The 57,671-nt window shown below is 32.7% G+C and carries 53 protein-coding genes and 1 tRNA gene (2 of these 54 cut by a window edge); 14 read left to right on the top strand and 40 right to left on the bottom strand.

Annotated elements, in window-relative coordinates; genetic code table 11:
• The 13 genes from BUC29_RS03765 to BUC29_RS03825 all read right to left on the bottom strand — a co-directional run.
• On the bottom strand, window positions 1-616 hold the 5' portion of the coding sequence (locus BUC29_RS03765) for a SphA family protein (RefSeq protein WP_073413443.1). Its footprint begins 359 nt before the window's first position; 616 of the gene's 975 nt are visible here — the first part of the coding sequence; its start codon is at window positions 614-616; the stop codon falls past the left edge of the window.
• 53 nt (window positions 617-669) lie between these two features.
• Window positions 670-1,314, bottom strand: a complete 645-nt coding sequence (locus tag BUC29_RS21675) for a helix-turn-helix domain-containing protein (RefSeq protein ID WP_244160759.1) — start codon at window positions 1,312-1,314, stop codon at window positions 670-672.
• Window positions 1,315-1,995: 681 nt separating this feature from the next.
• On the bottom strand, window positions 1,996-2,574 hold the full coding sequence (locus tag BUC29_RS03775) for a DUF4136 domain-containing protein (RefSeq protein ID WP_073413445.1): 579 nt from the start codon (window positions 2,572-2,574) through the stop codon (window positions 1,996-1,998).
• Between the two features lie 247 nt (window positions 2,575-2,821).
• Window positions 2,822-4,366 carry an arylsulfatase gene (locus tag BUC29_RS03780; protein WP_084538577.1) on the bottom strand — a complete coding sequence of 515 codons (1,545 nt, stop codon included), beginning with the start codon at window positions 4,364-4,366 and terminating at the stop codon, window positions 2,822-2,824.
• 95 nt (window positions 4,367-4,461) lie between these two features.
• A complete protein-coding gene (locus tag BUC29_RS03785; RefSeq protein ID WP_073413448.1) occupies window positions 4,462-5,862 on the bottom strand; it encodes a DUF2252 domain-containing protein in 1,401 nt (466 codons plus the stop codon).
• A gap of 14 nt (window positions 5,863-5,876) precedes the next feature.
• Window positions 5,877-6,701 carry a hypothetical protein gene (locus BUC29_RS03790; protein WP_073413449.1) on the bottom strand — a complete coding sequence of 275 codons (825 nt, stop codon included), beginning with the start codon at window positions 6,699-6,701 and terminating at the stop codon, window positions 5,877-5,879.
• Window positions 6,702-6,794: 93 nt separating this feature from the next.
• Window positions 6,795-7,811, bottom strand: coding sequence for an HAD family hydrolase (locus BUC29_RS03795; RefSeq protein WP_084538578.1), 1,017 nt, complete (start codon window positions 7,809-7,811; stop codon window positions 6,795-6,797).
• Window positions 7,812-7,869: 58 nt separating this feature from the next.
• Window positions 7,870-9,531 carry an arylsulfatase gene (locus BUC29_RS03800; protein WP_073413450.1) on the bottom strand — a complete coding sequence of 554 codons (1,662 nt, stop codon included), beginning with the start codon at window positions 9,529-9,531 and terminating at the stop codon, window positions 7,870-7,872.
• 450 nt (window positions 9,532-9,981) lie between these two features.
• On the bottom strand, window positions 9,982-11,415 hold the full coding sequence (pyk, locus tag BUC29_RS03805) for a pyruvate kinase (protein WP_073413451.1): 1,434 nt from the start codon (window positions 11,413-11,415) through the stop codon (window positions 9,982-9,984).
• A 5-nt stretch (window positions 11,416-11,420) separates the two neighbouring features.
• Window positions 11,421-11,909, bottom strand: coding sequence for an IPExxxVDY family protein (locus BUC29_RS03810; protein ID WP_053472898.1), 489 nt, complete (start codon window positions 11,907-11,909; stop codon window positions 11,421-11,423).
• Window positions 11,910-12,034: 125 nt separating this feature from the next.
• Window positions 12,035-12,775, bottom strand: coding sequence for a ribonuclease III (rnc, locus tag BUC29_RS03815; protein ID WP_073413452.1), 741 nt, complete (start codon window positions 12,773-12,775; stop codon window positions 12,035-12,037).
• A 9-nt stretch (window positions 12,776-12,784) separates the two neighbouring features.
• Complete coding sequence (gene fabF / locus BUC29_RS03820; RefSeq protein WP_073413453.1) at window positions 12,785-14,038, bottom strand: beta-ketoacyl-ACP synthase II; 1,254 nt, start codon at window positions 14,036-14,038, stop codon at window positions 12,785-12,787.
• Window positions 14,039-14,276: 238 nt separating this feature from the next.
• Window positions 14,277-14,513: an acyl carrier protein gene (locus BUC29_RS03825; RefSeq protein ID WP_007137004.1), complete on the bottom strand. Its 237-nt coding sequence runs from the start codon at window positions 14,511-14,513 to the stop codon at window positions 14,277-14,279.
• 175 nt (window positions 14,514-14,688) lie between these two features.
• On the opposite strand from BUC29_RS03825, the gene purN reads away from it, so the two are divergent.
• Together purN and rnhA are read left to right on the top strand one after the other, a co-directional pair.
• Window positions 14,689-15,252, top strand: a complete 564-nt coding sequence (gene purN, locus BUC29_RS03830; RefSeq protein ID WP_073413454.1) for a phosphoribosylglycinamide formyltransferase — start codon at window positions 14,689-14,691, stop codon at window positions 15,250-15,252.
• Between the two features lie 120 nt (window positions 15,253-15,372).
• Window positions 15,373-15,852, top strand: coding sequence for a ribonuclease HI (gene rnhA / locus BUC29_RS03835; protein ID WP_073413455.1), 480 nt, complete (start codon window positions 15,373-15,375; stop codon window positions 15,850-15,852).
• Between the two features lie 62 nt (window positions 15,853-15,914).
• Here rnhA and BUC29_RS03840 read toward each other — a convergent pair whose 3' ends face one another.
• Complete coding sequence (locus BUC29_RS03840) at window positions 15,915-16,262, bottom strand: DUF6249 domain-containing protein (RefSeq protein WP_073413456.1); 348 nt, start codon at window positions 16,260-16,262, stop codon at window positions 15,915-15,917.
• Window positions 16,263-16,558: 296 nt separating this feature from the next.
• On the opposite strand from BUC29_RS03840, the gene BUC29_RS03845 reads away from it, so the two are divergent.
• The 5 genes from BUC29_RS03845 (at window position 16,559) to BUC29_RS03865 (ending at window position 21,587) form a co-directional block, all read left to right on the top strand.
• Window positions 16,559-17,146, top strand: coding sequence for an RNA polymerase sigma factor (locus tag BUC29_RS03845; protein ID WP_073413458.1), 588 nt, complete (start codon window positions 16,559-16,561; stop codon window positions 17,144-17,146).
• A complete protein-coding gene (locus BUC29_RS03850) occupies window positions 17,130-17,534 on the top strand; it encodes a hypothetical protein (RefSeq protein ID WP_073413460.1) in 405 nt (134 codons plus the stop codon). The genes BUC29_RS03845 and BUC29_RS03850 overlap by 17 nt, the downstream gene beginning before the upstream one ends.
• Window positions 17,535-17,762: 228 nt before the next feature.
• The gene (locus BUC29_RS03855; protein ID WP_073413462.1) at window positions 17,763-18,686 is read left to right on the top strand and encodes a PfkB family carbohydrate kinase; all 924 of its coding nucleotides are present in this window, start codon (window positions 17,763-17,765) and stop codon (window positions 18,684-18,686) included.
• Window positions 18,687-18,768: 82 nt separating this feature from the next.
• Window positions 18,769-20,667: an amidophosphoribosyltransferase gene (locus BUC29_RS03860; protein WP_073413464.1), complete on the top strand. Its 1,899-nt coding sequence runs from the start codon at window positions 18,769-18,771 to the stop codon at window positions 20,665-20,667.
• A 614-nt stretch (window positions 20,668-21,281) separates the two neighbouring features.
• The gene (locus BUC29_RS03865; RefSeq protein WP_073413466.1) at window positions 21,282-21,587 is read left to right on the top strand and encodes a hypothetical protein; all 306 of its coding nucleotides are present in this window, start codon (window positions 21,282-21,284) and stop codon (window positions 21,585-21,587) included.
• Between the two features lie 62 nt (window positions 21,588-21,649).
• Here the strand turns inward: BUC29_RS03865 and BUC29_RS03870 are convergent, their stop codons facing one another.
• The 4 genes from BUC29_RS03870 to BUC29_RS03885 form a co-directional block, all read right to left on the bottom strand.
• Window positions 21,650-22,261 (bottom strand): superoxide dismutase, encoded by a 612-nt coding sequence (locus tag BUC29_RS03870; RefSeq protein ID WP_073413468.1) that lies wholly within the window; start codon window positions 22,259-22,261, stop codon window positions 21,650-21,652.
• A gap of 139 nt (window positions 22,262-22,400) precedes the next feature.
• Window positions 22,401-23,078: an aminoacyl-tRNA hydrolase gene (gene pth / locus BUC29_RS03875; RefSeq protein ID WP_073413470.1), complete on the bottom strand. Its 678-nt coding sequence runs from the start codon at window positions 23,076-23,078 to the stop codon at window positions 22,401-22,403.
• Between the two features lie 375 nt (window positions 23,079-23,453).
• The gene (locus BUC29_RS03880) at window positions 23,454-24,065 is read right to left on the bottom strand and encodes a 50S ribosomal protein L25/general stress protein Ctc (protein WP_073413472.1); all 612 of its coding nucleotides are present in this window, start codon (window positions 24,063-24,065) and stop codon (window positions 23,454-23,456) included.
• A gap of 124 nt (window positions 24,066-24,189) precedes the next feature.
• Window positions 24,190-25,131, bottom strand: a complete 942-nt coding sequence (locus BUC29_RS03885) for a ribose-phosphate pyrophosphokinase (protein ID WP_012023211.1) — start codon at window positions 25,129-25,131, stop codon at window positions 24,190-24,192.
• Between the two features lie 290 nt (window positions 25,132-25,421).
• Here BUC29_RS03885 and BUC29_RS03890 point away from each other — a divergent pair.
• Window positions 25,422-25,501 (top strand) — tRNA-Leu (locus tag BUC29_RS03890).
• On the opposite strand, the gene BUC29_RS21810 is transcribed toward BUC29_RS03890, so the two are convergent.
• The 7 genes from BUC29_RS21810 to BUC29_RS03925 form a co-directional block, all read right to left on the bottom strand.
• A complete protein-coding gene (locus tag BUC29_RS21810; RefSeq protein ID WP_394332987.1) occupies window positions 25,455-27,008 on the bottom strand; it encodes a recombinase family protein in 1,554 nt (517 codons plus the stop codon). The genes BUC29_RS03890 and BUC29_RS21810 overlap by 47 nt on opposite strands.
• A 28-nt stretch (window positions 27,009-27,036) precedes the next feature.
• Window positions 27,037-27,348 (bottom strand): hypothetical protein, encoded by a 312-nt coding sequence (locus BUC29_RS03905; RefSeq protein ID WP_073413474.1) that lies wholly within the window; start codon window positions 27,346-27,348, stop codon window positions 27,037-27,039.
• A gap of 570 nt (window positions 27,349-27,918) precedes the next feature.
• Entirely contained in the window at window positions 27,919-28,596 is a 678-nt protein-coding gene (locus BUC29_RS03910) for a recombinase family protein (protein ID WP_073413476.1), read from the bottom strand.
• A gap of 149 nt (window positions 28,597-28,745) precedes the next feature.
• A complete protein-coding gene (locus BUC29_RS21455; protein ID WP_167369517.1) occupies window positions 28,746-28,892 on the bottom strand; it encodes a hypothetical protein in 147 nt (48 codons plus the stop codon).
• A gap of 5 nt (window positions 28,893-28,897) precedes the next feature.
• Complete coding sequence (locus BUC29_RS03915) at window positions 28,898-29,524, bottom strand: hypothetical protein (RefSeq protein WP_073413490.1); 627 nt, start codon at window positions 29,522-29,524, stop codon at window positions 28,898-28,900.
• A 398-nt stretch (window positions 29,525-29,922) separates the two neighbouring features.
• Entirely contained in the window at window positions 29,923-30,489 is a 567-nt protein-coding gene (locus BUC29_RS03920) for an outer membrane protein assembly factor BamD (RefSeq protein WP_139260389.1), read from the bottom strand.
• A gap of 42 nt (window positions 30,490-30,531) precedes the next feature.
• Window positions 30,532-31,227: a hypothetical protein gene (locus BUC29_RS03925; RefSeq protein ID WP_073413495.1), complete on the bottom strand. Its 696-nt coding sequence runs from the start codon at window positions 31,225-31,227 to the stop codon at window positions 30,532-30,534.
• A gap of 111 nt (window positions 31,228-31,338) precedes the next feature.
• On the opposite strand from BUC29_RS03925, the gene BUC29_RS03930 reads away from it, so the two are divergent.
• A complete protein-coding gene (locus tag BUC29_RS03930) occupies window positions 31,339-31,611 on the top strand; it encodes a helix-turn-helix transcriptional regulator (protein WP_073413497.1) in 273 nt (90 codons plus the stop codon).
• A gap of 64 nt (window positions 31,612-31,675) precedes the next feature.
• Here the strand turns inward: BUC29_RS03930 and BUC29_RS03935 are convergent, their stop codons facing one another.
• From BUC29_RS03935 to BUC29_RS03945, 3 genes are read right to left on the bottom strand one after another with little or no spacing between them, the layout of a single operon-like run.
• Complete coding sequence (locus tag BUC29_RS03935; RefSeq protein WP_073413499.1) at window positions 31,676-32,299, bottom strand: hypothetical protein; 624 nt, start codon at window positions 32,297-32,299, stop codon at window positions 31,676-31,678.
• Between the two features lie 16 nt (window positions 32,300-32,315).
• Window positions 32,316-33,047: an HNH endonuclease gene (locus BUC29_RS03940; protein WP_073413501.1), complete on the bottom strand. Its 732-nt coding sequence runs from the start codon at window positions 33,045-33,047 to the stop codon at window positions 32,316-32,318.
• Window positions 33,048-34,520, bottom strand: a complete 1,473-nt coding sequence (locus BUC29_RS03945) for a hypothetical protein (RefSeq protein ID WP_073413503.1) — start codon at window positions 34,518-34,520, stop codon at window positions 33,048-33,050.
• 202 nt (window positions 34,521-34,722) lie between these two features.
• Between BUC29_RS03945 and BUC29_RS03950 the strand changes: the two genes are divergently transcribed.
• From BUC29_RS03950 to BUC29_RS03960, 3 genes are all read left to right on the top strand, one after another.
• Window positions 34,723-36,669, top strand: a complete 1,947-nt coding sequence (locus BUC29_RS03950; protein ID WP_084538579.1) for an AbiJ-related protein — start codon at window positions 34,723-34,725, stop codon at window positions 36,667-36,669.
• Window positions 36,666-37,517 carry a hypothetical protein gene (locus BUC29_RS03955; RefSeq protein ID WP_073413507.1) on the top strand — a complete coding sequence of 284 codons (852 nt, stop codon included), beginning with the start codon at window positions 36,666-36,668 and terminating at the stop codon, window positions 37,515-37,517. The genes BUC29_RS03950 and BUC29_RS03955 overlap by 4 nt, the downstream gene beginning before the upstream one ends.
• A gap of 209 nt (window positions 37,518-37,726) precedes the next feature.
• Window positions 37,727-39,640: an ATP-binding protein gene (locus tag BUC29_RS03960; protein WP_073413509.1), complete on the top strand. Its 1,914-nt coding sequence runs from the start codon at window positions 37,727-37,729 to the stop codon at window positions 39,638-39,640.
• Between the two features lie 43 nt (window positions 39,641-39,683).
• On the opposite strand, the gene BUC29_RS03965 is transcribed toward BUC29_RS03960, so the two are convergent.
• Window positions 39,684-39,872: a hypothetical protein gene (locus tag BUC29_RS03965; protein ID WP_073413511.1), complete on the bottom strand. Its 189-nt coding sequence runs from the start codon at window positions 39,870-39,872 to the stop codon at window positions 39,684-39,686.
• A 13-nt stretch (window positions 39,873-39,885) separates the two neighbouring features.
• Window positions 39,886-41,475 (bottom strand): anti-phage dCTP deaminase, encoded by a 1,590-nt coding sequence (locus BUC29_RS03970; protein WP_084538580.1) that lies wholly within the window; start codon window positions 41,473-41,475, stop codon window positions 39,886-39,888.
• Between the two features lie 338 nt (window positions 41,476-41,813).
• On the opposite strand from BUC29_RS03970, the gene BUC29_RS03975 reads away from it, so the two are divergent.
• Complete coding sequence (locus tag BUC29_RS03975; protein ID WP_073413513.1) at window positions 41,814-42,902, top strand: PIN domain-containing protein; 1,089 nt, start codon at window positions 41,814-41,816, stop codon at window positions 42,900-42,902.
• Window positions 42,903-43,274: 372 nt separating this feature from the next.
• Complete coding sequence (locus BUC29_RS03980; protein ID WP_139260393.1) at window positions 43,275-43,808, top strand: hypothetical protein; 534 nt, start codon at window positions 43,275-43,277, stop codon at window positions 43,806-43,808.
• A 20-nt stretch (window positions 43,809-43,828) separates the two neighbouring features.
• Here the strand turns inward: BUC29_RS03980 and BUC29_RS03985 are convergent, their stop codons facing one another.
• From BUC29_RS03985 to BUC29_RS04030, 10 genes are all read right to left on the bottom strand, one after another.
• On the bottom strand, window positions 43,829-44,290 hold the full coding sequence (locus tag BUC29_RS03985; protein WP_073413517.1) for an OsmC family protein: 462 nt from the start codon (window positions 44,288-44,290) through the stop codon (window positions 43,829-43,831).
• 200 nt (window positions 44,291-44,490) lie between these two features.
• On the bottom strand, window positions 44,491-45,675 hold the full coding sequence (locus BUC29_RS03990; protein ID WP_073413519.1) for an aldose epimerase family protein: 1,185 nt from the start codon (window positions 45,673-45,675) through the stop codon (window positions 44,491-44,493).
• Between the two features lie 92 nt (window positions 45,676-45,767).
• Entirely contained in the window at window positions 45,768-47,276 is a 1,509-nt protein-coding gene (araA, locus tag BUC29_RS03995) for an L-arabinose isomerase (protein WP_073413521.1), read from the bottom strand.
• 146 nt (window positions 47,277-47,422) lie between these two features.
• A complete protein-coding gene (locus tag BUC29_RS04000) occupies window positions 47,423-48,124 on the bottom strand; it encodes an L-ribulose-5-phosphate 4-epimerase (RefSeq protein WP_073413523.1) in 702 nt (233 codons plus the stop codon).
• Window positions 48,108-49,799 carry a ribulokinase gene (locus tag BUC29_RS04005; RefSeq protein ID WP_073413525.1) on the bottom strand — a complete coding sequence of 564 codons (1,692 nt, stop codon included), beginning with the start codon at window positions 49,797-49,799 and terminating at the stop codon, window positions 48,108-48,110. The genes BUC29_RS04000 and BUC29_RS04005 overlap by 17 nt, the downstream gene beginning before the upstream one ends.
• 167 nt (window positions 49,800-49,966) lie before the next feature.
• Complete coding sequence (locus BUC29_RS04010; RefSeq protein WP_073413527.1) at window positions 49,967-51,952, bottom strand: alpha-L-arabinofuranosidase C-terminal domain-containing protein; 1,986 nt, start codon at window positions 51,950-51,952, stop codon at window positions 49,967-49,969.
• A gap of 204 nt (window positions 51,953-52,156) precedes the next feature.
• Window positions 52,157-54,139: a glycoside hydrolase family 127 protein gene (locus BUC29_RS04015; protein ID WP_073413529.1), complete on the bottom strand. Its 1,983-nt coding sequence runs from the start codon at window positions 54,137-54,139 to the stop codon at window positions 52,157-52,159.
• A gap of 13 nt (window positions 54,140-54,152) precedes the next feature.
• On the bottom strand, window positions 54,153-55,142 hold the full coding sequence (locus BUC29_RS04020; protein ID WP_244160761.1) for a family 43 glycosylhydrolase: 990 nt from the start codon (window positions 55,140-55,142) through the stop codon (window positions 54,153-54,155).
• A gap of 114 nt (window positions 55,143-55,256) precedes the next feature.
• A complete protein-coding gene (locus BUC29_RS04025) occupies window positions 55,257-56,204 on the bottom strand; it encodes a glycoside hydrolase family 43 protein (protein WP_073413622.1) in 948 nt (315 codons plus the stop codon).
• Window positions 56,205-56,394: 190 nt separating this feature from the next.
• Window positions 56,395-57,671, bottom strand: the 3' portion of a protein-coding gene (locus tag BUC29_RS04030; protein ID WP_073413531.1) for an arabinan endo-1,5-alpha-L-arabinosidase. The gene runs 343 nt beyond the window's last position; 1,277 of the gene's 1,620 nt are visible here — the last part of the coding sequence; the start codon falls outside the window, past its right edge; its stop codon occupies window positions 56,395-56,397.

The raw sequence follows: 57,671 nt of genomic DNA on the forward strand, positions 1-57,671 counted from the left end.
TCTTTTTTCCGTTTATTTCATAGGATGCTAAGACTGAAAAGTGAAGTGTTTTTTTATCGTTAAAAAACAGTGTTGTTCCGGCTGAAAATTCATTCATAAACATTCCTAAACCTGCATTGTCTGAAGCGCCTGCAGTGAATTTTCCGGTGGGAAGGTAAAGCTGATAACTAAAAACAAAATCTGCTCTTTTGTTATGCCAGCCCAATTGAAGCGGCTGCACATACATATCTGTAAAAGCGAGTGAATTTGTTGCGTCGAGTGAATTTCCCTGAATAGTATTTGATGCAAAAGCCAGTAAAATAGTAGCCCCATAATTGGCTCCTAAAATTTTGAAATCGCTTACATAATTGGCTCCTGCTCCGGTTATAAACATGGTAATATCAGGATTAGCAACAGATTTATCTCCGTTGGCATCTCTCAATGAGTTTGCGTCATACAAATAACCTGGTACATATACACTTAAAGTATTTGCCGGTGCCTGTGTTCCTGACTGCAGTCCCATTGCTCCAAGAATATGACCTCCTTTTAATTGTGCACTGCCTAAAAAATAAGTAAACAGAAATACTATTGTCAATAATGATTTTATTGTTTGTCTTTGTTTTAATTTCGTTTTCATGGTTACTTCTTTAAATTAATTAGACTTCACAATCAATCTTTGCAAACTATTTTTTAGTTTGTAGATTGTTTTAAAAAAAAGGTATTGGTTTTTTCAGGGCTTATTCGAATTATCCTGAAGTATTCTGAAGGAGATTTTCCGGTATGTTTTATAAAAGCTCTAAAACAAGTTGTTCTGGATTTAAAACCTGACGCCCAGGCCATTCCTTCTAACGAAAGATCTTTCCAGTCTGAATCGTTTATTTTTTCTTTAAAATATTCGATTCTTTTTAAATTTATATAATCCTGAAAATGTAGATTAAACTCTGAATTAATGAGATTTGAAAGGTTATTTACGGTAATTCCTGTTTCTTCTGAGATATCGCGAATGACAAGATCTTTCTTTAAAAAGAGTTTTTTTGCAGAAAAAATGTTATCTAATTTGGCCAGATATAATTTTCTTTTTTCGGGAGTTAATTCCTTTACTATAGGCATTGAATTTTTAATTTCCTGCGTCGTAAAAGATATTACATCATCTGCAGCAAAATCATAAGTCTCAATTTCATTGGTATCATAAAAAATATGTGGTTTAAAATAAAGCCAGCCTACTGTAAAAACCAATACCGAAGAAATTAAAATATAACAGGAGTAATCTATATTATCAACTTTGTTCATCAAAAAGAAATGCACAAAAAGCGTCGAAAATAAGAATAGTATCATGAGATTATAAACCCTTATCCAGCTTAAAATTTTTACTCTGCTTAAATGGTTGTTTTCCCTAAATTTTTTTATATCATAATTTAAGATCATCATAGTCTGGCAAAAAGCATAAAGGAGCCAAACACTAAGACTTAACATAGAGAAAGGGCTTTTTATTTTTTGTGAAAGGTAATCTATAAAATAAAAATCGGTATAGTTTCCAATTCAAACTACAATTGTCAATGAAAAATAGATCAGAAATGGGAGAAAATGAAACCAGTCATGTTTTTTAAATACCGAGTTAGGAAATAAAACACTTCTAACATATAAAAATGCGCAGGGAGCTGATAAGAAAATAAAAGATTTTGTAATCATAAACAGATCCGGAAAATCTTTAAAAACATTTGCCGAAAGGTAAAAATTGTAAATACTAACTACGGCCAGACTAAACAAAAATAGTCCTAAGAAAAAGCTTTTTGAATAGTTTTTTCTGGAAAAAAGAACCATAAATGAAGTGGCAAAACCTACAATTGTTGCTATAAAAAAGAAAAGCGAAAGCAATATATCGATCATACGTTTTAAGCTTTAGTTAGTTTATTCCTTTTTCTTTGAGAAGTGGTATCAAAGAAAATAAGGTATACATTTTTATAAGCTGTACTTGTTTAAAAAGAAAGTACAGCTTATAAAGAATATGTTTTTAAGTTATTTTTTTACTGCTCCGGGAGGAAATCCTTCTAAGATTTTTTTGATAGAACTATTTATAAATTCTTCAGGATTGTCGGGTTTGCTGTCAATTTGTGCATTTCCTATTCCCTGCCAGACTAATTTTTGCGTTTTTGTAGAAACTATATCAATAACTAACGAACCGTCGACATAGTCGTAAGTATTAAATGTAGTATTAGCACCACCCATCATGGCGCCGCCTCCCCAGTATCCGTAAGGTCTGTACATCCCGCCATAACCATAAAAATCTGTATTGGCAGATACTGATGTTTTATTTTTTAAGATTGAAACTGCATTTACTTTTAAATCAGGATTGGCTCTTTCTGTAAATCCTTTTGCAATCATTTCAGCACGAATTGCATTTGTTACACGATCTGCATTTAATTGATTTACCTGACCTTCTTGTGCTTTTAGATCATAAACGGCAAAAGTTTTATATTCGTTAAAATTGGCTGCGTGATCGTAATCTGTTGTAACTTTTACAGTTGGAGAACAGCTGTATAGTAAGCCCAAAATTAAAATTGGGATTATGCGAAGATTTGTTCTTTTAATATTCATCTTGTAGAATTTAAATTAATGATTAATTACTTAACTCGAAATTTATTAATTCTGAAAAATCCTGAATGAAAGAAATTGAGGCTTCGATTGGGCATTAACAAACCATAAACATCTATAATACAAGTCTTTACCCACATTCAAAGATAAATCATTTTATTTAATCTGCAATGCAGAATTCAAAAAATTCTTACTTATATGTTTTTATACGTTTTTTCTTTCTTTTGTGTTTTATCTGATTTAAAAATGATTATTTATAATCTTCCGGAATAAGTTTAGGTAATCCCTCTCCAAAAGGAATATATTTTTTGTTTGGTACCCTTTTCATTTCTTCAAATAATTTCATCACTCGTGGCGCCATATACATTCCAGCCCATCCATTGTCAGATCCGCTAAAGTGTCCCGGTGAATTTCCATTATCCGGAGCAGCACCATTAAAAGTCATATCATAATGTTCTGCCGGATCCCATAATAAGTCATAAGTAGCTACTACTTTTAATGGCTTATCTGATCCAAGCCAGGAATCTTTTGCAGTAAACAGAAATTTAAAGTTTTTAACACGAACCGCCCCAAAAGCCTGTCCGGCAAAAAAGTAGAAATCCTGACGTATTCCCGGTCCTGTACCTAATAAGGAAGCACTAAGATCCAATCCGTCAAAAATTATTGGAGCGCCATTATTGTCTTTAGATTCATGAGCCGGAACCGGCTGCCCTATTATTGAGGCAATTGTAGGCCACCAATCCATGTGCGAAAACATATCTGTATTTACTGAGCCTGCTTTTATATGTCCTGGCCACCATGCCAGAGCCGGACAGCGAAAACCTCCTTCATAAACCGAACCTTTCATTCCTCTAAAAGGTGTATAACCTGCATCTGGCCAGGCATCGACCCAGGCACCATTATCTGTTGTCCAGACTATTAGTGTATTTTTTTCAATTCCTGCGTCTCGAACAGCCTGAATAATTTGTCCTGAATTGTCATCCATTTCCATTAAAGCATCAAGATAATTTCCTCCTCCTGGTGATTTTCCTTTCCAGCGTGGTGAAGGATTATTAGGATTATGTACTTTTTCAAAACAAATGGTTGCAAAAAATGGCTTACTGTCTTTTGCGTGTTCTTTAATATATTTTACTGCTGATTCGCGCATTTCATCATCTACAGTTGCTAAATCTGCATATCCTACTTTTTGTTTGACAACTTTAGCTTTTTGACCAGCTTTACCCTCAAATTCTCCAAGGTTTATCGAATTCCATACTTTTAAAAATTCGGCATCATCAGACGGAAAATTTGGGTGAAGTGTTTTGTCATCATAAGCATACACACCTGCGTAATATGGCAGCATATGATACATTTCATCGTATCCGTGTGCAATAGGATAATTTTCTTCTTTATCACCCAAGTGCCATTTTCCAATAAACAGAGTTGAATAACCTGCTTTTTTCATTGCTTCAGCAATTGTAGGCGTTTCTTTTGAAAGTCCGTTTGGATCTCCGGGTACTAATACTGCCGATAATGCTGATCGAACCGGTATTCTTCCTGTAATAAATGATGCTCTTCCGGCAGTACAGCTTGACTGCCCATAATAATTAACAAATCGTGTACCTTCTGCGGCCATACGATCGAGATTTGGTGTTGGTGCACCTCTCATTACACCTCCTCCATAACAACCTAAGTCTCCCCAGCCTACGTCATCTGTCATTATAACTATTACATTTGGTTTTGTTTGTGCTTGAATGTCTGGCGCGTAAATTGCGAACAACCCTAGAAACAAGAGTGTAAATTTGAACTTTTTCATGATACTTCTTTTTAAATAATAAACTAACAATTTGATAATTAAAATCTTATATAATATTTCCTGAATATTTGCCTGTTTATAAATGTTGAAATCAATTATATTTCTGCTGAAATGGGAAGTCTTCCTTCTTTAACTGCTTTTACCATTTTATTATAATCTGAGTCATTTTGATCTGCATATAAGATTGAAAATTTCGAAACCGCATTTGCAAATTCATCGCTGTCTCCTATATATCCGGATACTACCGAAGGATCTCCGGAACGTGCATGAGCTCTGGCAAGAGCCCATCCGCAGGCTTTGGCATAATCTATCATATTTTCTTCTTTCATTATTTCCAGAACGGGTTTAACCTTTGCATCCCGAAGCTGTCGTATATAAAAAAATCTTCCTTTATCATCTTTTGTCCATCCTAAAAACATATCCGATGCTGACTGCATAAGCTTTTGTCCCATTACAATCCTTTCGCCTTCATGATCGTATTTTTTCGTGTTTTTTACATTTGGCTCTAACACACTTTGTCTTGCTTCCTTAAATTGCAAAAAAATGGGTTCGCCGGTGGCCGACATCAATAAACTGATTCCGCAGAGTGTTCCAACACTTCCTACTCCTACCACTTTCATTGCAAAATCATGCATGGAATATCGGCTTAACAAAATTTGTTTTTCTTCTGAAAGAGATTCCAAATAGCGTTTATGAACTAGTTCCGCTTCTTTCATTGTATAATTTTCTTCCTGCCCTGATAAATGATATATTAATGGAGGCTCATCTTTTATTCTTGCCCGAATTCCATCGTGATAGGTCATTTTTGCAAATTCCTTTTCATGTGCAGTATATTCTGCCGCTTTTTTTATTCTCTTTTGATGAAATTCTTTTAATTCTTCGTCTTTTCCGAGTTCTATAAGTTCTGCCAGATCAATATGGGCATACCAAATTTGAAGCGCCGATAATTTACTGTAATCGAGCATATGTCTTTTATAACTATCTGCCACATGCCAGGCAAATTCCTTACAGGTTTTGTTAGAAAATTTTTTCCATCTCCCTGCTATTGCAAAACTTGCGGCAAGCCTTTTCAAATCCCATTCCCACGGTCCCTGAAAAGTTTCATCAAAATCATTAATATCAAAAACCAGCTTGCGTTCTGGAGTTGCAAATCCTCCAAAATTCATTAAATGACAATCGCCGCACAGCTGTAAATCGATTCCGGTATTGGGTGTTTTTACTAAATCTGCTGCCATAATTGCGGCCGCTCCGCGAAAGAATGCAAATGGAGATTCCATCATTCTTCGATATCTAATAGGTAATAAGCTTTCAATTCTGCCAATACTTGTTTTTATCAAAATATCTATTGGATCTTCTCGATCTTGAGCAATAATAAACTCCTGATGAGAAGATCTTGGAACAACTTTTCTAATAGCTGCACCTTTCTCATAGCGTTCTGCTTTTGATGCCAGGGGATCAAACGAAATCTCTGTTTTATCTATTAATTTTTCGATCATAAAATGATTTTAAATTATGAACCCGGAAACACAAAAGCTACAACTGCCCTTAAACCCCAGTCTGGTTTTATTGCCTGATGACCAACTATGGGGATTAAAGGCTGTACAGAAAATTGAACGACCTGAGTACCAAATTTTGTAATACCGCCAATGGACGGATTTAAGGAAATTAAGGTTGTATTGCCTTCCCAGTTTTGTGTTATCTCTGAATTGATACCTAAACTGGCGCCGCTTTTATAACTGTACGAAAGAAATACCTGAGTGTAAAACTGATTAAAATCGGCACGATCTTCATTGCCTGCAACCGAACAAATTTGATTGGCTATAAAACCTATCGAAAGTCCATTTGCCTGATGCATAATTAATGCACTTGGTCCAACTCCAAATTTTTCTGTTCCCAAAACCTTTTCTGTAGCAGTTGGAACTAAAAATGCCGGACCAAAACCACAGATTATTTTTTTACTTTTCGGAGCAAAAAAAGCCGTTACCGTTGCATCGCTTAAACCAAACTCGTGGGTATTGAGCCCCGTTATGTTTCTCTGATCTACAACGGGTAATATATAACGGGTAATTAAATTTAAGTTCTCTGTTAATTTAAATGGAATGACCGGCTGAATATTTACTGTATATTTTGTTCCGTTAAATGGTCCTATACCATAATTTAAATTATTCTGCAAAGGCACACTTATTAAGCTTGCTACGGGATTTGCCAATTTATCTGCCAGTTCCTGTGCACTTGCACCTGCTTTTTCGGTTTCCTGCGCAAAAGCAAAAGTGGAGAGAATAAAAAATGAGATACTAAAAAATAATTTACAATTGTATTGTTTAATTGGTCTCATAGATAGTATTTTAGAAATTCTCAATCTAAAAATCCAAATGAAACAACCTTTTAAAGCAAAAGCTGCTTCATTTGAGATTTAACTAATTCAAAATTATTTATCTGCAAAAACTTTTTTCCAGTCGTCTTTAATGCTTACCACATGCCACTTATTTTTTGCGGCTGTACTTAAGGACAAATTATCTTTTTCCTGATAACTGTATTCTCTAATCGAATCGTTATGATTTACCAGTAATTGAAATGATGGATATTTATTTCCCTGCGAATATTTAAGCATGGCAATATCGCCTGCTCCGCCTTCATTTCCGCAGACAAAAACTGGTCGTTCTCCTATGTGCAATTGTATGCCTACAGGCTTTCCTTCCTTGTCATTAAAATGATCTAAAACAGATTCTCTTTGTATCGTATTTTTAGCGTTATCATATTTATATTTAAAAGAAGTACCTACTACCTGATCTTTTGGAATTCCGTAAAAATCCTGAGAAATTGCCCTAACAACTTCTATTGTCCCGCCGGTTACGATATAAGTTTTAAATCCATTTGCCCGTAAATAATTCAATAATTCCAGTTGCGGCTGATATCGTATTTGCTTTACCGGAACATTTTTGCCGGGATATTTTGCATCCTTAAAAAATGTATTCACTGATGTTTCAAATTCATCTTCGGTCATACCTGTATGGGTTGCACCTACCAGCTGTATAAGTGCTTTGTCGCCGCCTTTTTCAAAATAGCTTTTGTCTTTTTCAATTACAGCTTTAAATGGCTGTTTTTGTGCCAGAGACGGATTTGCCCCGACCATTTTTTTAACCTGATAAAAAGCAAATAATTCCTGAACGTATGGTCTTTCTGCCCAAAGCGTTCCATCATTATCAAAAGTGGCTATTCTGTCTTCTATTGGAATAAAATCCGTACCGCCTTTTTTGGTTACTTTTTCAACATAAGCAATTATATCTTCTTTTAGAGGTCCATTATTCCAGCTTGGCAAAGGATCACCGGATATACTATTTTCAGTTTGTTTATTTTCTGTCGTTGGTACGGTTAAAGTATCGGACTTTTTACAGGAAAAGAAAAACAAAACCAATAACAGTAAAAAAATTACTCTTTTGTGCATACTATTTTTTTTATTAAAGAGATTCAGAATAGAGAAATCTGAATCTCTTTATGATTATTTATTTTTTCTTTTTAGAATCGGCTTCTTCTTCTTTTAATTTTGGTAAAATATTTTTCTCTACATATTGTTGTGTTTTAATGCTTTGTAATGTTTGTTTAAGAATAGTAGTAGGGTTAAAACTTGGTGGGAATGAGCGTGGTGGATATTCTTTGAAGGTTTCGGCAAAAACAAATACATCGTTCATAGCTCCATAAACAGATCCTACATGATTCATTAGCCAGTCCCAATACGTATTAGAAGTAAAATCGGCTCTTTCATAAGGGTCTTGATACAAATTGAATATTTTTTGCAAACGGAGTTCTGTAAATGGTTCTGCCCAAACTCCCATAGTTCCTGCCAAACGCTGTTCTGCGAAAACATATTTATAATCTCCTACACGCATTCCAACAAGCAGACCATCATCATCGGAATAGAAAAACTTATCACGTACGCTTTTTCCTCCTTCAAGTAATTTGGTCTGATCAAAACCATCTAGATGGACTTTATAATTTTTACCATTTGCATTGTAGCCTTTTAAAAGTTTGTTTACAATATCTGGCTCACCAGCAATAGAAGCAAAAGTTGGAATCCAATCGTTATGACTCATTAATTCGGTAGTTACTGTTCCTGGTTTAATATGCCCTGGCCATCTAACAATGCATGGTACACGGAATGCTCCTTCCCAGTTTGTATTTTTTTCTGAACGAAAAGACGTCATTGCACCATCTGGCCATGTATTCATATGAGGACCATTATCTGTAGAATAAACTACGATTGTATTATCAGCAATTCCTAATTCATCCAGTACTTTTAAAATACTTCCAATAGTTTCATCGTGTTCAATCATACCATCAATGTATTCACTGTCACCATGTGTATATCTCCCTCTATGTTCTGCTCTAACATGAGTACGAAGGTGCATGCGTGTAGCATTGAACCAGCAGAAAAATGGTTTTCCTGCTGCATTTTGTCTTTTAATAAAATCAATAGCGGCTGCAGAAGTTTCATCATCAACAGTTTCCATTCTTTTTTTTGTTAATGCACCTGTATCTTCAATTTTTTGTTTTCCAACTCTTCCAAAACGAGGATCTGTAGTAGGATCATCAACATTTGTTGCAGTACATTTTAAAACACCCCTTGGTCCAAATTTTTTCAAATATTCAGGATCTTTAGGATAATCCGGTAATTCTGGTTCTTCTTCAGCATTTAGGTGATAAAGATTCCCAAAGAACTCATCAAATCCATTAACTGTTGGAAGGGTTTCATTTCTATCACCTACGTGATTTTTTCCAAACTGACCGGTTGCATATCCTAAATTTTTTAAAATTCCACCAATAGAAGGATCTAGTTGGCTCATTCCCATTGGTGCGCCTGGAAAACCTACTTTTGTAAGACCGGTACGTATTCCATGCTGCCCCGTTAAAAATGCTGCACGACCTGCTGTACAGCTTTGTTCTCCATAATAATGAAGAAAACGCACTCCTTCACTTGCCAGTTTATCAATATTAGGAGTCGTATATCCCATAAGTCCATCACTATAAGCACTTATGTTTGTAATTCCGATATCGTCTCCCCACAACACTAAAATGTTGACTTTTTTATTTTGAGCTTTCACATGAACAATTGTGAAGCATACTAATGCAAAGAGCATTACGACATTTTTAATTCTAATTTGTTTCATGGTAATAAGATTTGTTAATAATTCGTTTGTATATGGGTTTGTTAAAATCGAACTATATTTTTCCTACTAAAATGAAGCAGAAAAATAACCTGTATTAAAAGCAATTCTTAGAACTTTTTTTGCCGTTACGAGTGAGGTAATTTGCAACAGCAATTTTTTAACGTTTTGTTAAGTCTCTCAAAATTAAACAATAAAAAAGCGAATTATCCCATTTTTAAGGCTTTACGTTGTTGCAAATTATAACTTGCAACATAAAAATGATTTTATTTTGCTCCACAGGTTGCAAATTATAATTTGCAACATCAAAAATTTAGCATTAAGAATCGTGTAGGAATTTTTTATACTATTTAAGAAAATAAATATTTGAGGAAGTATTTTTTTCAATAAAGTTCAAAACGAAAAAAGCCATTCTTAATGAATGGCTTTTTAATTATGTAAAATCTTTAAGAATTATTCTATTTCAGAAACTCTCATGGTATTTACCATTCCTTTTTCTTTAATTGGCATTGCAGCAAGGTTAATTAAATAATCTCCTTTTGAAGCATACCCTTTTTCAACTGCAATTTTATTTACATCTGTTACAGTGTCATCTGTACTTTCTTCATTATCATAATAGAAAGATTTAACTCCCCATAATAAATTCAATTGTGTTAAGATTCTTCTGTTTGAAGTAAATACTAAAATATGAGCCGAAGACGGTCTCCAAGCCGAGATTTGGAAAGCTGTATAACCGCTGTTTGTTAATGTACAAATTGCTTTTGCTTCGATTTCGTTAGCCAATAAAGCTGCCTGGTGGCAAACTGTTTTAGTAACAAAACGTTTTGTTTTAATTTGCGGCGTATTTTGCGGAATCTGAATTAATGGTGAATTCTCAACAGCTTCACAAATTTGTGCCATTTTTTGAATTACTTGTACTGGATAATTTCCAGTAGCAGTTTCTCCAGAAAGCATTACAGCATCTGCACCATCCATTACAGAGTTAGCAACGTCGTTTACCTCTGCTCTTGTTGGAGTTAAACTTGTAATCATTGTTTCCATCATTTGTGTAGCAACGATAACCGGAATTCGGGCGGTTTTTGCTCTGCGAATTAAATCTTTTTGTACCAATGGAACTTCGTGAGCAGGAAGTTCAACTCCAAGGTCTCCACGAGCCACCATTAAACCATCGCAATACGCTACAATTTTGTCCATATTCTCAAGAGCTTCCGGCATTTCAATTTTAGCAACGATTGGAATTTTATATTCTGAATGCTTAGCGATTAATTCTTGTAAATCCTGTAAATCGCGTGGTGTTTTCACAAATGAAAGTGCGATCCAGTCTACTTTTTGCTCAATTGCGAAAATCGCATCAGCAATATCTTTTTCAGTTAAAGCCGGTAAAGAAATTTTTGTATTTGGAAGGTTAACTCCTTTTTTAGATTTTAATTCTCCACCCTGAATTACTTTAGCAACAACTTCTGTCTTTTTATCTGTCGAAACAATTTCGAAAATAAGTTTACCGTCATCAAGCAAAATACGCTCTCCCGGATTAACATCATTTGGAAAGTTTTGGTATTTCATGAACACTCTTTTTGATGTTCCGATAATATCCTCGGCAGTTGTAAAAGTGATTTCATCACCATCTTGTACAACTGTACCTTCTTCCATTACACCTACTCTAAGTTTTGGTCCCTGCAAATCTCCAAGAATTGCTGTTGTATAACCAAACTCTTCGTTTAATCCTCTAATGATGTTAATTTTTTCTTTTACTCCTTCGTAATCTGCATGCGAAAAATTGATTCTAAACACATTCACCCCTGCATCGATCATATCTTTAATGATCTCTCTTGTACTACAGGCAGGCCCCAGTGTAGCAACAATTTTGGTTTTCTTACTTGTCAACATTTTTTTTAAAAAATTAGATTGTTTTTTGATTTTATTTTATTGGTATCCACAGCATAAATTGCTGCAATACTTTCTATTGAATTTAGTTGTTGCTGAATTTCTGAAAAATCGACAGCCTCCTCACTGTTATCAATTTTCAGGAAAAAATCTACTTTTTTGAATTCAGGAAGTAAATGAATTGTTGTAGAAACCTCACTTGTTTCATTAGAAAACAAATTCTGGAAATCATTTGTACTCACAGAAATGATCTCATTTTTATTCTGAATCAGATTCCACGATACAGCTTTCTCAGAATCATAATAATAAAATCTCGAAAAATTTGCTTCACCTTCTTTAGTCTGAGCATGGATCTCGTTTTTGCTCTTACTTAAGTTAATCGGAAGGTTCTTATTGATAAAATAGGCCAGTCTATAATCTTCTAATGAAGTATGAATTGCCATTAAATAATAATCAATTTCGTCAAATTCGTCTAAATCCAATCTATGAATAGCCATGTCATGAAAAATCAAGTTGTAAATATACTATTTCTAACGGAGCATCAATAGTTATGAGCAGCTTGTTTTTGTTAATTTATAAACGAAAACGATTTAGCATTAAGAAAATTACATCAATTTTGTAATTATTTCTTGTCAATTTTTTCCTGAAATGCAAAATAAGCTCTTTGCGACGCTTTCTCTTCTGCTTTCTTTTTTGAAGTTGCCCGCGCTCGTGCGACCACTTTATCGTCTATACTTAATTTGACACCAAACAAACGCTGTCCATCAATACCGTTATCTTCAAAAATGTCATAATGAAAGATTCTCTTTTCTTTCTGACACCATTCGATAACTAAACTTTTATAACTAATTACTTTTCCTTCTAGTCTAGCAATATCGACATAAGGTGTAATTACTCTTTTTTGAATGAATCTTTCGCAATAGGAATAACCTTTATCCAGATAAATGGCTCCAATAAGCGATTCGAAAATGTTACCATGAATATTTTCTCCAAAATGCTGAACCGGCACTTTGCTCTCTACAAAACGCACCAAATTTAAATCTTTACCAAGCTCATTTAAATGTTCCCGGCTTACAATTTTTGAACGCATTTTTGTTAAATATCCTTCATCTCCGTTTGGCGCTTTATTAAACAAATGTGCAGCTATAACGGCACTTAGCATCGCATCTCCTAAAAATTCAAGACGTTCATAATTTATAGGATGTCCTGCTTCATCTAATTTATTTGACGATCTATGTGTAAAAGCTTTTCTATAAAATTCAATATTTATAGGCTGAAAACCAAGAATTTTCTGAATAGTGTCAAAAAAAATCCCGTCTTCTAGAGAACGGGATTTAGAAAATATTTTTTTGATAATATTCATAAGCGAAAATTAGTCAGCAATTTTTTTAAACAATACACAAGCATTGTGTCCGCCAAAACCAAATGTATTACTCATAGCAACATTTACCTCTCTTTTTTGAGGCTTGTTTAAAGTAAGATTTAATGACGGATCGATATTTTCATCAACAACTGTATGGTTAATCGTTGGAGGAACAATACCGTGTTTCATCGCTAAGATTGAAGCAATTGCTTCGATAGCTCCGGCAGCACCAAGTAAGTGTCCTGTCATTGATTTTGTAGAGTTGATGTTGATGTTCTTAGCATGCTCGCCAAAAACATTACTAATTGCTTTTAATTCGGCAACGTCTCCAAGCGGCGTAGAAGTTCCGTGAGTATTGATGTGATCAACATCTTCAGGGTTCATTCCGGCATCTTTTAATGTGTTTTTCATTACTGCGATAACTCCAATTCCTTCCGGATGTGGTGCCGTTAAGTGGTAAGCATCAGATGACATTCCGCCTCCGCCAATTTCACAGTAAATTTTTGCACCTCTTGCTTTTGCATGCTCATAATCTTCAAGAACTAAAGCTCCTGCTCCTTCTCCTAAAACAAAACCATCTCTGGTTGCATCAAAAGGTCTTGAAGCTGTTTCAGGACTTTCATTTCTTGTAGATAAGGCGTGCATTGAACTAAAACCTCCCATACCTGCAATCGTAACAGCGGCTTCAGAACCACCAGAAACAATAACATCACACATTCCTAAACGAATGTAGTTGAAAGCGTCAATTAATGCATTTGCAGAAGATGCACATGCAGAAACTGTAGTATAATTTGGTCCCATATAACCGTTACGCATAGAAATATGCGCTGGGGCAATATCGGCAATCATTTTTGGAATAAAAAATGGATTGAACTTTGGAGTTCCATCACCTTTAGCGTAATAAATTACTTCTTCCTGGAAAGTTTCTAAACCTCCAATTCCAGCTCCCCAGATAACACCAACTCTTGTTTTATCGACATTATCATTTGTAATTCCTGCATCTTTAATAGCTTCATCACTGGCAGCAATTGCATATTGAGCAAATTTATCCAGTCTGCGAGACTCCTTACGATCCATGTAATCTTCAATATTGAAGTTTTTTACTTCGCAGGCAAATTTCGTTTTATGCTTCTCTGTATCATAGTATGTGATAGGAGCGGCTCCGCTTACCCCATTCACAAGTGCATCCCAGTACTCCTGGATATTATTCCCTATAGGAGTAAGTGCACCTAATCCTGTTACAACAACTCGCCTTAATGCCATAAATATTTTTTTTGTGTCTTTAAACAAATAAAACCCATGCTTTCTTAACTGTATTGCTACTTAAGAGCCATGGGTATTACAATATAAATATATCTTTTTGATTGAAAATCAATCGAAATTTAAATTTTAAAAAAATAATAACACCCGAATCTTAAAAATTTCAAAAATCAAAAATCAAATTCCAACTGGAATTTGGAATTTCAAAAATTGGGATTTTTAGAAATCGGGTGCGGTATTATTATTTTTTAGCTTCCTCGATATAAGAAATAGCTTGACCTACAGTAGCAATGTTTTCTGCTTGATCGTCTGGAATTTGAATATCAAATTCTTTTTCGAATTCCATAATAAGCTCAACAGTGTCTAATGAGTCAGCTCCTAAATCATTAGTGAAGCTTGCTTCTGTTACAACTTCGTTTTCGTCAACACCTAATTTGTCTACGATAATCGCTTTTACTCTTGATGCAATGTCTGACATAATCTTTAATTTTAGAATTTAATTTGTTGGCAAAAATAAAAAACTTTATTTTAAAACAACTATTTAGTTTATAAATGTGACACTAATTTATAAAATTAATTTCAAGAAAGGTCTTTTAAAGCTATTTATTTTCGATTTTTATTCCGTTTTTTGCAGTCTTAAAATAAATTCTATCATGAAAAAAATTATCGTTTTTGCCTCAGGATCAGGAACTAACGCAGAAAACATTATAAAATATTTTTCAAGCATTGAAATTGCAAAGGTCGTTTCGGTTTTTACAAATAATGCCTCAGCAAAAGTTATTGAAAGAGCAAAAAATCATCAAATTCCGGTTGAAATTTTCGAAAAAAACGAACTTTTAGAAAGAAACGTATTACAAAAAATACAAAAAATCGACCCGGATTTGATAGTTCTTGCAGGTTTTTTATTGAAATTTCCTGAAAACATAATCGAACAATATCCAAATAAAATAATCAATATCCATCCTGCACTTTTACCTAAATATGGAGGTAAAGGAATGTATGGAATGCACATACACAGAGCTATAGTTAATAATAAGGAAAAAGAAACAGGAATCTCTATTCATTATGTAAATGAAAACTATGATGAAGGCGGAATCATATTTCAGCAAAACGTTCTTTTGACAGACGAAGATACTCCTGAAACTGTTGCAGAAAAGATTCATGAATTAGAACAAAAACATTTCCCTGAAATTATTCATAGATTACTGGAAGAGTAGATTTTTTAGACTTCTTAGATTTTTATTTGAAATAAGTAACGTTTAAAAAGTCAAGAATCTAAGAAATCCAAAAACAAAATCTACAAAGTCTAAAAATCTAATATCTAAGAAGTCTAAAAAATGAATCACGAAGTACATATATATACAGATGGCGCGGCAAAAGGAAATCCCGGAAATGGTGGATACGGCGTGGTAATGGAATTGGTTGGAACTCCTCATAAAAAGGAATTTTATGAAGGTTTTCGGCTGACAACTAATAACAGAATGGAACTTTTGGCTGTAATTGTGGGTTTAGAAAAATTAAAAAAACCAAATATGAAAGTTCTAGTAATATCCGATTCTAAATATGTTGTAGATTCTGTAGAAAAAAAATGGGTTCTTGGCTGGGAGAAAAAAGGTTTTGCAGGAAGAAAAAATGCTGATTTATGGAAACGTTTTTTGGCTGTATACCGAAAACATCAGGTTGATTTTAAATGGATAAAAGGCCACAATAATCATCCGCAAAACGAGCGCTGCGATCAACTGGCCGTTATGGCATCAATGCAGCCCAAGCTTTCTATAGATTCTTATTATGAAACAACTGATTCTAAATTATTATAAAAACAAATAACGTATCAAAAATAAATTTTTGATACGTTATTAAATCCTAACTTAAATCTTTCTTATTCTTTATCCAGATCTTTTGCTGTTTTAAACCCTACAAGTAAACCTACTCCAGACATTGTAATAATTGTTGCCGGATAAATTACATCAGAATTCATCTGCGTATAGGTTGAAATAAATAACGCAATGAAAAGCCCCGCCCCTATACCTATTAAAAGAAAAGCAAAATTGATTACAAATATTTTCCATGCCGCAATTCCGTTTGTTTTTCCTTGTAGAAAAATACTGGCGTCAACCCCTTTTTCTATAAGAGCTAAACGCTCTCTGTTTCTTGTTGAGTAAATAAGATAGACAATCCCAAAGATCATCGCAAAAAAGCTAAGTGGTACTAAAATTTCTGGTCCCATAATTTTATATTTTTTTAATTGATTGATACTCCATATGACGAGGGTTTTTAAAATGAGGTTACAACATTTTGAATAAATTTTCAATATTTAAACTCCAAACCCTAAAACTAATTGATAATCAGCTAATTTTGAATTAATATTTCTTTTTAATAATATCAAGCTTTGACAAAGTTTTAAACTTTGACAAAGTTCTATACTATATATATGTATAATTCAAATTTGGAATTTTTAAAAATTTTAAAATTTATTTTTAAAATCCTTGTAACCTAAAATGAAACTCTGTCGTCCTATATAATATGAGTACAATAAATGATCAACATTATATCGATAAAATTCTGCAGGGCGAGACAAATGCGTTTGCCGTTCTTGTTGATCGTTATAAAAATATGATCTTTACATTGGCTCTCAAAATGGTAAAAAACCGGGAAGAAGCCGAAGAAGTTTCGCAAGATACTTTTATTAAGATTTACAGCTCATTAAATAAATTTAAAGGTGAATCTAAATTTTCGACCTGGATTTATAAAATTGCTTATAATACATGTCTGGACAGATTAAAGAAAAGCAAAAAAGAAGACTTAAATATTTCAATCGATGATTTTTCTTCGCATTTAATCAAAACGATGGACAATGCTTTGAGCGCTTTGGAAGAAAAAGAAAGAAAAAACACAATCCAGAAATGTTTAAATTTATTACCAAGTGACGAAAACTTCCTTTTGACTCTGTTTTATTTTGATGATCAAAATTTAGAAGAAATTGGAAAAATTATGAATATATCCGCAAACAATGCGAAAGTAAAATTATTTAGAAGCCGACAAAAATTAGCAGTAATTTTGAGACAGCAGTTAGAACCTGAAATAATAGAATGTTATGAAAGAGAGCGATAAAAACATAGAACAACTTATTGATAAAATGATGGCTGAAGAAAAACTTCAGTCACCATCAATAGATTTTACTTCTAAAATAATGGCAAAAGTCGAATTATTAGAAGAGAAAAAAGTCAAAATATACAAACCTTTAATTTCTAAATCGGTTTGGGTTCTTTTGGGAGCTGCTGTAATTGGTTTATTTATTTATATCTCTCTTTTTTCAGAAACAGGAAACAATCTGAAAATAGACAAAATTGGAGAATTGTATTCTAATAAAGTTGCTTCCGTTTTTTCTGGAATTCAGTTTTCAAAAACACTCTTGTATACTATTTTAGTTGTACCGTTTATGGTTCTGGTTCAGATTGGGGTTTTGAAAAATTATTTTGATAAGAAGTATGAGTTGTAGATTAAAAAAAATTAAATGAAAATTCCTTGCTTTTTTTCAAAATAAACATTGCATTTTAAATCTGGAAAACCTATTTTGAGCTTTCTAAAAAACACATTTTAACCAATTCATTTACAATAGTTTTACTTCGAAATCGTTGTCATTTTTTTAAGAAAATTTTGAGAACACAAACCGTTGCAAGATTGTAACTTATAGAGTATCTTTGCACCCTAATTCGAAATTCATAAAATGAATAAATTATTGATTGTTGGAACGGTTGCTTTCGACGCGATTGAAACTCCTTTCGGAAAAACAGATAAAATATTAGGTGGTGCTGCAACCTACATCGGATTATCAGCGTCATTTTTTAACTTGCAATCAGCCATAGTTTCTGTAGTTGGCGACGATTTCCCTCAAGAACATTTAGATCTTTTAACTTCAAAAAATATTGATATCTCTGGTATCGAAATTGTAAAAGGCGGTAAAACGTTTTTTTGGAGCGGTTTATACCACAACGATTTAAATTCGAGAGATACTCTTGTAACTGAGTTGAACGTTTTAGCTGATTTTCAGCCAAAAGTTCCTCAAAATTACAAAGATGCTGATGTTGTAATGTTAGGAAACTTACATCCATTAGTACAAAGCAGTGTTTTAGACCAAATGGAGAAAAAACCAAAATTAGTAGTTTTAGATACTATGAACTTTTGGATGGACTGTGCTCTTCCGGAATTACTAGACGTTATTAAACGTGCAGATGTTATCACAATCAATGACGAAGAAGCAAGACAGCTTTCTGGTGAATATTCATTAGTAAAAGCCGCTGCAAAAATTCAGGATATGGGACCAAAATATGTGGTGATCAAAAAAGGAGAACATGGTGCCCTTTTATTCCACAACAGGGAAGTATTCTTTGCGCCAGCTTTACCATTAGAAGAAGTTTTCGACCCAACAGGAGCCGGAGACACTTTTGCAGGAGGTTTTTCTGGATTTATTGCACAAAGCGAAAACATTTCGTTTGGCAATTTAAAAAATGCAATTATTTATGGTTCAAATTTAGCCTCGTTCTGCGTAGAAAAATTTGGAACTGAAAGGATGGAAACATTAACAAAAGCTGAAGTAGCGATTCGATTACAGCAATTTAAATCGTTAACTCAGTTTGATATAGAAATATAATGCCTAAGAGCCTCGATAAAACGGGGCTTTTTTTTATTACGTTAATACACACAACTTACAACAACACACAAAATAAAAAACAATGAGCGACGCTTTAAAACACGAATGTGGTATAGCCTTAGTAAGACTTCTTAAACCGCTTGAATATTATAAAGAAAAATACGGGACTGCATTTTACGGAATTCAGAAAATGTATTTAATGATGGAAAAACAGCATAACCGCGGACAAGACGGTGCTGGTTTTGCAAGTATCAAACTTGATGTTGATCCGGGACAACGTTACATCAGCCGAGTTCGTTCGAATCACGCACAGCCCATACAGGACGTTTTTAAACAAATCAATGAGCGAATCAGCGAGGAGTTAAAAGCTCAGCCGGAATTAAGCGACAACATGAAAGAACTAAAAGCAAATATTCCTTATGTAGGAGAATTGTTTTTGGGTCACGTTCGTTACGGAACCTTTGGAAAAAACAGCATCGAAAGCGTTCACCCATTTTTACGTCAAAGTAACTGGATGCACCGTAACCTGATTTTGGCAGGCAACTTTAACATGACAAATGTTAAAGAACTTTTTGAAAACTTAGTCGAACTTGGACAGCACCCAAAAGAAATGGCGGATACTGTTACCGTAATGGAAAAAATTGGTCACTTTCTTGATAAAGAAGTAATGCAATTGTACCAGGACTGTAAAGCCGAAGGCTATTCAAAAAGAGATGCTTCTCCTGTAATTGCAGAACGGTTGGATATTGCTAAAATTTTAGCCCGTTCAGCTAAAAACCTAGATGGAGGTTATGCAATGGCAGGTTTATTGGGCCATGGCGATGCTTTTGTATTTAGAGATCCTGCAGGAATTCGTCCTGCCTACTTTTATCAGGATGATGAAGTGGTAGTTGTTGCTTCAGAAAGACCGGTTATCCAAACTGTATTTAATGTTCCTTTTGAAAGTGTTCAGGAAATTGAACCGGGAAATGCTTTGATTATCAAGAAAAACGGAAAAGTTTCCATGAATCAAATTTTGGAACCAACTGTTAAAAAAGCATGTTCGTTTGAAAGAATTTATTTCTCAAGAGGAAGTGATGCCGAAATTTATCAGGAACGTAAAGATTTAGGAAAACTAATTTTACCAGCTGTTCTTAAAGCGATTGACAGCGATACAGACAATACCGTTTTCTCATATATTCCAAATACAGCCGAAACTTCATTTTATGGTTTAGTCGAAGCTGCTCAGGATTTCTTAAATCAGAGAAAAAATAATTATATTTTAGAAAACAGAAATACACTTACGGCAGAAACACTTCAGGAACTTTTGGCTGTAAAAATACGTACTGAGAAAGTTGCCATTAAAGATGCTAAACTAAGAACATTTATTACAGAAGACAGCAGCCGTGACGATTTAGTAGCCCACGTTTACGACGTTACATATGGTGTAATTAAACCAGAAGATAACTTAGTTATTATCGACGATAGTATTGTTCGTGGTACTACACTTAAAATGAGCATCATTAAAATGATGGATCGTTTAAAACCAAAACGCATCGTAATCGTTTCATCGGCGCCGCAAATTCGTTATCCGGATTGTTACGGAATCGATATGGCAAAACTTGAAGGACTTGTTGCTTTTAGAGCTGCCTTGACTTTATTGAAAGAAAGAAATCTATATCATATTGTTGACGAAGTTTATGCAAAATGTAAAGCACAGGAAAACTTTGCAGATAAAGATGTTGTAAATTATGTTACAGCAATCTACGATCAATTTACAGATGAAGAAATTTCAGATAAAATTGCTGAAATGCTAAGCTCTCCTGAAATCAACGCTGAAGTAAAAATCATTTTCCAAAAAGTGGAAGATTTGCACACAGCCTGCCCTAAAAATTTAGGTGATTGGTACTTTACAGGCGATTATCCTACCCCTGGCGGTAACCGTGTTGTGAATCGTGCTTTTATGAATTTCTACGAAGGAAAAGATGCCAGAGCGTATTAAAAAAGTATTAATAAAAGGTTAATTTGTGCATTTCATCGGTTTTTTTTGCCGTTCATCCTGTTTGTTTGGTAAAAATGAAAAGCTACAATACTTTTGAGATACCATAACATTAGTAGGTTAAGTTTATGGTAGATTTGGGGCAAAAAGGGTGGAAGAGATTCCACCTTTTTTATTTGGTATAAACTCAAGTATTTCGGTTTTAAGATATTAGACTTTCATTTCATCGGATATTTTTACCTTTCATCCGAAAAATTTTCTTAATAAAAATACCTTCCATACATTTATAAAACCATAACATTAGTAGGTTAAGTTTATGGTAGATTTGGGGCAAAAAAGGTGGAAGAGATTCCGCCTTTTTTATTTAAATTAAATGAATATATTATTTTAAACTTCTATAACTTACTTTATCGGATATATTTACCTTTCATCTAGAAAATTTTATACATTAAATCTGCTGGCATATATTTACAGAACCATAACATTAGTAGGTTAAGCTATGGTAGATTTGGGGCAAAAAAGGTGGAAGAGATTCCACCTTTTTTATTACAATAAAATCAAAGTTTGTCTGTTTATAAAATTATTAATATTGCACTTCAATTATTTAAACCAATTATATGCAATTCTTCAAAAAGTTTTTTATCCTTACTATTCTAAGTCTTTCTTTTATAAGTTGTTCCGGAACAAAATCTACTACTGCAAATACAACTAAAGATGGCAGCTCTATTAAAAATGCTATCAAAGTAAAAAGTGTTGCAGAAGAATATCAAATTGTGAGACAACTTTGTCCTAATTGCAAAATGAACGGACAGGCTCTACTGAGTGAAGGAAATAAACATTACGATTTATTAAATTTAACTAACGAAAAAGGAGAAGAAGTTAAATATTATTTTGACATCAACAGTTTCTTTGGGAAATGGTAAAATAAAAAAAGACGAGTACCTTTTGGCACTCGTCTTTTCTCTTTATTCTTTACTTTTTTTGACTATTTTTCTAAAGCAAATCTTCTTGCCACTTCTGTCCAGTTGATTACATTAAAGAAAGCTTCGATATAATCTGGTCTTCTGTTTTGGTAATTTAAGTAGTAAGCGTGCTCCCAAACGTCCATTCCTAAAATTGGAGTTCCACCGTGACCAGCAACTTCCGGCATTAATGGATTATCTTGATTTGGAGTACCTACAACTTCTAATTTTCCTCCTTTTTGAACTGTTAACCAAGCCCATCCTGAACCGAATTGAGTTGCTCCGGCTTTAGCAAATTTTGCTTTAAACTCTTCGAAAGTTCCAAAAGAAGATTCAATTGCAGCTAATAAATCTCCTGTTGGCAATCCTCCTCCATTTGGAGACATTACAGTCCAGAATAAATTGTGGTTGTAGAAACCTCCACCATTGTTACGAACTGCTGCGTTAGATTTATCTAAGTTGATTAAAATATTTTCGATTGTTTTTCCTTCTAAATCTGTTCCTGCAATTGCAGCATTAAGATTTGTAGTATAGGCATTGTGGTGCTTTGTATGATGGATTTCCATAGTACGTGCATCAATATGTGGTTCTAATGCATCGTATGCATAAGGTAATTGAGGTAATTCAAAAGCCATGATATTAGGATTTTTGTGGTTTATAATAATTTATTCCAAATTTAGACATTTAACTTTGGAATTGAAAATACTATTTCGTTATAATTGGATTAAATTAACTTATAATTTGCATTTTTACTATATAAACACCTGTAAATCTTTATTTTCCGTTAAAAGTGGTCATTGTATTTTCTAAACCTGCAGTTCCAAAAGATTTTATTATTTCTGCCGAAATTTCTAACCTTTCAGGTAATTTAGAATTCTCTTCATCGTTCCATTCACCTAAAACATAATCGACCTGCTGACCTTTTTTAAACTGATCACTAATACCAAATCTATAACGGGTATAGTTTTGTGTATTCAAAACCAAATTGATGTTTTTAAGCCCGTTGTGGCCGCCGTCGCTTCCTTTTGGCTTGATTCTGATTGTTCCAAATGAAAGGTTCAGATCATCTGTGATAACTAAAATATTCTCTAAAGGAATATTTTCTTTATCCATCCAGTATTTTACTGCTTTTCCGCTAAGATTCATGTAAGTGTTTGGTTTCAGCAAAAGAAAAGTTCTTCCTTTAAACTTATATTCTGCCAATGACCCCAGTTTTACGATTTCGAATGAAAGGCTTTCTTTTTTAGCTAAAAAATCAAGTACTTTAAATCCGATGTTATGTCTCGTATTTACATATTCAGCACCAATATTTCCTAATCCTACGATTAAATATTTTTTACTCACGCTTTCTATATTGTTTTTTTGGTGTTCGTGAACCTCCGGTTTCACATTATCTTCTTTGTTCTCTTCTTTTTGTGTTGATGAAAACAGTTTTGTTATCCATTTTATCATGTTTGCAAAAGTAAGATTAATTAGAGAATGTGGCAATTGGATAATTAGATAATTACTTAATGGTCGAGATTTAACCGCAAAGTTCGCAAGGAGTTTGCGCAAGGAATGCTAAGGAATAGTTTCTCGCAGATGATGCAGATTAAACGGATTCGCACTGGTTGTTACTCTCCTTTTGTCACGCTGAGCGAAGTCGAAGTCCCGCAAGTAGCTCGACAATCTAAAGTTAGCACTTCGTGTAGGCTTCGACTACGCTCAGCCTGACAGAATAAAAGCTTAGCATCTCAGCACCTTAGTCCCGATATCTATCGGGATAGAAGTCTTTAAAAAAAAAGCCCCAATCGAAAGATTGAGGCTTTTGTATAGAGGTAAAAAAAATTATTTTTTCTTTCCTTTTGCAGGAGCTTTTGCAGCTTTTGCAGCTTCTTGAGCAGCTTTCATAGCAGCACGAGAAATTCTTACCTGAGCAACAACAGTGTTGTCTGGGTGCATAATTTTGTACTCTGGTTTTCCAACTTTAGTAACATATAATTTGTTACCCATTTCAAGTGGAGTAATGTCAGCTTCAACAAAATCAGGAAGATTTGCTGGTAAAGCTTTAACTTTTAATTTACGTTGGTTTAAACGTAAAACACCTCCCGCAAGAACACCTTTAGATGTACCAACGATTTTCACAGGAACTTCCATTGTGATTTCTTTATCATCAAATAATTGGAAGAAGTCAATGTGTAAAATTTTGTCAGTTACCGGGTGAACCTGGATATCTTGCAAAATTGCATTGAATGATTTTCCTTTTCCAAGTTCGATCACAACTGTGTGAGCGTTTGGAGTGTAAACCAAGTTTTTGAATGCAGTAACGTCTGCAGAGAAGTGTACTGCCTGGTTTCCTCCGTATAAAACGCAAGGTACCTGTCCAGCATTACGTAAGGCTTTAGTTGACACTTTGCCCACGCTTTCTCTTTCTGATCCTTTAATTGTAATCGATTTCATTGTAAAAAAATATAGTTATTAATAAATATTTTCATTTGCTGCAAGCTTTAGACCATAGGCTTTAAGCTTTTTTATGCTCTTGGAAAATGCTTATAGCTTACTGCTTAAAGCCTATTGCCAAAAATTACATAATAAATTTTCCACTAATGGAATTGTTGTGGTGCACCATGTGCATAACTTCTGCAAAAAGAGGCGCACAACTCACTACTCTAATTTTGTCTGAATGTTTCTTTAACGGAATAGAATCTGTTACGATTAACTCAGTTAATTTTGAATTTTCAATTTTTTCATATGCACCGCCAGATAAAATAGCGTGTGTACAAATTGCTCTTACACTTAGTGCTCCTTTTTCGATCATTAGGTCTGCAGCTTTTGCTAAAGTTCCTCCTGTATCGATCATATCGTCTACTAAGATTACGTTACGACCTTTTACTTCACCAATCAATTCCATAGTGTCGATAACGTTGGCTGCTTTTCTTTGTTTGTAACAGATTACTACATCTGATTCTAAAAACTTAGAGTAAGCATATGCTCTTTTTGATCCTCCCATGTCTGGAGATGCAATGGTTAAATTTTCTAAATTCAAACTCTGCACATAAGGCAAAAAGATTGTAGATGCAAATAAATGATCTACTGGTTTTTCAAAGAATCCCTGAATTTGGTCTGCATGCAGATCCATTGTCATGATTCTTGTTGCTCCGGCTGCAGTTAATAAGTTAGCTACTAACTTAGCTCCAATCGGAACCCTTGGCTTGTCTTTTCTATCCTGTCTTGCCCAGCCAAAATAAGGCATAACAGCTGTAATATGTCTTGCTGATGCACGTTTTGCAGCATCAATCATTAATAACAATTCCATCAAATTATCTGCCGATGGGAAAGTAGAACACACGATAAAAACACGTAATCCTCTTATTGACTCTTCGTAAGACGGCTGAAATTCTCCATCACTATACGTTGACATCGTTACTTTTCCTAACGGAATTCCGTACTGTTCTGCAATTTTTTCTGCAAGATAAACACTTTGTGAACAAGCAAAAATTTTAGCTTCTGGTTCTAGGTGCGACATTATAATTTGTTGTTTTTACTCGCTGCGCTTTGTTACAATTTCGTTTCATCTTTGCAGATAAAGCAAAATATATATAAATGCCTCGGGTGTAGTTAGTTGTGTGTGCTTCGTTTTAACGAGGTGCAAATTTATAAAATTTATTGGACACTGAAAGGAAATATTTAAGTATTTTTAGTAGTTGGTTTAATTTTATTTTTTACATTTGCACCGTGTTAAAGGGATGGTCACGTTTTTGTTCTCATTCTATTGCGTTAAAATGATCAATTTATGATTGTTTTTTCGTCTGCTACGCCCGGATGGCGGAATTGGTAGACGCGCTGGTCTCAAACACCTGTGGGAAACCGTGCCGGTTCGACTCCGGCTCCGGGTACATTAACGGAAAAGCTGTCATTTTTGACGGCTTTTCGTTTTTTAATACCTTCTGAAGCCTTGATATTCCTAGTAAGAACCTCAATTACCTCATTCACTTGAGTGGTTCGACAATTTTCATTTCCGAAGATTAGTTTTTGAGTAAAAATTGAACCTGCCAAAATTCTTTTTCCATTATAATCCTCATTAAGAAAGAATTCATCCAAGTTACCTAGTAATTCTAAACCCGAATCAACATAAGCTCTTATAGAATCTGTTTTAGTCCTTAAAATCTCTATATCATCTTCAACAACGCTAAGATTTCCATTAATACGCTCAATGATTTTATCAAATCTTTCCTTATCAATATCTTTTCTCAATAGCAAATCTTCAGCATCTTCAATTTGAGAATTAAGTTGTTTTTGAAGCTCTATTTTAATCTTAAGTTGATTATCTCTATCTCCACTAATTTGAGATTCAGATTTTTTTAAAACTTCTGCAAATAGCTCTTTTATGTTCTGATTAATTTGTAGACCACATAAAATACTTGAAATTTTGATATGCGCTTCCTCAACACGAACTCTTGTCTGACATTTATTTCTACAGTGATAGTAAGCATATTTCTTAGTTCTCCCTGTAGATTTGCTTCCCGTTATTTGTCCCCCACAAATTTCACAAGTCAAAAAATCACGCATCGGAAAATCAAAATTTTTATGATTTGGCTTTGTGTTATGCCATCTTTTCCCTTTAAAAACATTCTGTACTTTATTAAAAGTATCCAAATCGACTAAAGGTTCATGTTTACCATCGACTACTGTAGCTGATTCTTTTTTAAATTCAGGAACATTTATTTTTCCAATGTATACATTATTTTTTAGCATCTGACTAAATGCACTTTTTTTCAACATTAATCCATGTTGCCTCAGTTTTTTCCTTACAGATTCAACAGACTCAATATTCAATGCTACTTCATTAAATGCTCTTTTAACTAAATCTGCTTGTTGATTTGGCTTTAAAGTAGACCTTTTGGATTCATCTCTGTAATTGTCATACCCATAAGGAGCTTTGCCTGGAAAATAACCATCTTTCTTCGCTTGATAAGTACCCGTAATCGTTCTACTTGATATTTTATCTCTTTCCACTTCACCCGCCGTTAAATAAATAGACAAAACCATCTTATTATCTGGATTAGCAATATCTAAATATTGTTCTGATGCATTCACTTCAATTCCCATAGAATCAAATTCTCTTATAACTTTAAGTGCCTGCTCAATATTTCTTGAGAACCTATCCCACTTAGCAAACAGAACTTTATCAACAATCTTTTTATTATTCTTACAGTAGGTCTTTAATTTTGTCCATTCTGGTCTATTAAAGTTTTTAGCCGAATGGTCTTCTCGATATATTTTAACAACATTATATCCCATTCTTTCAGAAAATGATTTTAATGAGTCTTCTTGATAGTCAAGACTAAATCCTTTTTGTGCTTGTTCATCTGTACTTACACGACAATATATTATAACATTCATATTATTTATTTTTTTATTGTTTAGTTAATTATTGTTTATTCAATTTGATTATTAATCTATTATAAAAGCCCTGAGCTTTTTTGTGCGTATCAAAAACATATAGTTCCGTATATAGAAGTAATCCGAAAATTTTATCGAAAACCCTTACTATCAGAAAGAACTTATCATCGAATAAAACAATCTCTCGTTCCACATACTTGTCTAAAATAATTTCTGTTGGAATTAGTAGTCCTTTCGATTGTATCATACTAATAAGCTCAATGACAGTCATTCGATAATCCTTTTTCATCTGTTTTATTTCTGAATCACTATTTTTCACAATTACACTTTTTTTAATCATCTGTTTATTTTTTAGTTTGATTTAAATGATACACCTCAGCGAGTTTATAAAGCACCTTTCTGATTAATTCTATTTCTTCATCTGTGTATTTCATACCATTTCTATTTAATTTCTTTTTGCATTCAGTAATACTTATCACTTTTTCACTCTGACACCCATCTCATTTTTTTATTTGGGCGGAAGATAATTTTTTGACATAGATATCCCCTTTCGGGTTTTAAACCGAATAAAGAACTTTGAGATATTTTATGTGATTTTGGCTTAGTTGTTAGCTTTACAACATTGCCTTTTTTTGTAGATTCATCCCTTTATTGTGAACAGGGTGCCTTTTGTCTTGCAAGTAGATTTCTATCGATAAATTTCTACTACAAAGATACTCCTGAAATAAAGTTTTTCCAAGCCTTTACGATTACTAAAACACTGATTTTCAACAAAATGAAAGTTTTTTCTTGTTTAAACTAAATCTTATCTAAGATAAAGACTTAAGATATTGAAAATCAAAACTATAAAAATTAAAATCTAAGAAAATTTCAATTGTTAATATTCTGTTAATATTTTAAAATCGCTCTTTTAAGCAACTAAACTCAACGCTCTTTTATACAATTGAAGTACTGTTGCTCCATAAAATTGATTTCCGTTTCTCGTTTTGAAATTTAGTTTGTTAAGATAGTCTGCGATTTCTCTGTAACTCATTTCTTTTTCTTTACAATTCAATATTATTGATTGAGCTTGACGATTTCTATCATTGTTGATTGCGTTACTCTTTATACGCTCGATTCCTTTTGCTCTAGCATCATTGGTCAAATTTTTAGGACTTCCTAGTTTAACTCCTTTCTTTTTTAACTCAGCAAGTGCAAGTTTGGTTCTAGAGCTAATTAATTTAGCTTCTTGTTCAGCAAGTGCTGAAAATATATGGATTGTAAAATTATTAGCTGAAGGCATATCCACAGCTACAAACTCAACTCCTGCATCCATGAGTGAGCTTACAAAGTTTACGTTTCTAGCTAATCTATCTAATTTGGCAATTACAAGAATTGCACGTTCATTTTTAGCTAATTCGATTGCATTATGAATTTCAATACGTTCACGTTTATTCGTACCAGTTTCTATCTCCGTATAATCCTTTAAGATAATTCCATCTTGTGAAGCCACATATTTTTCAACTGAACTTTTTTGAGCCGAAAGCCCTAATCCAGAAATACCTTGTTCTTTTCTGCTGACTCTATAATATGCTACAAATTTTTTCATAATGTTTGACTGATTTAAATCTTAAACGTCCGTTTGTGATTTATTACACTCCAAAAGTCCAGGTCTATTTTGAATTAAACAAGAAAAATCCTGATTTTCCTGGACATACATGTTTTTTTGAATATAACATGATCAAAAAAACGAGGTTGCTAACCTCGTTCTTTTGATAGTAATAATTGGGAAAGTTCTTCCAGTTCATTGCTTTTAAAGTTTCTTCCTTTGTAACTTATCGGAAATTTTAATTTTTCTGTTTTAAGAATCATTTTCAATTGAGATAAGGTCACTATTATTTTCATCGTTACTATTTGTTTGAATCAATTAAAATATCCCAATCCTCTCCAGAAAGACCTTCTTTTGTCATATAAAAAAGCCCTGCTTTATATCGGTCATATACTGAAAAGTCAATTCTGTCATAGTGGAAATAATCTCTAATATCATCAGTAATCTGTTCGTATAATCTTTTATTCTCAATATGGATTACAAAATGATTATGATATCCAGTTCTATTGGTAAATGGTTCCGTTGTAAAAAACAATCTCAATTCCGTAGAATTGCCATGTTTCTCAAGCAAGAAATCATAAAGACCATGCATCTGCTTAAAACAGCTTGCTTTCTTGCGTTCCAGTTTGTAAGCCACTGTAAAGAAAAAACTCCATTCCTTTTCCCAGAGCGAATGTGCCAAACTTTTTTTGTCGGACAAACAATCAATAAGATTCCTCATAGAGTGATTTTCTTGTCTCAGGATTTTATTTTCATCAAACATTACTTCACTGTCAAAGTATCTTATGTGACCAATTGGAAATAATCTTTTCCCATTTTTCAATTTAGTTTCTGCAAACAGTTCTTCATTCTTTTTGTAGAATCTGTATATCTTACTTTTGCTTACTTTAGTGCTTCTTTTAAATTCTGTTATATTCTCATATACCATCTTAATATATCTGTTAATATTTTGTTATTGATTAGATACAAGAACTCCTTACAAGGTATTAAATCAAGCATCTTCAATAATAAATACTACAGATAGTCTAAAAGTGTAGCTTTTTAGGACTTTTTTTTCAAAAAATATTTTTTTAACTGATAAATTATTGTATCAAAATGACACAGCTATACATCGCTTTGCAAAATATACTATAACAAATTTACACTATCGAATGAAGGTCTGTAATGGCGTTTTCTTTGCATTAGTAAGAGAGGTAACTGGAAGAAAAAATGTCGATATTGATAATAAAAAGGCGAAACTACGGGAGGAGGAGGGCTCGAAAAATTTATTATCTTAAATTTGGGTTCATCAGTGTACACGTGCTACTCTGGGTTCATTAGGAACAATTAATATGTAGCGGCTGGCGATTCTTTCGGGTCATATTTCTTAGCCATCTTTTTTGTTGTATTATTGTAGTAATATCTGCTTTCTGGAAATAATTTTCTAAAATCTTTGTATTCCTCAATATTGAATTTATAACTCAATGAACGTGCGTAGTAAAGCTCTAAATCTTTTTTTACTTTTTTTATATCTGGCGCAGTAGGATATAAAGTAACAAAATGCTTTAATAGTTCGATTGTCGAATGAAATGAATCTTGAAAATGCAAATCTCTATCGACCATGTCTGGAAGTTTTTCAATTATTGAAGCCGAAAATCTTGAATTAGGATATCTTTCCACATACTCTGAAAATCGGTAATAGCTTGCTCCTTCTTGAGGGAGTGCCAATGAATCCCTATACTGAACAGCTTTATCTTTCAACTCACTTTCAGGATGCAATAATATAAAAGTATCCATTGCTGATACCGTCATTTGGCTCATAGCACTTTCAAATTCTTTTGCTTCTGAATCTTTGCTCTGGGAATGTAAAATTGCAGAGCCCATTACCAGTAAGCTTAAAATAATTTTTCTCATTTTGGTTAAATTTATAGCAGATAATATTTTGGTAATAATCATTTAGTGAATACAGATATCTTCAAACGATTTTACATCCGATGTATACAAAATCTCAGTTACTTGGCTTTTCTCAAAATTATAAATGACCAAAATTTGGCGGTCTGTATTGTCAATTCCATTGTAAACGAAAACATTGATTCCGATGGGTCTTTGAGAAGTGTAAACACTTACTGGTTTCCAATTATAATATTTCTTAAGAAAATCATGAGCAGAATACTCTTCATTTGGTTCCCCAATTTGACGAATCATATTTTTTTTATTTCCAGATATTATTAAACTTCTAATTTCTGCGAACGTTTTCTTAGAGAGGGAAGAATTTACTTGAACTTCATTTGTTTTTAATAATTCTATTGATTTCGCTAAGACATTATCATCTGTAACTTTTGGCAAATCATACGTTATTTTGAATTTTCTACCAATATAATTTCCGTCATCAAAGTTGTATTCACAATAATCTGGAAGATAAATTATCACGTCTTTACCTTTTTCATCCATGAACAGATAGTAACAATCATCGACACATTCAACTTTTTTAAAAATTATTATCTCACTCCCAACATTAGATTTAGAGTCTTCAATCCCACTTGATTTTTTGCTTTCTCTTACTTCTTCTTGTTGCGTTTTTGAAATTGATGGCTCTATTTTTTTACAACTAAATACAATAATTATAATTCCTAATGCTAAAGTTTTTTTCATAGAATAGAGGTTAAATTATTTTGAAGGTCATTTTTGATTTATAACACAAATATACAAATTATAGCACAAGTGCTATAATAATTCTGTTATTAAAATCTTCATTTTGATGAAGTGAAAAAAGATGAAACTAAATCCAGAAAACTAATCTTCGACCAAGAAGGATTAGAGTCGCTAGCAAAGCGACTAAAAGAAATACGCTCTGAAAAAGGTATATCGCAGGAAGAACTAGCGTATCGTTCCGAAATAACTTTATCACAGATTGCAAGAATAGAGACTATAAAAATAAATCCTACTGTAAGTACTATATTTAAAATTGCCAGAGCATTAAATGTGACTCCGAGCGAAATATTTAATTTTGAATTAAATTCAGTTTCTAACGAATAACACTAATAAACAGATTGCTAAATAATAATTACAAAAAAAGCTACTCTTTTATGAATAGCTCTATTTAATACAAATCAGGATTAGAATCCGTTTTCCATGTATAAGATAATTTAGGAAATAATTCCTCATCTCCCGAAATAGTTTTCCAGTATAATAGTTTACCTCTTATTTTTAATTCTGCCATGCCCATAATTATAAGTTTACCTTGACTAATATGAGTAATTTGAACTTTGGCTTTTTTTAATCTTAATTTTCCATTTACGGACAATACAGATGGATAAGATTCATTATTGGGATAAAATGTACCTGTAATTTCTCCATCATCCATATCTACGTCAATTACAAAAGAGAGATAAGGCATAGGTTGCGGGTTAATAATATCTCCTTCGGAAGCCCAAGAGCCTTTCAAAAATTGTCTTCTTAATATTTGTTTCTTTTTTATCACATTATAAACAAAATAAGAAGCTATACAAATTGCAGAAATTAAAGATATTAAAACTGAAAATATACTAATGTAATCTGATTTGGATAGTGAATCATTATTCTTTTCCAAATTTGTTAATCTACTTTGTGTTTCTTTTATTGTGTGCGTAGTTAGATTTAAAACTGTACTGTCTGATTTTCGTTGTTTTTCTAAAAGAATAATTCTATTCTGTAAGCTTATTATTAGAGAATCTCTACTATCCATTATTTATTATTTTTTTCTATAACTCATTAGTTTCATCTAAATCGACTTTTAATATTTCGCTACTATCTTTCTTTTTTATTATGAGTGTTGCCACTTTCCAATTGTCACTTGTACCATCTCCAAATTTCCACTTTTCAATTCCTTTTTCTCCAAACAAAAAATAACCTCTATCTTCTAATCCTTTTAATAATTCATTTAATTGAAATCCCATTTGAATCTTATCATACGTTTCTACCATACTGCTTATATCACCATAATCAACTAGTTCTTGAAAAATACTCCCAATGTATTCCGCCTCTTCTTTATTATCTATATCATCATAATCTGTTCGATAGCCATGCGAATCTGAAATGACTGTCAGTAATTCTTTACCTGAAGTAATTCTACTAATTAATCTTGGTTTATTCTTCTTTTCCTTGTCAATTGCATCATTAATTGTAGATTTTACCCAATTTTCATGGTTTAACTTCATATATCTAAGAATGTCTTCAGTATATGTTTCTGTTAACTCATCAATTTCTTTATGATGATTTCTACAAAGTAAAATAAGATTATTAAAAAGGTCGTAGTCATTGATATTTGGCTTATATCTTGGCCCATTTGATTTACTACTGATTATATGACATTCCTCTCCAATATTAAATTCATTTTTTTCTACTCCATCATTAAAAAGTTCTGTTTTACAAATAGAACATCTGTTACCTGATTTTGCCCAAAGGCTTTTTCTAGTTTTGTCAGTTATAGCCATTTATTTTACATTTGATGCAGATTTTTTCCTACCCGCATCTATTAATATTATGTTTGGCGACTTATCAATTTTTAGCTCTTTAAGTATTTTAATTACCTTGTTGTATTCTGGTATATCAAAATATAAAATTACTTTAATTGAATCTTTAGTTTTATTTGCCTTTTCATAAATTTCAACTTGTTTTTCTAAATTTTGTTTAAGCTTTGAATTCGATGCAAGTTTAAACTCAATTAAGGTTTTATCGTTTGAACCTTTTGATATTGAATAATCTACAGGTCCTCTTCCGTTATTAGATTCTCTATTAACATCGTAGTCAGTTGCGAACCATGTCAGGCGATATATAATCTGTAAATCCTCCTCTCTCTTAATTGGCTGATGATTAATATAAAATAGTCGATATCCATCGTTATTCTCAATTACATCTTTTAAAAACAGTAATCTCTTTTTTGCCTCTTCATAGGAACCATTTTTATCAATGCTATAAAAATCAGTTTTCTCTAGAAGAGTTTCCACAAATTTTTGAACTTGAGTTATAAACTTAGATTCCGTTTCTTGTACTTTCTTAGTTGAAATCTTTTTTGCTCCCTCTTTATTTTCTTCTTTTAATTTAACGTAATATTTTATTATTTCAGGATATTTTTTTACTGTTTCAATTACTGCCAATGAAATTTCTTTCTGTGTATTTCTCTTATTGCCTGCATGTTTTGGTAATGATTTTGTAAAATAATTATTTATTTCATGCTTTAATTGGTCATTGGATATACTATTACATATACTCCGAAAATCACCTCTTAAATCGTTACTATTTATCCAATTGTCATCTTTAGTTAAAATATCTCTTGGAGTTAATATTACATAATCATTAAAAATGAAAGGTAAAACATATTCTTTTGGCATCCACCTCTCAAGCTCATAATCGAAATATACTTTATCAACATTAACTTTTCTTAATAGTTTTTCGTCAACATTTCGGACTGCAAATTCTTGCGTGTAATCAAGTAAAAATTCCTTCGTTAGATTAGTTGTGAAATCACTTATATTATCTTTACCAACACCAATTTCAAAAAGGCAAGCTTTTTCTAAATGAGAAGACTGAGTTATTTTTTCTTTTCCTAAATCATCGAAGACAATATGCATGGAACTTGAAAATGATTTAGCAAATTTTTCGCCTAGCCCACTTCCTCCATTACCAACTTTACTATAACCAAACCAATTTTGTTTTACTTCAGGAAATAAATACCAAGACCTTATTTCTCCAATATTGGTAACACCTATTTCTGATTTGTCTTTTAAAAAAACTAAATACTTTAAAATCTGGTTATGTAATTCCTTATATTCACTTTTTTTACTTCCAAAAAGCAAAAAAGGGTCAATAAACAATGGCAAATCATTTATCAAAGAAATATTAAAGGCACCATAGTCTTCCAGTTTTGAACACTCAATATTAAAAAAATCAGTAAAGTATATTTTCATCTTTTAAGTTGTATTAAGTAAAGTTTTGGAGATGAAGTTATGAAAAATATTAATTCTATCAATTTGTAAATCAGTTATTTTAATTAACTGAATATAGTCGGATAGTTTTTAAATTCTTAAGAAACTATTTCAATTTATTAGTCATAAATGTAAATCAATCTTTATTATTGATATTTTATATATTTGGATAAAATTGATAAAAATGAGATTATCTATAAATTCCAAAAAAGAAATACTTAAAATCATTATTGAAAGCAGAACCGATTTCTTAAGTGAAAATGAAACTAGATATTCGGAAGGAACATTCGATTTTTTGAATAAAATTTGGAATTTAAAGGAGATGCCTTCAACAGATTCTCGCTATACCAATGCTGAAGGGGATATTTATCAACATATGATAAACAATAACGATTGGGATTTTTATTACTTGTTTGTTGAGATTTTAAAAGTATATGATGATGATGAAAAATTTATTACTCTAATACACACATTTCTTTTACCCGAATATAGAAAGGATGAGGACGAAATAATAGCATATGTAGTTGAATTTAACTTGAAATTAGAAGCTGATAAACTAAAATTATCAATATATGATTATGCAAATGGAGGTATTCCTATTTATCACATTTATCCACTAGAAGAAGTCGATAATATTCCAATTGAGATTAAAAAAAACTCTATTCCTTTTGTTGTTTTTAAACTTGGTGAGAAAAACAATATTAATTCCATAAAACATTCTGAATTTTTTCTGCTCAGAGAAAATTATTGGGATGATTATAGTAGTAGAACGACTTTTTACCTATATTATATCAAAGATAGTTTTACCAACGTAATTGGTGAAATAAAAATAATGGTGAAAGATATTGCAGAAACAATAGAGGTTATTCCTCTGCAATTTTATAGTCTTGCAAATGATTTTTGCAGTTTGGGTCAAAAAGAAGAATTTTACAAAAGATTAAAAGATTTTTTTCCAAATAATTTTGAAGACATTCTATTTGCCCTTTGTGATTGTGCTTTTTTCTCAACTAAATTAGAAGATTTTGAAAAAAATCATCGTTTTAAAAATTCTCTAATAAGATATGATTATGCGGAAAGAACACTTCGATTAATTAAATATCAATTATTAAATTATGATTTAAATAATCTATTTCATTTTGAATATAATTTTACTCCCAAATATTCTAAAGAATCTGTAAACATTTCATTTAAATTTGACAATAATAAAATTTTAGCAAATAGGATTTATGCAATTATTGGTAAGAATGGAACAGGTAAAACACAACTTTTGACCTCTTTACCCCTAAATATTGCACAAAACAATTCATCATTTTTTTCACCAAGAGTTCCTCTTTTTAGTAAAATGATTTCTGTTTCATATAGTATATTTGATAGATTTAAAATTCCCTTAAAAACTAGTAAGTTTAATTATGTATACTGTGGCCTGAAAAATGAAAAAGGAAAATATATTAGCGAGCAAGGTTTACTTTTGAGATTTCACTATACATGGAAAAAAATCGAATCCTTAGAGAGAATCAACAAATGGCGTACAATTCTTTTGAACTTTATTGAAGAAGATATTGTAAATTCTTTTTTGATAAAAAAAGAATCGATAACCTCATTCAATAATCAATATAGAGTAGATATTGATGGTTTTAACAAAGTAAAGGATTATTTAAGTTCAGGGCAAAATATTTTATTATACATTATTACAGAAATAACTGCAAACATACGATTTGACTCTTTAATTCTATATGATGAGCCTGAAACGCATTTACATCCTAATGCTATTTCACAATTAATAAATACGATTTATGAATTAGTTGATGAATTTCAATCTTATTGTATTATTGGAACACATTCACCATTAATTATTCAAGAACTTCTTTCTAAAAATGTTTACGTGATGGAAAGAAATGGAAATACCCCTGACATACGAAGAATAGGAATTGAATCATTTGGTGAAAATTTAAATACATTGACAGATGATGTTTTCGGAAACAGAGAAATACAAAAACAATATAAACGCATAATCGATGAGCAGATTGAAAATGGAAAAAAGTATGATGAAATCCTAGATTTAATTCAATTTGACAACTCTCCTTTAAGTCTAAATGCAAGATTATATATAAAAAGTAAGCTTAAATCATGAAAAATTTAAACTTCTATAACAAGGATGAATCTTTTTCATTTCATCAAAATATTGTGCGGTCTAAGCGAGCAATGGAAAAAGACCCTGAAATTCGGAATCGCCTCCTAGCCCTTAACGATGAAATTAAAAGTTTATATGAATCCTATAAAAACAATTTCGATACTAATGATTTGGAATCATTAAAAGCTCATGGTTATGTGGACCAAAATAAATTAGACTTATTAAGTTTATACTCATTTAAAAGCAGTATAATACAAAAATTTAAAAAAGGTATAACAACGACCGCCACTAATAGAGTGATTAATACATGCCAAAATTGCACTATTGGGGAGGTCAGTTCATTCGACCACGTACTTCCTAAAGAAGAGTTTACAGAATTTGTTGTAAATCCTCTTAATCTTTTTCCTAGCTGTTCAGTTTGTAATAGTTCAAAAGGAAAATACTGGTTTAAAAATGGACAAAGAATATTCCTTAATCTTTATCTAGATATTCTTCCTAATTTACAGTATCTTTTCGTTAAAGTTTCTTTTGTTGACAATACATTCATAACAGATTTTACTGTTCAAAACCCAAATAATATTGATACAACCTTGTTTAATATTATCGAAAGTCATTATAAAAGCTTACATTTAACTAAAAGATTTTCCGACTCTAATGATAAAGTAATTCCTGCATTTCAAAATTCTCTAAAACCATTTATAGGTAAATTACCATTAGACGAAATTATAATAACTGCTAAAGAGACGATTGAATTAAATCGGAGTTTTTTTGGATATAATTATTGGCAAAGTATTTTAGAACTAGAATTACTTAAAAATTCGGATTTTCTTGATTCGTTAGTAAAGTGAGATTAGGTTTTCTTATTTTTTTAAAGGATGTTCAGAATAACTACGAAACGCTTAATTAAATTATATTTAACATTTTGATGTAAGAAAATTTTCGAAGTTAAAATAAAATTAAGAGCTCCTTTTTTAATAACTTCGTTTTACTCTGAGTTAAGATAGTTTTATTTTAAAAAGACTAGAACAATAACTATTATACAAAAGACCTAACAATCATGAATGAAAATGAATTTATCCAAGGCTCCTTATTTGAAGAAGATTATTTGATTCGAACGCTTGGTAATTTAGGAACACAACCAGAAGTTGCACTTACAGAACTTGTAGCTAATGCATGGGATGCAGGCGCAACACAAGTTGATATTTTCATTCCTAGCGAAAAAGGTCAAAAACTTACAATTAAAGATAATGGTTCAGGATTAACAAAGGATGAATTCTATGCTCGATGGATGAAATTAAGTTACAATAGACTCCGTCATCAAGGTAAAATGGTAGAGTTCCCAAAAGGAGTAGATTTAAAAAGATTTGCATATGGTCGTAATGGAATTGGGCGACATGGAATGCTTTGCTTCAATACAGAATATCAAGTAATTACTTATAAAAACGGTATCGAATCAACTTTTATCCTTACTACTGAAAGCGAAAAACAACCCTTTATTATTAAAGACGAATCTTTTAAAAAATCTAATAAAACAGGCACAACTTTGGAGGTTATTGTGCAAAAAAACCTCCCAAATGCTGATATAATTTTAGACGTTATTTCTGCCCGTTTTCTACATGACCCAAAATTTTTTGTATCTATCAATAAAAAAACAATTCAACTAGAACAACATAAAGGATTAGTAGATTCAAGTCCCATACAAGTAAACGATATAAAGCTTCAAATAAATTTAATTGATTCCAAAAAATCTAGAAAATCTACACTATATCAAGGCATTGCTATTTGGCAAGGAGGAAGACTTATTGGTGAGCCATCTTGGATTTTGGGCAATATAATGGTTTTAGATGGGCGTTCAAAAGAAGCTAAAAGATATTCTGTAGTTGTTGAAAGTACTGATTTAGCTGATTTCATAAAAGAAGATTGGACAGGTTTCAAAAAAAATGACAAGCTTGAATCGATTTATGAAGCTATAAATACTGAAGTACAAAAAATGTTTTATAAAATTGCTCAAGAAAATATTGAAGAAACTACTTCTCAAATAAGAAATCTATATAAAAAACAGTATAATGATTTGAGTCCATTAGCAAAATATGAGTTTAACGAAGCAATCCAACACATTTCAATATCAAGCCCAACTGCAAGAGAAGAATCAATTTCATTAGCTTTAGATACTGTCCTAAATCTTGAAAAAACAAGAAGTGGAAATGAACTTTTAATAAAACTCTCTACACTTTCAAGTGAAGATATTGATGGATTAAATAAATTACTTGAGAATTGGAGTATAAAAGATGCTCTAACAGTTCTTGACGAAATTGATAAAAGGATTTCGGTAATTGAAGCTATCAGAAAATTATCAAACGATTCTACTGTTGATGAGCTTCATGTACTTCACCCTTTAGTAGCAAGTGCCCGATGGATTTTCGGTCCTGAATATGATTCTCCTGAATACTCTTCAAACAATCAACTCCAAACTACAGTTGAAAAAGTATTTGGTAAAAAAATTAATAAAAGTATCTTTAATAATAACAGAAAAAGACCCGATATAGTTGTAATCGGAGATTCAACATTTTCCATTACAGCAACAACAGATTTTGACCATGAAAACGGACTAAGCGCAATAAAGAGAGTTTTAATTATTGAATTAAAACGAGGAGGATTCAAACTAGGTAGAGATGAAAGAAATCAAGCTGTTGGTTACGTTGAAGATTTTGTAAACTGTGGAACATTAATTGGCAGTCCATATATTAATGCGTATGTAGTTGGGGAATCATTTAGTGAAAAAGTACAACCCATTCAGTCAATTGAAAATGAAAATAAAGTAGAAATTGGTAAAGTCCAAATCTGTCTATTCTCTCAAATTGTTGATTCTTCTGAACGCAGACTTTTTAATCTAAGAGAAAAATTAAACGAAAGATATGCTGACGTTACAGGAATTGAATTATTTAATCAACAGAAAAAATTAATCATTTAATAATAGATAAATAAAAAACACCTCAATTGAGGTGTTTTTTGTATTAAAATGATTTTGTGTTTTTTATAACTAGTTTTGAATAATCAATTTTAGATTTATCTAGAGAACCATGTTCAGATAATCTAATAACCTTCCCCATTTCTGCTTGAAACATTTTTTCATTTGCTAATGGTTTTGTAAACTCATTTGATAATTGAGAATTACTTGATTGAACTTTGTTTTTTTCTTCCATATTAAATAATTAATTAATCCACATCCTTAATTAATCCACATTCTCTTAATGAATGAATAGCTTGTTGTTCTAATGTAGGCAAGGCTTGTAATGATTTAGATATTTTTGGCTTTATTTTTGTCAAATCTAAATTTAATGTTCTACCATCTTTTTTTCTCTCGGCGAAGTTAGTAAAAAAAGTTAGATATTTCCTTGGAGCTACTCCATCAAAAATTAAAATTCTTACTTTCTCATTGCAATTCTCGTCCTCAGTTATAGCATCTTCATGTAAAGTTAAGCATAAACTCTTTACGTACGGCTCTATATAATAAACTTCTTTTATTCCTGCTACAATAATATGTCTTGCACAATTATGACAGGGATATGTTGTACAAAAAAGTTTTCCATCAATCATTTTAGAACCTGAAAGCTGGCTACCAGATATTATTGCATGCATTTCTGCATGAACAGAACGTGAAAACTCTATTAAATCTTTAATTTTAGAACCTCTTAATGTCTTTTTTATTTTTTCAGTAATTTCTATAACAGGATATCCTTCTTCATCACTTAATAATTTTCTAATATCATCATCGCTATTTAAAGATTTAATAATACTATCAACTAAAGAATCTTTATGGTCATCATTACTACAATAACCCTTGTTGTAACACCTATCATCAACTAAATCACCTTCTCTATATAAATTTCCTCCAAATTTTGGAACATCATTCCATCCTGTTGAAATTAGATTTCCTAAATTGTCAGTAATAGACGCCCCAACTTGCCTTGATAAACAGGCTGAATTTCCTGATGCAGACTTTGCAGAATACATGGCTGTTTCATTAATTGTCGGAGTTATGATTTTACTTTCAAAAATTAAATGTAAATATCTTTCAATTTTTTCATTCAAATTATCTATATTCTCATTTGATACTCTAAGAAAAAAATCACCATCTGTAAATGTTCCTCTAACATTTTGACCAAATTCATTATTATCATATTCATCAATATCAACTATTTCATCAATTTCTGGTAAAGACAAAGCTTTTGTAAATAAATTATTTTTTCTCTCATCCAGAGGTGAAAAAATACTGAACTGATAATAATTATCCGTATAGATTCTTCTTAAAAGTAAGAGTTCTTCTTTGTTTTTAATCGAATTAAATATATAACATTTCCTTCTAGTTTTTAAATCTGTAATAGCTGGAATTCCTTCTTCACCAATTTTTTTTCCATCTTTCAATCTCGAAACATGTATATCCTGAATTGCAAGTTCAACCAAAATAGATTTATTATCGTAAACTTTTCTTATTTCATTTCCCTGTTCTATTTTATCTCGAAGAATTGAATATGCTTCAGTAATTTTAGGTATAAATTCAATTTCTTTTGTTCTATATTGTTCAATGTAATTACTAAGTTTTATTACTTCAACATCATAATGATAAACTTCAGTTAGAATTTGCTTCAATGAGTCTATGACTTCATCTTTCATTGAGCCAATAGGCGCACATATACCTAAAAATAACTCTTCAGTTAATGTATTGTTTACTTTTTCTCTTGTAGTCTTACCTTTTGATTCTTTATTATTCGATAAAATTTCTAATTTAACTTCTTCTGCCCCCATAAACTGATATTATATTTTAAATGCTAATATAAACGACTATTTCTTACAATTTTAACCATTAAACAATGTTTCATTAGAAATTATTATCAAAAAACAAATAAAACACATCTTTTTAGTGTTGTATATAAGAAAACAAATAACACTAATAAAATTTTCACTGCACTACGGAAAACCATAATCTAAAAACATTTCATTAAAATCAACAATAATAATTTTCTAATTTGACTTAAAAGCAAGTATAAACACCTGTTTTTAAAATGAAATTGAAGTAAATATAAAGTACTATGAAATTTACACACTATATTTAGTCTAGAATTTCATTAGTTTATAATAAAAATATGCTTAAAACAAGAAATATATTTATAGATACAGAAGTTTTTGTTTCGAATAATTTTTTTCAAAATAAAAATTTAGAGCGTTTGAGTGAGTTTGGTAAGCGAGAAACTGTCAATTTATATTTAACTGAAATAACAAAACATGAGATACAAAACAACATTAAAGAAAATTTGTTGAATGCTCAGCAGGATATCAATAATTTTAAAAAAATAATATCAAACAAAAGTAAAATCTTAAAAAATTTAGAAAGTTTTAAACCATACTTCGATTTACCAAAACTGGAAGTAAATTTAAATTTTGAAGAACTTTCAGTGGAATTAGAAACTTTTATAAAAAACGGTAAAGTTAGATTTATACCTTTCAATCTTGCAAACATATCTGATGTTGTAGATAGTTATTTCAATCAAAAACCACCTTTCAGTTCAGGTAAAAAAAAATATGAATTTCCAGATGCAATCGTATTATCAGCAATAGAAAATTGGTGTCAGCAAGAAAATGAAGAAATTTATGTAATAAGTGATGATAATGACTTTAAAAGATATGTATCTGACAAGATTATTACAATTTCGAATATTAAAATAATGCTTGATAAAATTAACAAACAATATCAAACAGATGAAATCGTATGGATTACTTCAATTTATGAAATCAACGAAAAATATATAATTGAAAAAATTAACGAAAAATTTATTGATAAAATATTGGATGAAATTGGTTTCGAAATTGAGATATCTAACATAAAAATTGAAGAAACAATTCTTCATGATTCTCTATTAGTTGAAGAAAATCCGCCGTCTGGTGAGTATATTTTCCAGTTAGATTACGATATAGCTTTTACGGCTGAGGTAATATACAATGATTATTCATTTAGTAGCTATGATAAGGAAGATGATAAATATTATTTCGTTGAAAAAGCACAAAGACAGATTTCAATGGCAACAACTCAAACAGCTGAAATTTCACTAGAAGCATATTTTGAAGATGGAGAGAAACCAGAAGATGCAGATGTTTCTATAAATTGCATGTATACTAGTATACCAAATGAATCCGATATAAGTGAAAAATTAGAAAATGATTACGACATATATTAAAATCAAATATTTGAGTTTATTTATCAATAAGAGATTTATAAGCATGTGCCAATTTCTTCAAATCTTCAATAAATAAATTCGACAATTCAACGGTAAAGGGTACAAAAAACCTCTTCTTAACAGAAGAGGTTTTTTTTATTTTTATCTCGATTGAGATTTAAAAATTTTCTTTTCAATTTATAGTTTACAACAGGCAGTTAATTATAGCCTTTTAGGTCTGTTTTATTATAAACATTCTTCTGTTTTAAATACAAAATCTTTTTTAAGTTATGGTTTTCCATAATATTCTTGTAGTTTTTATATTACATTTGTTATAAATGTAACATTCATATTATATTCGCAATTTTTAAACCCATTATTACTTTAAAGAAAATGAGATACAACTTTTTTTATTCTATAATGATATCTATTTTATTCTTAAATAATTTTTACTCTCAAAAACTTACAGAGAATAAAATAGATGAATTCACAAAACAATCAATCCAAAAAACTAGTTGGGAAACGCTTTTTTCTACAATGAAAGGAACATCTTATTTTAGAATATCAAAAATTGACAACATACTTTTTATACAACTGAAATTTAGATTAAATGATGGCTTTGAAACAAAGTCTTTTTCAATTGAAAAAGATCAAGAATTAATGTTTAAAACTAAAGAAGGCGAAATTATAACTTTAAAAAATCTAAAATCTACAGTAACTTGTGTGGGTTGTGGAGCAATAAGCTTCAATGCATCTCAAGCTCTTGGGATAGAAGTTTCATATCAAATGAGTGAAGAACAGTTTAATGTACTCAAAAATAGCTTTTTAGAAAAAATACGAATATATACAGATGTTGATTATAAAGAATTCGAAATAAAGAAAAAGAACGCTCTTTTATTCACCGATTCTCTTAAACTTATTCACTAGGATTTTCTAAATATCTTTTTCTATTCTACGACAAAACTCGCCTCATGCAAAACAGGAAAATTGCAAGAATTAGCAATAAAACACAATTGATTTGCTTTTTGATGCAATTCTAAAGCCAATTCAATTTGATCTGGATTTGAAATTTTCACTTTTGGATATAATCTAACCTCAACAAAACGCCCGCTTCCATCTGGATTTACTTCTAGTGTTGCTTCAGCATTATCTGAATATTCTAGAACTTCTATTCCGTTTTGAGAGCAAACATATAAATAAGACATCATGTGGCAGGAAACTAAACTGCTCAGCAATAAATCTTCCGGATTATATAACTCCGGATCTCCTTTGAATGCTTTTGCTGCTGAAACTTCTAAAATTGGTTTTCCTTCAATTTTAATTTGATGGTTTTTGCTGTAGAATCTTTTAGAAGAATCTTCTGTTTTTTTTGAAGTCCAGTTTAATTGAGCTTTGAATGAATGTTTCATTTTACTAAGTTAAGATTTTAAGCTGTAAATGAATTAATCTCGCAAAGTCGCGAAGACGCAAAGAAAATAAAACTTGGCGATTCTGCGACTTTGCGAGATTAAAATAAGCTAGCTACCTAAACACTTAAAAACAAAAAACCTCAAAAGCGTATCACTTCCGAGGTTTCTTAGAGAATTAAACTAATAAACAAATTCTAAAACTATTTCTTTACTGAGAATTTAAAGGTAGTTTTAGTTTTGTACTTTTCTCCCGGGTTTAAAACCGTTGTTGGGAAGTTTTTCTGGTTTGGAGAATCCGGATAATGTTCTGTTTCTAGACATAATCCTGTTCTGTGTGCAAAAGTTCCGCCGTTAGGCATTGGCAGCGTTCCGTCAAGGAAATTTCCAGAGTAAAACTGAATTCCAGGTTCATCTGTAGTCATTTCCATAACTCTTCCGCTTGGAGCATGATATACTTTTGCAATGATTGTTTTTCCTTTTTCAGGATTGTTCAACACCCAGCAGTGATCGTAACCTTTTCCTTTTTCTAACTGATCATTTTTAGCATTGATGTCTTTTCCAATTAATTTTGGAGCTCTGAAATCGAAAGGAGTTCCCGCAACATCATCTAATTTTCCTGTTGGAATTAAATCAGCATCAACCGGAACTAATTTATCAGCATTTAAAGTCAATTCGTGATCTAAGATTGTTTTGCTAAAATCTCCGGATAAATTGAAATACGAATGCTGTGTTAGATTCACAACCGTTGTTTTATCTGTTTCAGCTTCGTATAAAACTTCTAACTGATTATCATTTGTCAACGTGTAAGTTACAAAAACTTTCAAATTTCCGGGATAACCTTCTTCCATATCTTTACTTAAATAAGATAATTTTAAAGAAGCTGTTTCTCCTGATTTTACCTCATCTGCTTTCCAAACTACGTTAAAATATCCCTGTGGGCCGCCGTGTAAAGCATTTGGTGCATTATTGATCGCTAATTGATATTCTTTCCCGTTTAAAGAGAATTTTCCTTTAGCAATTCGGTTTCCGTATCTTCCTATCAAAGCTCCAAAAAACGGATTTTCTTTTTCATATTGTGCCAAAGAATTGAATCCAAGTACAACATTTTCAGAAACTCCTTCTTTATTGGGAACTTTCAAATCTGTAATTCTTCCACCAAAAGTGATGATATCAACTTCCATCCCGTTTTGGTTTTTTAATTTATAACTATCTACTTTTTCTCCTTTTGCTGTTGTTCCATAAGAAGATTTTTCGATTGTAACTGTTGCTTTTTTATCCGAAGAAACTGTAGCTTCATCCATTTTTTTATCGTTTTTGCATTGAGTTGAAATTGCCGTCAGACTTAACAAGCCGATTCCAAAAATACAACGTTTTAATACATTCATAAATGATAGTTTTTTAGTTAGTAAAGTCATAAAGTCTTTTCTTCAAAGTAACTAAAACTTTCCGACTTTATGACTTTCGTCTTTTGACTAAATTAAAGTCCGTGCTGAAACAAATGATAATATGCTTCGTTGGCATTGATTCTATCTTTAAACTCTCTTACAGTAGTTTTTTCATCAATAACCAATAATTCGATTCCCGCGATATCAGCGAAATCTTCCATGTATTCTGTTGTCAATGACTGGCTATAAACCGTATGGTGTGCTCCTCCAGCTAAAATCCAGGCTGTTGCTGCAACTTCTAAATTTGGTTTACAATCCCAAAGAACACGTGCAACTGGAAGTTTTGGCAATTCTGCCATTGGTTTTACTGCTTCAACTTCGTTTACAATTAAACGGAAACGAGTTCCCATATCAACCAAAGAAACATTGATTGCATCTCCCGCAGGCGAATTAAATACCAAACGAGCAGGGTCTTCTTTTCCTCCGATTCCTAATGGATGCACTTCGCAAGAAGGTTTTCCGTCAGCGATTGATGGACAGATTTCTAACATGTGAGATCCTAGAACATACGATTTTTGTGGCGTGAAATGGTACGTGTAATCTTCCATGAAAGAAGTTCCACCTTCTAAACCAATATTCATTACTTTTAAAGCTCTTACCATCGCAGCCGTTTTCCAGTCTCCTTCTCCACCAAAACCATAACCATCGGCCATTAATCTTTGTGTTGCAATTCCTGGCAATTGTTTCCAAACTCCAAGGTTTTCAAATGTATCTGTAAAAGCGCCGAAACCTCCTTCTTCAAGGAAAGCTCTTAATCCCAATTCAATTTTTGCCGCTTCCGCTAAAGAACTTCTTTGTGCTCCGCCTTCTTTTAAAGAATCAGTTAAGTTGTATGATTGCTCATAAACGGCTAATAAATCGTTTAGTTCTTTATCTGTTACTTTTTCAATATGCTTTGTCACATCTGAAGAATCATATCCGTTTACTGAAACTCCAAAACGAATTTGAGCTTCTACTTTATCACCTTCTGTAACGGCAACTTCACGCATATTGTCTCCAATACGGGCTACTTTTAGGTTTTGAAGTTCATCCCATCCTAAAGCAACTCTTGACCAAATTCCTAATTTTTTCTGAACTCTTTCGTCTTCCCAGTGACCTACAACTACTTTACGTTTTTTACGTAAACGAGACATGATGAAGCCGAATTCACGATCTCCGTGTGCCGATTGATTTAAGTTCATGAAATCCATGTCGATTGATCCCCACGGAATTTCAGCGTTATATTGTGTATGCAAATGACATAATGGTTTTTTAAGGATATTTAATCCGCCAATCCACATTTTTGCTGGAGAAAAAGTATGCATCCATGCAATAATTCCGATACAGTTTTTAGCTGAGTTTGCAGCCAAACAAACGTCTAAAATCTGCGAAGGCGATTTCACTACATCTTTATAAACCACTTTTACCGGAATTGAAGACGAAGCATCCAATCCTTTTGCAATAATCTGTGAATGTTCTGCTACTTTTCTAAGTGTTTCTTCACCGTATAATTCCTGGCTTCCTACTACAAACCATACTTCTTTTTGAGAAATGTCAATCATTTTGTTATTTTTTGTTTCAAGTTTCAGGTTTCAAGTTGCTGGAATCTAAAAAACTCGAATTGTTATTTATTGTTTTTGTTTTGTTTGTTTGACGTTCCAAGTTTCACGTTTCAACAACTTGAAACCTGAAACTTGAAACAAAATTTCTACTGTCCGTAATACGAATCTTTTCCGTGTTTACGGTTGTAATGTTTCTTTATTAATGAATCTTTTAATCTTGGCGCGTTTGGGTTTATTTGCAAAGTCAGGTAGGCCATTTCTGCCACAACTTCCAGAACTTTGCTGTTGTAAACCGCTTTTGCTGCATTTTTTCCCCAGGCAAACGGACCGTGATTCCCAATAAGAATCATTTCTACTTCTTCGTATGAAAGATTTTTTTCTTTGAAACAATCCAAAATCTGAATTCCGGTATTGTGTTCGTAGTTTCCTTCAATTAAAGAATCTGCCATCGGGGGCGCACACGGAATATCTGCAGTCAAATGATCGGCATGTGTTGTTCCGAAAATCGGAATATCTTGTTGTGCTTGCGCCCAAGCAACCGAATACGTTGCATGTGTATGCGCAACGCCTCCAATGTTTGGCCAGTTTTTATATAAATAAGCATGCGTTTTTGTGTCAGATGACGGTCGCAGATTTCCTTCTATAACATTATTGTCAAAATCGACGATAACAATATCTTCAGGTTTTAAATCTTCGTAAGGAACACCGCTTGGTTTAATGGCAAAAACACCATTTTTTCTATCCACAGCACTTACATTTCCAAAAGTGTATACCACCAAATTCAATGCATTTAACTGCATATTGGCTTCGTAACATTCTTGTTTTAAATCTTTATAAAGAGAACTCATGTTGCGATATTTTAAGGTTTGGATCTGCAAAAGCACTTAATTGTTCATAAGCAATCAGCAGCTTATTATAAGCCGCTACTTTATCTAATTGAGGGAAATATTCTCCGTCAAAATCACTTCCTATTTTCTGGCTTGCTTCAATTACGTTTGGATAAATTCCAGCTGCAACCGCTGCATAAATTGCCGCTCCTAAAGCTGGAGTTTGGTCTGAAGCTGCAATTTTAATTGGCTTGTTTAAAACATTTGCCAAAGCCTGCATGATAAAAGGAGATTTACGGGCAACACCACCAATTCCGATCACGCTGTCGATTTTTACGCCTTCTTCTTCAAAACGGTCTACAATTTTCTTCGCTCCAAAACAAATTGCGTTTACTAAAGCTTTAAAAATATGTGGTGCTTTTGTTCCTAGAGAAAGATTTGAAATCGCGCTTTTTACTTCTTGGTTCGCATCTGGAGTTCTTCTTCCATTAATCCAATCCAAAGCAATTGGAAGACTTTCTGAAACCGGAATTTTCTCTGCTTCTTTCGTTAATTCTACAATTAATTTGTCACTGAATTCTTCTCTTAATTGTTCTTTTTGAGCATCATTTAAAAGAGATGAAGAACCTAATAAATGTTCTGTCGGCCACATTAATAATTCTTTGTACCAAGCCAATAAATCGCCAAAAGCAGATTGTCCTGCTTCAAGACCAATAAAGCCTGGAATAACTGAACCATCAACTTGTCCGCAGATGCCGCGAACGGTTTTTGTTCCCACTTCATCATACGAACCAACCAGAATATCGCAAGTTGAAGTTCCCATAACACCAACTAAAGTATTCTCTTCGATTTTTGCTCCAACAGCTCCAGAATGTGCGTCGAAAGTTCCAACAGCCACGACTGTTTCTGTAGAAAGTCCTAAACGATCTGCCCATTCTTTGCTTAAATTTCCGGCAACTAAATCAGATGTATAAGTTTCATCGTATAAGTTTCCACGAAGCTGTGCCAAATATGGATGTAATTTTTCTAAGAATTCAACGGGCGGTAATCCGTTCCAGTCGGTGTGCCACATTGCTTTGTGTCCGGCTGCGCAACGGCTTCTTTTGAAGGTTTTTAAATCTTTATCTTCAATTAACAAATACGTCATTAAATCGCAATGCTCCATCCAGGTGTGCGCTGCATTTCGAACGGCTTCGTCTTGTCTTGCAATGTGAAGAATTTTTGCCCAAAACCATTCAGATGAATAAATTCCTCCAACGTATTTTGTTACGTCTTCTCCGCCCCAGCTTACTGCCAGTTCGTTAATTTCGTTTGCTTCGTTTATAGCAGTATGATCTTTCCATAACACCATCATTGCATTTGGGTTTTCTTCAAAACCTTTTGTCAATGCTAATGGCGTTCCATCTTTTGTAACCGGCACGGGAGAAGATCCAGTCGTGTCAATACAAATTCCACGAACCAGTTTTGGGTCAACTTTACTTTCTTTTACAACATTCTGAATTGTAATTTCCAAGCCTTCGATATGATCCAAAGGATGCTGGCGAAACTGATTTATAGAAGCGTCACAATATTGTTTGTTTTTCCATCTTTTGTAATGAGAAACATTAGATGCTAACTCCTGCCCATTTTCAGTATCTATAAGCACCGCACGAACAGAATCTGTTCCGTAGTCTAATCCTATTACATAATTTTTCATTCGAAATTTATTTTAAATAATGACAAATATAATTATAAATAATTCATAAGTGTGTAAAAAACACTTAATAAAAATAAGCTGATGAATTTTTACAAATAATGCATAAAAACAAGGGTTTAAGATCAAAACAAAAAATAAATGTTAGTGTTACATTTATTACATTGCGATTATTTCATCTTAATTTTCAAAACGGTAACAGAGTAAGCCGGAAAATCATATTGAACTTTGTTTCCAGACACTTTAAATTCGCTTTCTTTCGGACTTATTTTGGTTGGATTTTCAAAAGAATTCTCATCATTTATTCCGTCTCCTTTTAAAATTACTGCTGTCCCTTTTGAATCTAATTTTGCTCCTTTTATATCAATTGAAACATTTTGAGAAGCCGAATTTGTGTTCACAATTTTCAGAATTACTTCTTTTGAATTAACATCTTTTACTGCAGACGCAAACAAATCATTTTGACCCGTAACTGCTTTTCCGTCTTTTGTAATAGTGATTAAATCTGTTCCTTTATTATTGGAAAATAATTTCTGAACATAATAATTTGGCGTTCCGTATGATTGTAAATTATTAAACCAAATCATGTCCGGTGTCCATTGCCAGCCTTCAACGTGAGCCAATAAAGGCGCATAAGAAGTCAGCTGAACCACCTCAGCATTACGCTCCATTCCTGTCATGAAAGCCGCTTCAGAAAAAGCGCATTCCCAATTGTTTTTGTTTTCTGGGCTTGCGATGGCAACACTTTGCGCCGCATATTCTCCTGCGAAGATTTTTGGTCCTTTACGATCGTAATTATCGTAGCGAGTTACATTTTTACGAAACCAGGCTGGATCTTTGTAATAATGTTCGTCAACAATTTCAGCGTTTAATTTTTTAAGTTCTTTCATGCCATAATCGTAAAAATCGCCATCAGGGAAAGGTCCTGTTCCAGACACAATTGTGATGTTTGGATATTTGGCTTTAATGGCTTTTTGAAACACTTTAAAACGCTCGATATAATCTGGTCCCCATTGCTCATTTCCAACTCCAATGAATTTTAAGTTGAATGGTTTTGGATGTCCCATATCAGCTCTTACTTTTCCCCAAGCTGTTGTAGCATCGCCATTTGCGAATTCGATTAAATCTAATGCATCCTGAACATAAGGATCGATTTGATCCATTGGAACTAGTTCTCCAGTATTGAATTGACATGCCATTCCACAGCTTAAAATTGGAAGTGGAGAAGCGCCAATATCTTCTGAAAGCTGGAAATATTCAAAGAATCCTAAACCAAAACTCTGGAAATAATCGGGAGCTGGTCTGTGTGCAAATTCCATATTCCAACGGTTTACTGCTGTTTCTCTGTCTTCAACTTTTCCAACTGATTTTTTCCATTGGTAACGCTCTGCCAAAGTCCTTCCTTCCACAATACAACCTCCCGGGAAACGCAAAAATCCCGGTTTTAAATCGTATAATAATTGTACTAAATCTTTACGAAGTCCATTTTTTCTTCCTGCCCAGGTATCTTCTGGAAATAATGAAATATTGTCTAAATCAATTACGCCGTTTCCTTCAAAAGTGATTTTTAATTTTGCTTTGGCTTCTGTTGCTGAAGAGGTTAATTGAGCTGAATAATTGGACCAGTCATTTGATGTTGGAACAACTGAAGTTTCGCCTAAAACTTTATTGTCTTTATCAATAAACTGAAATATTATTTTCGAAATATTACCTGATATTTTTGAAGCTTTTAAAGTCAGATTGTACTTCAAATCTTTCTTGATTCCCATTCCTCTGAAACCTTCGTTTATTAACTGATATCCAGAAGCATCATTAATTGTAACGCGACAATAATTATGATTTGTCCCTTTTTGAGAATACTGAATCACATTGGCAATTCCGGATTGCTGGTTTAGTTTGTGGCGATCGCTGTTTGGCTCGTTCCATCCCATCATTGGAAATAGGAATTCGAATGATCTGTTTTTGATCATTTCGGCATATAAGCCTCCATCTGCAGCAAAATTGATATCTTCAAAAAACACGCCGTACATAGTCGGTTGAATTTTTGTTACGGTTTTTGCAACATCAACCTGAAGATTATTTTTTTGTGCCGATGTGTAAATGCCATTCAGCAATAAACCGCAAAGGGTAATTTTTGTAATTAAATTGGACTTCATTTTTTATTTTATTTGTGTTTTATGGTACGCGGATGACACTGATTCACTATCGTGAAAGCGCGGATAAAAACGGATTTTTATTTTTTAAACTTTGACTTATCTTTAACCGGATTGAAATCCGGCCCTACAATATGAATTGTTCCTTCGGAACTTTCTATTCATACATTATCTTGTTTCTTGCGTCTATTCTCTATGTTCTATAATCTATTCTCTATAATCTAACCAAACCTTCATTTTTCCAACGCCTCGATTTGACCAAGAATAATATGGAATTGCTTTGAATTTTTCATTCTCGATCACATTTACGCCTTGCAATAAATTGGCTTCCTTTTTTACCTTGAAAGTATCTCCAGATACTACATTTATTTTGTCAAAATTGTTTTTGTTATCGATTTCTTCTACGGCATAAACAATCGGACCGTATTCTAAAGAAACTTTATTTTTATTGGTTTCTACTTTTGAATTGGTTTCTACTTCCTGAACTTCCATCGGGAAATTAAGATTGATTTTGTCTCCTTTTTTCCAGTTTCTTGAAATGATGTAATATCCATTTTCAGGTTGAATTGCTAATGTTTCTCCATTCAAACTAATACTTGTTTTTTGAGTTGAAGCTTTTTTATAAGAATATAAATCTCCCGGCAAAACTTCATTTCTTGCCCAGCCCGGAACTCGAAGTTTGATTGTGAACTGGCTTTCTTTTTTGGGATTTACAGAAATGGCAATTTTTCCGTTCCAGGGATAAGAGGTTTGCTGCGAAATCTGTAAATCGGTTTTGTTTAAAGTGAATGAAGCATTGTTTGAAGCATACAAATTCACATATAGAACATCTTTTGATTTCGAATAAATAAGTCCCGGAATCGACGGAATAAATCGGATTAAATTGGTCGGGCAGCAAGAACAATCAAACCAAGCCTGACGCGTGCAAGAACCTCTGTTTGATTTAAAAACGCCATCAGCTTCTAAGGCATTTGGGTAGAAAAATTCTTTTCCGTCAAGCGAAATTCCGGAGATTAATCCGTTGTACATCGTTCTTTCTATCACATCAAAATATTGTGATTTTCCGTATAAATTATGCAGTCTGTGATTCCAGTATACATCGCCAATTGCTGCGCAGGTTTCGTTATAGGCCGTAAGATTTGGCAATTCATAATTCGCTCCAAAAGCTTCGCCGTCGTGTCTTGAACCAATTCCGCCTGTGATGTACATTTTTTTGTTGACCATGTTTTCCCATAAATTATTTACGGCATTGGTATAACCTTGGTCTTTTGTCATCGCAGTGATATCTGTCATTCCCGCGTACATGTAAACGGCTCTAACGGCGTGTCCAACAACTTCATTTTGCTGAATTACCGGAATATGATCTTGTGCATATTCTCCATATAATTTATGATTATTTGGGTTTCCGCGATTATCTAAAAAATATTTCGCTAATTTCAAATAATCTTCTTTTCCTGTAATTTGATATAATTTGATTAAACCCGTTTCTATAATCTGATGTCCCGGAACGCCTTTTACCTGACCTGGTTTATCGCCAAAAGTTTTTACAAACAGATCGGCATTTTTGATGGCAATGTCCAGAAAATTTCTTTTTCCTGTGGCCTCATAATGTACTACAGCAGCTTCTATTAAATGTCCTGCATTGTAACATTCGTGGCTTATTTGCAACGATTCCCAACGTTTACCTTCAATAACCGGAACCCACGGCGCTGGCGGTTTTGCAGGATTTATGGTTCTCCATGTGGTTAAATAACCGTCTTTTTCCTGACCAATTTTTACAATAGCAATTAAAGAATCTAATACTTTTTCCAGTTTCGGGTTTGGAGCCGAAATTAAGGTGTTTGATGCGCCTTCGATAATTTTATAAACATCGGTATCGTCAAAAGGCATCTGCCCTCGAACTTCTCCTGTTTTTTGTTTTCCTGCGATTAAGAAATTTTCGAAACGGCCTTCTTCGTTACATTTTTGAATGGCGTAAGCAATCGTAACTTCCTGCACTCTTTTTATAATTGGAAGCCAGAATGAATCGGTTAATTTTACATTCTGAATGTTAACAGGTTCTATTTCGTAACCTGCTTTTAAGGCCGAAGTTTTATTCGATTGCACGACATCATTTTTGGTTTCTTTACAGGAAATCAAAACGAGAAATGCGATTAAAATTGGTATGAATGTGAAAGTATATTTTTTCATTATTTTGATTATTCTATTTTAAAATCGGCCATAAATCTGCGTCCCATTGCATTTCTTTTACTATTAATCTTGGTGTTCCGTTTGACTTCTTTTCATAAGCATGATAGAAAATATAATCTTTGCCGTCAAATGTATAAGCGCTGTTATGACCTGCACCAAAGTAATTTTCATCGCCCTGAACAACTAAACTTCCGCCGCCCTGATCGAGTGGTTTTCCGTCTTTATCGACATAAGGGCCTGTTACGGTTTTAGATCTTCCAACGACAACTTTATAAGTACTTTTTTCTCCGCGACAGCATAAATCCCAAGAAAGAAATTGATAATAATAACCGTTTTTCTTAAAGATAAAAGGAGCTTCGAGTGCGCCGTCTCCGGGATCTGAATCTGGTAATTCGAAAGTTCTTTTTCGTTTTGAAATTGTATGCCATTCCTGCGGGTGTGCTATCGATTTTAAATCGGGATTTAGTTTTACCATTTTCAGTCCTTCCCAAAAAGAACCAAAAGCCAGCCATGGTGTATTATTTTCATCAAAAATCAAATTGGGATCAATCGCATTCCACATATCACGGTTTGGCTGTGACTGAATCACAATTCCCTGATCGACCCAATTGTAGTTTTTATCTTTTGAATCTAATGTTATATTGGTCGCAACGCCAATCGCCGAAGTATTTTTGGCGAAAGCCGAAACGGAATAATACAGATAATATTTATTATTATGAAATGAAATATCCGGCGCCCAAATATGGTTTTTAAAATCGGCTGCAACGCCATCTGCCCAAACTGGTTTTTCTGCAAAAACCTGTGGTTCTGGATTCCAGTTTTTTAAATCTTTGGAACTAAAAACACTGATTCCTTTTCCGGTACAAAACAAATAATACGTATCTTTTTGTTTGATGACAACGGGATCGTGTACTACAATTTCCTGCGCAAAAGAAATTCCACCGATTAGAAAGATTAGAATTGAAATTGCATATTTTATGTTTTTGTAAACCATATAAGTCATATAAGTAAATTTAAGTTTGGCTTTATCTGAAAACTTTTAGGTCATGTAAGTCCAACTGAATTCATGAACAAACTGAAAACTGCGACTGTCTTCGACTTCGCTCAGACTGACAATCTATTGTATTCCTTCTGATGTCATAATCACTCTTTTCATTGTTCCGTCTTTGTTATAAAATAATTTATCAACGCATACTGATCTTCTAAAACTTCCTCCATCTGGAATTGATGCTCCATTGTGATAAATGAAATACGACTGTCCTTTAAATTCTATTATCGATTGATGATTGGTGTTGCTGTTTCCGGCGATTTCGTTTAAAATTCCTTTAAATTCCCATGGTCCGTTAATGGATTTGCTCATTGCGTAAGCTATTTTTTCAGGGAATTCATAAGCGTATGATAAATAATACCAGTTTTTGTGTTTGTGTATCCACGGAGCTTCGGTAAAATTTGGCAGTTTTATGTGATGAATTTCGCCATCTATTTCAGTCATATTTTCTTTTAGCTTAGCATAATGACAGGCTGTATTTCCCCAAAACAAATAAGCTTGTCCGTCATCATCAATATAAACTGTCGGGTCGATATCGTCCCAGCTTATATCGCTAAATTTTGTCATATCGTTTGTTATTAGAGCTTTTCCCAACGCATCTTTAAAAGGCCCAAGCGGATTATCTGCTACAGCAACTCCAACTGATTTTCCGGGAACAGTTCCGTGTTCGACCGTTACATACCAATAAAATTTTCCTTTTCTTTCGATAACCTGCGAAGCCCAGGCATCGCTTTTTGCCCATTTAAAATCGGTTACTTTTAGAGGTACCGGATGCGATTCCCAGGTTTTCATATCAGATGAAGAATATACCAGCCATTCATTCATTTTATAAAAGTGAAAATCATTTGGCGCTTCGTCATGACCAGCGTATAAATAGACTTTCTCTTTATACACTAATGCTGCAGGATCGCCTGTATATTTATCTTTTATAATTGGATTGTTGAATTTTGATGCATCAATCTGGCTTATTGCCGTTAAACAATACAAAAGCGAAAGGCTTGTAATTATATTTTTCATTATAATGTAATTTGGCATTTTATTGATTTTGCAACATTTTATTTAAACACATAGAATTTCTGGTTCGAAAAAAGGCGTTTCACTTGTTTAAATTCACATAGCTATGTGCATTGATGCGAGTGAAACGCCTTTCAACACTTTGTAAACTATGTTTCTATGTGTTAAAATTTATTTTCACGTTTGGAATTTTCTAATTTATCTTTTTACCCCAAACTGGTAATCCCGCTGTTGTTAAACCAGAATAACTTAAAGTTACTTTTCTGGTTGTCGATTCCCAATCCCAGGCATCGCTTACATTACATTTTACGCCGTTTATAGTCAGGATTTTTTTGGTACTGTCGTACGACCATGTTCCTGTTGCGTCACCGCTTACTTTTTTATCTGCGGTTAGATAAAGAGTAACCGATTTCTGCATGGTTTTGTATTGATAATTCATAGTAATTTGTTCCCATGTTCCTACAAAATTTGCTTCGGAAATTGTAGTTGTCGGAACTCCTGCATAACGCTCTGCTTCTACAACCGGCCATCCGTCTTCTGTCCATTGAATGGCACGTACATGTCCCATCATGACAGCATTTGAAACGTTAATTCCGGCAACTCCTTCCGGCAGACGTGCCTGCGAAGCATAATACCATTGTTTGGTTGTTGGGTTTTGAAAAACAGCACAATGCGAAAACCCAACCCAGCCTGTATGATTTTTAAATTGATACGGATGCGTTATCATTGGGTAACATTCTGCTCCGTTTGTAATGCTGATTCCGGTATTGGTTACGTAAGGACCTAAAATATTTTTTGAACGTGCTACACGAGTATTGTAAGCGACTGATAATTCGTCGTAAGCCAGAAATAAATAATAGAATTGCGTATCTGGATTGTAGATAATTTCCGGTCCTTCGAGTGCCTGCCAGCGGTTTGTGTTTACATTTCCACGGCCTGCAATTCGAACTCCATAATCGTCGATTGTTTTTAATTTGTCTGGTTTTCCTGTCGCCGGATTTAGTTTTAAAGCGGCAATTCCGGAATGCCAGGAACCGTAAATCAAATATTGATCACCTTCGGGAGTTTCAATAAAACTTGGGTCGATGGCGTTGAATTTAAAATAAGCATCCCAATCGTTTCCTCCGTTTCTAACATAACTTTTTACGCCGTCTGGTTCTGAGCAGACAACCATTCCTTTATCTACCCAATTGTTTGACGCTAAATCTGTAGTTTCGGCTAAACCAATAAAAGCGCGTTCTGTCCATGAGGTATTTGTATCTGTTCCAGTAATTGGATTGGTAACGACTATGCTGTAATACATTCTGAAAACATTTCCAACTTTGCGAACGCATGGCGCCCAATATCCATAATTTGGATTTTCTATTGGAGGAAGCGCCGGATTCATTCTGGCTCTTTTATTGTTTAAGGAATCTTTTACCCAAGCCGGAGCCTGTGTCATCGAAGATCCCATAAATTCCCAATTGATTA

The organism is Flavobacterium defluvii, from assembly GCF_900129555.1.
Classification (GTDB): Bacteria; Bacteroidota; Bacteroidia; order Flavobacteriales; family Flavobacteriaceae; genus Flavobacterium; species Flavobacterium defluvii.

Bases quoted from the DNA above. Each gene is read 5' to 3' on its own strand.
- BUC29_RS03870 (WP_073413468.1), bottom strand. From the start codon at position 22,261: ATGGCTTTTGAATTACCTCAATTACCTTATGCATACGATGCATTAGAA.
- BUC29_RS03825 (WP_007137004.1), bottom strand. From the start codon at position 14,513: ATGTCAGACATTGCATCAAGAGTAAAAGCGATTATCGTAGACAAATTA.
- BUC29_RS03800 (WP_073413450.1), bottom strand. From the start codon at position 9,531: ATGAAACAAATTAGAATTAAAAATGTCGTAATGCTCTTTGCATTAGTA.
- rnc (WP_073413452.1), bottom strand. From the start codon at position 12,775: ATGAATATTATCAAAAAAATATTTTCTAAATCCCGTTCTCTAGAAGAC.
- BUC29_RS03955 (WP_073413507.1), top strand. From the start codon at position 36,666: ATGAAAAATTTAAACTTCTATAACAAGGATGAATCTTTTTCATTTCAT.
- BUC29_RS03790 (WP_073413449.1), bottom strand. From the start codon at position 6,701: ATGAGACCAATTAAACAATACAATTGTAAATTATTTTTTAGTATCTCA.
- BUC29_RS04000 (WP_073413523.1), bottom strand. From the start codon at position 48,124: ATGAGTTCTCTTTATAAAGATTTAAAACAAGAATGTTACGAAGCCAAT.
- BUC29_RS03990 (WP_073413519.1), bottom strand. From the start codon at position 45,675: ATGAATGTATTAAAACGTTGTATTTTTGGAATCGGCTTGTTAAGTCTG.
- BUC29_RS03855 (WP_073413462.1), top strand. From the start codon at position 17,763: ATGAATAAATTATTGATTGTTGGAACGGTTGCTTTCGACGCGATTGAA.
- BUC29_RS03985 (WP_073413517.1), bottom strand. From the start codon at position 44,290: ATGAAACATTCATTCAAAGCTCAATTAAACTGGACTTCAAAAAAAACA.
- BUC29_RS03860 (WP_073413464.1), top strand. From the start codon at position 18,769: ATGAGCGACGCTTTAAAACACGAATGTGGTATAGCCTTAGTAAGACTT.
- BUC29_RS03785 (WP_073413448.1), bottom strand. From the start codon at position 5,862: ATGATCGAAAAATTAATAGATAAAACAGAGATTTCGTTTGATCCCCTG.
- BUC29_RS03960 (WP_073413509.1), top strand. From the start codon at position 37,727: ATGAATGAAAATGAATTTATCCAAGGCTCCTTATTTGAAGAAGATTAT.
- BUC29_RS03880 (WP_073413472.1), bottom strand. From the start codon at position 24,065: ATGAAATCGATTACAATTAAAGGATCAGAAAGAGAAAGCGTGGGCAAA.
- BUC29_RS03850 (WP_073413460.1), top strand. From the start codon at position 17,130: ATGAAAGAGAGCGATAAAAACATAGAACAACTTATTGATAAAATGATG.
- BUC29_RS03905 (WP_073413474.1), bottom strand. From the start codon at position 27,348: ATGATTAAAAAAAGTGTAATTGTGAAAAATAGTGATTCAGAAATAAAA.
- BUC29_RS04020 (WP_244160761.1), bottom strand. From the start codon at position 55,142: ATGACTTATATGGTTTACAAAAACATAAAATATGCAATTTCAATTCTA.
- BUC29_RS03980 (WP_139260393.1), top strand. From the start codon at position 43,275: ATGAGATACAACTTTTTTTATTCTATAATGATATCTATTTTATTCTTA.
- BUC29_RS03775 (WP_073413445.1), bottom strand. From the start codon at position 2,574: ATGAATATTAAAAGAACAAATCTTCGCATAATCCCAATTTTAATTTTG.
- BUC29_RS03840 (WP_073413456.1), bottom strand. From the start codon at position 16,262: ATGGGACCAGAAATTTTAGTACCACTTAGCTTTTTTGCGATGATCTTT.
- BUC29_RS04010 (WP_073413527.1), bottom strand. From the start codon at position 51,952: ATGAAGTCCAATTTAATTACAAAAATTACCCTTTGCGGTTTATTGCTG.
- BUC29_RS03910 (WP_073413476.1), bottom strand. From the start codon at position 28,596: ATGAAAAAATTTGTAGCATATTATAGAGTCAGCAGAAAAGAACAAGGT.
- pth (WP_073413470.1), bottom strand. From the start codon at position 23,078: ATGATAAAATGGATAACAAAACTGTTTTCATCAACACAAAAAGAAGAG.
- fabF (WP_073413453.1), bottom strand. From the start codon at position 14,038: ATGGCATTAAGGCGAGTTGTTGTAACAGGATTAGGTGCACTTACTCCT.
- BUC29_RS04015 (WP_073413529.1), bottom strand. From the start codon at position 54,139: ATGAAAAAATATACTTTCACATTCATACCAATTTTAATCGCATTTCTC.
- BUC29_RS03950 (WP_084538579.1), top strand. From the start codon at position 34,723: ATGAGATTATCTATAAATTCCAAAAAAGAAATACTTAAAATCATTATT.
- rnhA (WP_073413455.1), top strand. From the start codon at position 15,373: ATGAATCACGAAGTACATATATATACAGATGGCGCGGCAAAAGGAAAT.
- BUC29_RS03975 (WP_073413513.1), top strand. From the start codon at position 41,814: ATGCTTAAAACAAGAAATATATTTATAGATACAGAAGTTTTTGTTTCG.
- BUC29_RS03810 (WP_053472898.1), bottom strand. From the start codon at position 11,909: ATGGCTATTCATAGATTGGATTTAGACGAATTTGACGAAATTGATTAT.
- pyk (WP_073413451.1), bottom strand. From the start codon at position 11,415: ATGTTGACAAGTAAGAAAACCAAAATTGTTGCTACACTGGGGCCTGCC.
- BUC29_RS03915 (WP_073413490.1), bottom strand. From the start codon at position 29,524: ATGGTATATGAGAATATAACAGAATTTAAAAGAAGCACTAAAGTAAGC.
- araA (WP_073413521.1), bottom strand. From the start codon at position 47,276: ATGATTGACATTTCTCAAAAAGAAGTATGGTTTGTAGTAGGAAGCCAG.
- BUC29_RS21675 (WP_244160759.1), bottom strand. From the start codon at position 1,314: ATGATACTATTCTTATTTTCGACGCTTTTTGTGCATTTCTTTTTGATG.
- BUC29_RS03965 (WP_073413511.1), bottom strand. From the start codon at position 39,872: ATGGAAGAAAAAAACAAAGTTCAATCAAGTAATTCTCAATTATCAAAT.
- BUC29_RS03865 (WP_073413466.1), top strand. From the start codon at position 21,282: ATGCAATTCTTCAAAAAGTTTTTTATCCTTACTATTCTAAGTCTTTCT.
- BUC29_RS03935 (WP_073413499.1), bottom strand. From the start codon at position 32,299: ATGGATAGTAGAGATTCTCTAATAATAAGCTTACAGAATAGAATTATT.
- BUC29_RS03970 (WP_084538580.1), bottom strand. From the start codon at position 41,475: ATGGGGGCAGAAGAAGTTAAATTAGAAATTTTATCGAATAATAAAGAA.
- BUC29_RS21810 (WP_394332987.1), bottom strand. From the start codon at position 27,008: ATGAATGTTATAATATATTGTCGTGTAAGTACAGATGAACAAGCACAA.
- BUC29_RS21455 (WP_167369517.1), bottom strand. From the start codon at position 28,892: ATGAAAATAATAGTGACCTTATCTCAATTGAAAATGATTCTTAAAACA.
- BUC29_RS03780 (WP_084538577.1), bottom strand. From the start codon at position 4,366: ATGAAAAAGTTCAAATTTACACTCTTGTTTCTAGGGTTGTTCGCAATT.
- BUC29_RS03920 (WP_139260389.1), bottom strand. From the start codon at position 30,489: ATGAGAAAAATTATTTTAAGCTTACTGGTAATGGGCTCTGCAATTTTA.
- BUC29_RS03940 (WP_073413501.1), bottom strand. From the start codon at position 33,047: ATGGCTATAACTGACAAAACTAGAAAAAGCCTTTGGGCAAAATCAGGT.
- BUC29_RS03945 (WP_073413503.1), bottom strand. From the start codon at position 34,520: ATGAAAATATACTTTACTGATTTTTTTAATATTGAGTGTTCAAAACTG.
- purN (WP_073413454.1), top strand. From the start codon at position 14,689: ATGAAAAAAATTATCGTTTTTGCCTCAGGATCAGGAACTAACGCAGAA.
- BUC29_RS04025 (WP_073413622.1), bottom strand. From the start codon at position 56,204: ATGAAAAATATAATTACAAGCCTTTCGCTTTTGTATTGTTTAACGGCA.
- BUC29_RS03795 (WP_084538578.1), bottom strand. From the start codon at position 7,811: ATGCACAAAAGAGTAATTTTTTTACTGTTATTGGTTTTGTTTTTCTTT.
- BUC29_RS03885 (WP_012023211.1), bottom strand. From the start codon at position 25,131: ATGTCGCACCTAGAACCAGAAGCTAAAATTTTTGCTTGTTCACAAAGT.
- BUC29_RS04005 (WP_073413525.1), bottom strand. From the start codon at position 49,799: ATGAAAAATTATGTAATAGGATTAGACTACGGAACAGATTCTGTTCGT.
- BUC29_RS03845 (WP_073413458.1), top strand. From the start codon at position 16,559: ATGAGTACAATAAATGATCAACATTATATCGATAAAATTCTGCAGGGC.
- BUC29_RS03925 (WP_073413495.1), bottom strand. From the start codon at position 31,227: ATGAAAAAAACTTTAGCATTAGGAATTATAATTATTGTATTTAGTTGT.